Raw genomic sequence first — 57,671 nt, 5'->3', positions numbered from 1 at the left:
GACCGTCACCGAAACGGTGGAGGTGCCCTGGCTGACCCTGGTTGCGACCGAAACCGCGCCGCCGACCGAAGGGCTCGCCGCCTTCACCGCCCGCAACACCGATCTTGCCGCCCGCAACCCGGCGGCCGCCGCGGGCCGCATCCGCCCGGGCATGATCCTGGAGGTGGACGACACCACCCAACTGGTCATCCAGGTCACCGAGAAGATGCTGGAAGACGGCTATCCGGCCGATACGCTGACCCCGGTGTTGAGCGCGCCGCCGGCGCCGCTGCAGCTTTGGGAAGACGTGCCGGTGCGCCACGGCCTGTCGCAGATGGTGATCTGGCAGACGCCGAACCAGATCAATCTGCCGGCGCTGGGCGAGGGCGCCGAAACGGCGAGCATCGGCATGCCGTCCTTCTGGCCCTTCGGCAGCGATCTGGCCGCGATTGCCGCCGCGGCCGATGGCGGGCCCTGGCAGCTTTATCGCACCGATCCGGAAAAGGGGCCCGACAGCCCCGCTTTGCCGGTCCACCGCTCCATCTGGGCCAGCCTGATCGATATCGGCATCAGCCGCATTCCCGGCCGGCCGAACACCGCCAGCGTCACCGGCGCCGATACGGCGGGCCGCCAGCTGCTGCTGGAACTCTGGCGCTATCTGGAAACCCATCCCGACGACAATGCGGTGCTGTATTTCGGCTTCCGCCTGTCGCCGGCCGCCGGCCTGCCCGGCGGGCTGACCACCACCGGCATCGATCGCAGCGCCAGCTATATCGTGCGCACCAATCTGTCGACCGAAACCCGTTCGGGCAATCTCTCGGCCAACCGGCTGGCGCTGGCGGACGGCGACCTGCCGCCCTCCAGCCCCTATTTCGCCCCGGTCGGCGATGCCGAAATGTTCCTGAAACTGGTGTGGGAGGCGAGCGTGGTGGGCGGCGGCGGCTATTGGCTGGAGCTGACCGACGGCGACGGCAACGGCTATGGCGACGAGATCTGGAGCCAGGAAGGCACCGCCACCGTCACCGTCATCGCCCTGCTGGCCAGCCAGTCGACGGCCAATCCCGACCGGCAGCTGCATTCCTTCAACACCGCCGCCCTGGTCGCCGACCCGGTCGACCCTGCCGCCACTGCGCTGTTCGTGGCGGCCCCCGACGATCGCGACCAGATCCGCCAGGCGACCGTCGCCCAGGGCAATGTCGGCTTCACCATGGGGCTGGTGAACCCGCCAGATGCGGGCGACGACCCGGATCTGCGCGCCCGCCGGCTGTACAACCTGGCCGGCTATCAGCTGCCCGAGACCGAGGTCTTCGCCGCCAGCAATGCCGGCAGCCCGGTCGGCCCGCGGGTCGACGGCAGCGCCGCGGCGGTGGACCGGATGCGCATGACGCCCCGGATGACGGCCGATGCGGTGGATGAAAACGACCAGACCCTGTCGCAGGTGATCCCCATCCACCGCTATGCGAAGACGCCGACGGTGCCGGCCATTCCGGGCCTGCCGCCCCAGGCGGGCGACCCATACGCCGGCATCTCGGCAAGCGGGCGCACGGCACCGCCGGTCGCGACCGTGGTGCTGGGCTTCCACGACGTCTACGGCAACGCCACCGCCGAAGGAGACGCATGATGAGCGCCGCAGTTTCGTTCGACGCCGCCTCCGGCACCGTGGACATGGTGGTCGGCTATACCGACCCGATGATCGGCGTCACCTCCTGGCCGGTGACCAGCGTCGCCTGGGGGGTCACCTCGGCGGCGGAAGGACAGGTGGGTGCCCGACTGCAATTGCGCATCGCCATGCAGCCGGGCGGGCTGACCGCCGGTGGCACGGTCGCGGGCGATGCCGCGGCGGCGACCGCGGCCGATATCGGCGCACGCTTCGGCGCGATCTGGTACCAGATCATGCAGCCCGACGTGACCGCGGCACTTTCCACCTCGCTGGACCAGCCGGCCGCCGCCAGCCCCACGGCGCTGCCGGTGCCGATGGACGGGCTGCGCGCCCATGTCTCGGCCTGCTATGCCTTTTCAACCGCCGCCGCATTGATGGGCGCCAGCCTGGCCGATCCCACCGTCACCCCCACCCTCGCCGATGTGGTGACGCGCTACGGGCTCGACTGGCAGGCGCTGGGCCTGGCGGCCGGCGAACGGCCGGTGGGGCAGCTGGTCACCCTGCCCGAGGCGGGGCTTGCGGTGCCGGACTACGTGGTCTTCACCGCCGGCAGCACGGTGGCGGAACTGGTGCCCACGGGGCTCGACCCCGCCACGGTGCTGGGCGATGACGACAACATCGTGCTGCCGCTGCTGCCCGGCACCGAACTGGTGGTGCCGGCGGCGGAACATGCCCAGCCGGCGGATGGTCTCTCGGCCGGTGAACTGGCCGAGGCCTTCGGCGTAACGCTCGCCAGCCTGACCACCGCCAATATGGATCGCCCCGCCCTGCTCGCCCCGGGCTTCGTGTTCAGCGCCCAGGGCATCGAGGTCGAGGTGCCGGCGACGGGGGAGCCCGGCGCCGATGCCACCCTCGACGACATCGCCGGCACCTTCCGCGACAATGGCGTGCCCTATGATGCGGTGATGACGGTGGGTGCCAATGCCGCGGCCAGGGGCATGTTCCGCACGGGCGTGACGCTGACGGTCGACCGCAAGCTGATCCGCGACGGCTGGACGCTCGACGACAACGACACCGGCCAGACCGCCGCGACGCTGGCCGGGCTCAACATCGACACCATCGATCTCTTCCCCGCCGGCGCGCCGCTGTTCCTGAAGACGACCAGCGTCACCGGCCTCGCCGATGCGCCCCTCGGCGCCACCGCCCGCGCCTATGGCGTGGAGCCGGGCGACCTGCTGCGCCACAATGCCGGCCTTGCACCGGTCGCCCCGGCGGGAAGCGGCGGCCTGCCCGTCCCTGGTCTTTCCGCCTGGCCCCAGGATCCCGCAACCGTCCGCATCCCCTGGCGGATCCTGGGCGGTACCACCATGACGGCGATCGCCGCACGTTTCGTGCCCCTCGGCAGCGATGCAGAGGTGGCGCTGACCCAGGCCAACCGCGCCATGCCCGGCACGGTGGCGGGCGGGCGCACCATCACCGTCGACGGCCAGGCGCTGGCGACCGAAGCCGGCGACAGTTTCGATGCGGTGATCGCCCGGGCCGACCCGCCGGTGACGATCGATGCCTTCGCCGCCGCCATCGCCGACGATCCGGATGCGCTGGCGACCGGCGGGCTGCTGCTCTGCGGCCCGGCGCTGACGGGAGATGCCGCCCTCACCCCGCCCGATCTGGGCGCGCGCTACGGGCTGGACCCGACCCTGATCCTGTCGGCCAATGCCGCGACACCCGGGGTGATCGTGGCGGGGCTGACGCTCCGCCCCTCACCCGTTGCCGCCACCCCCACCATCACCACGGCGACGGACGACAGCCTGAACGCCATCATCCGCCGCTTCGCCGCGGCGGGCATCGCGGTCACCATCGGCGATGTGGTCACCGGCAATGCCGATCAGGCCTGGATCGCGGCGGCCGCGAAACTGCTGCTGCCGCCGGCCGATACCCGGCTGGAGGCCGGTTTCGGCACCGGCGGCTGGCAGTTCCCCGACGTCATTTTCCCGCTCAGAACCTGGATCACGCTGGCGCGCGACCCGCGGCTGGTGGACCCCGCCTTCCTCCGCGAGGGCGCCGATCCGGGCCCCGTGGCGCAGGTGGCAAGCCCGATCGCCGTCACCCGCAGTGCGGCGCCAGAGCAGCAGGAAGACGGCGCCGTCACCCTCGACGTCTTCGCCGCGGCGATCGAAGGCGCGATCGACGGGCTGAAGATCGCCACCGGCAAGGTGCTCTCGGCCGAACGCGACCCGGCGCCCACCGATGTCTGGGCGGTGTCTTTCGTCGATCCGGGCGGCATCACCAAAGTCGATCTGGCACCACCGCTGACGGTCGACTGGAACCCCTCCCCCCAGCCCTGGAGCTTCGGCCTCCGCCCGCTGTCCCACACGCTGGAGGCGGAAAGCGGGGTCACGATCAGCACCCTGGACCCTGCAACCGGAACTTGGGGTAAATCTCAAACCTACGACTTTCAGGGGATTGATCTGGAGGTCTGGGCGCGGTCCTGGCTGGCGGGGCTGGATCTGATCTGCACCGCACCCTATGCCGCGCCGGCCTATCGGGTGAACCCGTCGGCGCTGGAGACGATCCTGGCCGCCAAGAAACTCACCGCCTGTGCGGTGGCCGACGGGCTGTCGGCGATCCTGGCCGAGCAGGATACGGGCCCCGGCGCCATCAACGGTGCCGGTTGGAAGGCGGCGCGCGAGGTGCTGTATCAGCGCCTGCTGCGCACGCTGAGTGCCGGCTACGACACCACCGCGGTGCTGCAATTCGCAGCCGAGGTCACGGCCCCCGCCGCGGCCGCGACCGCGCGCCTCTCCGGCGCCGGCAAGCTTTCCGAGGTGCCGGTCGATGGCGGGGGCAGCGGACAACCCGGCGACGGCGACCCCAATGCCTGGAAGGTCTCTCAGCTCGGCAACGCCAAGCTGCCGCTGAAGGCGGCTCCGGCCGATGCCAAAGCACCGGTCTCGTTCACGCTCGACGTCTCGCAGCCGGCGCTGCACCGCTCGGTGCGGCTGAAGCCGGTCTATGCGGTCAACGAGATCGAATTCGGCATCACCCCGGTCGACAGCGGCTATGACGCCTCCAACTGGCTGACCTTCGTTCTGCCCTTCGAAACCGATGCCCCGCCCGCCTTCTCGGCCGATCTGGACACGCCCCAGGTGCCGGTGCCGCTGCGCGCCTATCCCGACCTGCCGGCCCTGATTTCGCAGACCGCAACCACGCCCGCCGATCCGCACAGCGTGGCAGAGGCGGTGCACTGGGCCTATGTCTTCACCTACACCCATCAGAGCGCCGATCAGGACCAGATCCGGATCGAGCTGGAATTCAACCGCCAGCCCGCCCCGTCGGCACGGGCGATGCTCGACGAGGATGAAACCCTCTTCGCCCTGCTCGCCCAGTATGCCTCCGCCGCCGACACCTTCTGGCAGATCCTGGCCGGGCTCCAGGCGCCGACCGCCGGGCCGGGAGACACGGTGCTGGCCGCCACGCTCGATACCTATGCGACGCTGGCCGGCAAAGTGGCGGCGCGCTGGTCGGCCTGGTGGGGGGTGGGCAGCTGCGACGATCTGGTGGCGGCACGGAGCCTGGTGCGTCCCGCCCATGAAGGGCTGGTCCCCGCCCACCGCACCACCAGGGGCCGGGCGGCCCTGCTCGGCCGGGCGCTCGACGGCTCCGAGGGGCCGGTGAACAGCTTCTTCCATTATCTGGCGACGCTGAACACCACCGTGATCGGCATCACCGAACCGGTGCAGGTCTATGCCACCCTCACCCTGCAACAGCTGGGCGACGAGGCGGTGCCCTTCGACTGGCCGGAAATCCTGGTGATCCGCGACGACGGCGCCACCGCCGCCCTTACCGGGCGCGAGCCCACCGGCACCATGCGGATCTATGATTTCCCGCTGGGCGAGGGGGCGACGCTGATGCCGGCCTTCTCGCGGCTCTCCTTCCGCTACACCATCGGCGGGCTGCACATCGCCGCCTTCCAGAACGCCACCGCCGGCGTTTCGGTGATCCGCAATGCCCGGCTGCTGGGCGCCGAGGGGCCCGAGACCAGCTCGGCCTTCGTCTACCGCACGCCGCAGCTGGGCTTCCCCGAACCGCTGGTGCCGCTGATCACGGTGCAGGAGCGGATCGATATCGGCGCCTGGACCACCGACCCCGCCACCAACCCGCTGACCGCGGTGTTCAACGAAATGTTCGACGGCCAGCCGGCCGGCCAGCAGATCGCGGTGTCGATCCGCTATGGCTATACGCTGGTCCAGGCGGGGGCCGATTCGATCGAAACCCTGCTGCCGGTGCTGCTGCACCCGCGCTACGACTATAGCGGCAGCACGGTGTCGGGGATCATCCAGGCCGTCGGCCAGTGGCAGCAGGCAACCCAGCCCGTCACCACCGGCGCGGTCTGGGGCTTCTCGATCAGCCTCTATTCCACCACCGACCCGGACCTGGACCGGCCGCTGCTGGAACTGCAGAAGCTGGTTTCGGCGATCGGGTAAAGACGGGCAGGCGGGAGGCCGGCCTTCAGCGGCCGGCCTCCCACTCCCTGCGCAACAGAGCGTATTGAAACGTGTTCTCGTAGATCGGCGCGCCCGTCGCATCGGTTCTGAACGAGACGAAGTCCAGGAACAGCCCCTCGCGGCGCATGCCCAGCCGTTCGCACAGGCGCTGCGAGGCCAGGTTGTGGTCTTCCACATAGGCATAAAGGCGACGCGCCCCGGCGGTGGAGAACAGCCATCCGAACAGCGCCCGGGCCGCTTCCAGGGCATAGCCCCTGCCGCCCCAGGCCGGATTGAAGTTCCAGCCCACCGACCAGGTATCGTCTTCCTGCATGGCGAACACATCGCCGATCAGGCTGTCGGTCTGCTTCAGACAGACCGCCAGATACTCGTCACTACCGCCGCGTTTCTCCGCCTCGGCCTCCGCGGCCGCCAGGCTCTCCAGCCGCAGCGACAGGAAACAGCCGGCCACGGGCGCCTCCAGATAGGCGAACAGGCCGGCGGCATCGCTCTTGCGGAAGTTTCTCAGGACAAGGCGATCGGTTTCGACAGGCTCCATGCATCCTCTCCGGCGGATCGGGGCCCGCCATGCGGGCCGGCCGGTTCTGCATAGCCCGGATGGCCGGTCACCGCCAGACGGCAGCACCCCGCACGGGCGGACGATGGGCCAGGCAGGTGGCCACGACCAGCATCTGAAACAGCTGGACCGGCAGGCTGCCGCCGGTCTGCCAGGAGAAGCCGCCGGGCAGGGCAGCGCAGATCAGGATGGCGATCGGGAAGCTGCCATGCAGCCGCACCAGCGGCAGCCGGCCCGCCACCACCTGGCGGTGGCTGCACAGGGCCGGCGACATGCTGCGGCTGCCGAACAGGGCCCCGTTGAGGGCGGTGGAAAAGCCGCCCGCGACGCCGATCCAGAGCGCCACCGCCGCCAGCTTCCACCACAGCCCGTCCACCACCGCCACTCCGCCGGCGGCCGAGGCCAGCTCCAGCGCCGCGGCGGCCAGGCAGATTGCGGCCAGCCAGACCGTCAGGCGCCGGGTGATATCCCGGTCCAGACGGGCCGGCAGGGCGGCATCGGACGGAAGATCGGCAGAAGCGTGGTGCTGGGCCATCGGCGCGCGTCCCCGGCTGGTCGGAAGTCTTGCCCGAGGAGGATAATCCCGGTGGGTCCATGTCACCACAGGTTTTCAGGGCGGGGCGGCCGGCAAAAGGGTCGTGGCCCGCACGCACACCGCCGCCGCAACCCTTGAATGTGGGGCGGCGGCGGCGCGTCGTCTTTTAGATGCAGGTCGGGGTCGTGCCCTACCAGGCACGTGCCCCGCCGCTCTGGGCCTGGGAAACCGTGCCTGCGATGTCGCCGGCGCGGAGATAGTCTTCCAGCCGGTCCAGCCGGGCGGTCCAGTCGCGTTCTGCGGCCTGCATCAGATGCAGGCGGGCCTTGTCCTCGAAGCCCGACCAGCCGACATGGTCCAGCTGAAGGCGGGTGTCGCCGTCGGGGGTGGGCGTCAGGCGGATATTGACCCGCGTCTCGGCAGGCCAGGCGGCATCTGCCCAGGCCAGCTCGAGTGCGGAAGGCGGCGACCAGCGGAGCACGCGGCCGCGCACCTGGCGCGACTGCTCCCGCCCGTCGCCCCGGACGAACAACCTGCCCCCGGCGCGAGGTGTGAGGGAGACATGCCTCCCCCACCACGCCTGAACATGCTGCGCGCCGGTCAGGGCCTCCCACACCGTCTGCCGGTCCGCGGCGAGATCGACCTTCAGGCGAATGATCCTGTCGGTAACGTTCATGATGCGTCTCCGGTAACGGGGTGGGACAGGTCGGCGGTGCGGCGGCTCACTTCCTGAGCGTGTCGCGGACCTCGTCCTTGGCCTTGCCGTATTCCTTCTGCACCTTGCCGGCCGTCTTTTCGGTGCGGCCCTCGGCCTCGGTGGTGGGGTCGTCGGTCGCACGACCGGCGACTTCCTTGATCTTGCCGGTGACCTGGCGGGCGGTGCCTTCAACGCGATCCTTGTCCATCTTCGGTCTCCATTGCTGTCGATGCGGCGGAGGCTCGTATCCGCCGTCCTGGTTCAGACATCGGCATGGAGAGGGACAGGCACAAGCCGGTGACGGCAGAAGCCACGAAGCGCCCATCATGAGGTCACAGCCCGGCGCAAATAACGGCGTCAGGTCCGGTTTCGGCCACGGATCGTTGGCGCCCGCACCTGTTCAGGCCCCGCCGGTTTTGCCCTGCGCCGGTTTCTACGGGCGACCGGTCACCGCCCGGCAAGGACTTTCAGCGCCGCAGCCGCCGCCGCGGTGCGGTTCTCGACCCCCAGCTTGGCGAAGATGCGCTCGACATGCTTGTCGACCGTGCGCGGCCCAAGCTCCAGGATCTCGGCGATCATCCGGTTGGCCTTGCCGTTGGCGACCCAGAGCAGCACCTCGGCCTCGCGCGCCGTCAGGCCAAAGGCCTCGCGCAGGAGATCCTCGTCGCGGACCTCGCGGCCTTCGGTCAGGCGCAGCAGGATCTCGTCGGGCCCCAGCCGGCCGATCAGCGCCAGGCAGAGCGGCAGCCCCGCCTCTACCGCCAGCGTCAGCGGCCCCGCCTCGGCGGCGCCCGGCACAGCCAGCCAGGCCGTCGCCTCGGCCCCCAGCCGGAAGCCTGCCGGCAGGCCCCCACCAGGCTGGCTCCCACCGGGCTGGCCCCCACCTGGCAGCCCCGCCCCGCCCCCGCCGCAGCGCGAGGGGAAGGCCGCCGCCAGCCGGGCCTCGGCCTGGGGCGTGGACCAGAGCAGGCGTGCCGCACCGTCCACCGCCAGCAGATGGCGGCCGGTGGCATCCAGCGCCGCGCGGGCACTCTGCGCCAGCCGGGCATTGGCCAGATGGGTGCGGATGCGGGCGATCAGCTCGTCGGGCACGATGGGTTTGGGCACGTAATCCACCCCACCGGCCGCGAAGCCGCGCACCACATGCTCGGTTTCCGCCAGCCCGGTCATGAAGATCACCGGCACATGGGCGATATGGGGCCGGGTCTTCAGCCGCCGGCAGGTTTCGAACCCGTCCATGCCGGGCATCACCGCATCCATCAGCACGATATCGGGCGTCACCCGCTCCACCAGGTCCAGCGCGCGGGCGCCCTCTGCCGCGACCAGCACGGTCAACCCCGCCGCCTCGATCGCATCGGTCAGCAGGGCCAGCGTCTCCGCCCGGTCGTCCACCACCAGCACGATATCGCGCGGCCTGGTCATCATCATCCCCCGCTCTCCCGTTGGCTTTCCGCACGGCCGGTTTCCGCATCCCAGCCGTCGAGCACCGCATCGAACCCCGCCAGTTCGAACCGCTGCAGCATGGCGACCAGCCGCCCGGCGGTCGCTGCATGTTCAGGCATGTCCGCCGCCGCACTCTCCAGCCGCTGGATCAGCCCGCGGACATATCCGATGGCAGCCAGCCGCCGCAGATCCTGAACCAGCTCTGCCGGCAGCGGCGCCAGAACCGCGCCCGCACCCTGCCGGGGCAGAGATGGTGTCGTGTCCGCCGCCGCCTCGGGCTCGGCCCCGGGGTCGGCATGCAGCCAGCGCAGCGCCAGCAGCCGGCCCACCGTCTCCACCAGCCGGTCGAGATCCACCGGTTTCGGCACGAAGGCGTCATGGGGCGGCGGAGGACCGCCGTTCGCGGCATGATCGATCAGGTCGCGGTCGATCTGGGCATCGGCCGAGACCATGACGATGGCGGTATGGTCCAGCCCTGCCCGGCGCATCTCCCTGGCCGCCGTCCAGCCATCCATATCGGGCATGGAGATGTCGAGCAGCACGAGATCGGGGCGGAAGCGTTCGGCCAGCGCCAGGGCGGTTTCGCCATCGGCCGCGAACAGCAGGGTGAAATCCAGCGGCGCCAGCACATCGGCGATCAGCGACCGGTGCGAGGGGTCGTCATCGACGACCAGCACCATCCGCCGCCGGCCGGCATAGCCGGTCACGTCGCGCGCAGGCCGGGGCGGGGCCGCCGGCTCGCCCGTATCGTGCACGCCCGCATCCGACAGGAACAGGCGGATGCGGAAGCGGCTGCCCTGGCCGGGGGTGCTGGTGACGGAAATCTCGCCGCCCAGAATCTCGGTCAGCAGTTTGGCGATGGTCAGGCCCAGCCCGGTGCCGGGCAATTCCCGCGCCCGGGCCGATCCGCCGCGCTCGAAAGGTTCGAAGATCTTCGCAAGATCGGCCGGCGCGATGCCGATGCCGGTGTCGATCACCTCGAACTCCGCCACCTGGCTGCGGCGGCGGACGCGGAAGGTCACCTGGCCCCGATCGGTGAATTTCACCGCATTGGACAGAAGATTGATCAGGATCTGGCGCAGCCGCTTCTCGTCGGTCCAGACCTCGACCGGCGCACCGCTGGCCTGGACGGTGGCGATGTCGGGGGCCGCATCGTAGACGAAGCCGATACCCTTCTCGGCGGCGGCGAGCGAGAACATGCCGACCAGCTGGTCCAGGAAATCGCCCAGCCGGATGCGTTCCCGCGCCAGCGTCACATGCCCCGCCTCGATCCGCGAGATGTCGAGCAGCCCGTCGATCAGCCCGGCCAGGTGTTCGGCGCTGCGCCGCACCACCCGCACGGCATCCCGCCGGGCCGGCGGCATGCCGGCATCGCGTTCCAGGATCTGGGCATAGCCGAAGATGGCGTTCAAAGGCGCGCGCAATTCATGGCTGATGCCCACCACATAGCGGGTCTTGGCAAGGTTCGCGGCCTCTGCCGCCTCCTTGGCACGCTGCAGCTCGGCATCGGTCGCCTTGTGGGCCTCGATCTCTTCCAGCAGCAGCCGGGTCTGGCGGTTGCTTTCGGCCTGGGCGACCCGGCGGCTTTCGCGCGCCAGCACGAACAGCCAGGCGGCGACGGCGGCGATGATCGCCATGGCCGCAAAGGCCTTCCACAGCGTGGCCCCGGCACCAGGCCCCGGCGGCCCGCCGTCCAGATGCGCCTGCACCCCCACCAGCGCCAGTGCTGCGCCGATCACCCCCAGCGACACCGTCAGGATGGTGAGATAAAGCCCCAGCGGATGCAGGGTGCGGCTGCGCGCCGCCGCCGGCATCACCCGGCGCAGCAGCTGGGCGAACTGGTCGGTCAGCCGGGCATCGGTTTTGCAGACGTCGTGGCAGCGGGCATCGAGCGAACAGCACAGCGAACAGATCCGCCCGCCATAGGCCGGGCAATGCGCCATGTCCTCGGGCTCGAAACTGTATTCGCAGATCACGCAGGGCTCGGGCGCCGCCCCCTCTTCGCCCGGCTCATCACTCACCGGCGCCGGCTGGCGGGCCAGATAGAAGCGGTGGCCGCCGGCCGCCGCGATGGCCGGGGCGGCGATCATCGGCACGCCCAGGGCGATGAAGGCCGCAAAGGGCTGGATGGCCGCGCCGAAGACGCCGAAATGGCAGAGCATGGCGCCCGCCGCCGCCAGCCCCATGGCGCCCAGCCCCACGGGGTTGACGTCGTAGAGATGGGCGCGGCGGAACTCGATCCGCTCAGGCGCCAGACCCAGCGGCCGGTTGATCACCAGATCGGCGGTGATCGCCCCCACCCAGGCGATGGCGACGATCGAATACAGGCCCAAGATGTGCTCCAGCCCTTCATAGATGCCGAAGGACATCAGCAGCACGGCGATGGCGACGTTGAAGATCAGCCAGACCACCCGGCCCGGATGGCTGTGGGTCAGGCGCGAGAAAAAATTCGACCAGGCGATGGAGCCGGCATAGGCGTTGGTGACGTTGATCTTCACCTGGGCCAGCAGCACGAACACCCCGGTCAGCCCCAGCGCCAGCGCCGCCTGATCGGTGCCGACCATCCGGCCGAAGGCGACCAGATACATCCGGGTCGGCTCGTCGGCATGGGCGACCGGAACCCCCGCCTCCAGCGCCAGCACCGCCAGCAGCGACCCGCCCAGCAGCTTCAGCGCGCCGGGGATGATCCAGCCCGGCCCGGCCGCGGTCATCGCCGCCCACCAGCGCAGATCGCGCCGGCCGCGGCGGCGGGGCAGGAAGCGCAGGAAATCCACCTGCTCGCCGATCTGGCCGACCAGGGCGAACAGCACGCCCGATGCGGCGCCGAAGGCCATCAGATCGAAGCCGCCCCCCGCGACGCCACCGCCCGCCATGTCACCGCCCGCAGTGCCGGCCCCGGCGCCCCCGAACCCCTGCCAGCGGCTGAAGATGTCGGGGTCGGCCAGCGCCAGCGCGATGAAGGGCAGCAGCTGCAACACGATCCAGACCGGCTGGGTCAGGTTCTGCACCCGGTTGATCAGGGTGATGCCGTGGGTGACGATCGGGATGATCGCCAGCGACGAGGCGATGGTGCCGATCCAGAACGGCACCCCGAACAGATCCTTCAGCGCCATGGCCAGGATCGCGGCCTCGATCGCGAAGAAGATGAAGGTGAAGCTGGCATAGATCAGCGAGGTGATCGTCGATCCGATATAGCCGAAGCCGGCGCCGCGGGTCAGCAGATCGATATCCACCCCCCATTTGGCGGCCGAGGCGGCGATGGGCAGGCCGGTCAGGAAAATCAGCACCGAAACGGTCAGGATCGCGGCCACCGCATTGTCGAAGCCATAGGCCAGCGTGATCGCGCCGCCGATCGCCTCCAGCGCCAGGAACGAGATGGAGCCGAGCGCGGTATTGGCCACCCGCCAGGGCGACCAGCGCCGCGCGCTCTTGGCGGTGAAGCGCAGCGCATAGTCTTCCAGCGTCTGGTTCGCGACCCACTGATTGTACTGCCGGCGGACCCGGACGATGCGCTGCGGCGCGGCCGTGCCCGCCCGGCGGCCGGACGCGGCGGCACCGCCGCCCCCGCCACTGCCGGCCGGCCCGCCGCCACCCGCCTGCCCTCGGCTCATCCTCCCGGCATCCGCCATACGCCCGCCTGCCGCCTCCCCCGCGGTTCAACGCCCGTGAACCCTCAGCCTAGCGGCGCCGGAGGCCGGCTCCCATACGTTATTTTGCGTATGCGGCACCGCAATGCTGCTCCGCAGCACGGGTTCCGTCCGCACGCCATCGGGAACCATGTGCCCACCCCGGTGGTTGCCAGACCAAGCGGACGCCCGCCCGGGCGCCCGAAGCGACATGACGCGGAGGCCCGCATGAACGAGCCCACCCCCGCCCAGGAACGCGCCCGCCAGCAGGGCCAGGGCATCACCCCCGGCCCCCATCCGGGCGCCGACGCCCCCGGCACCCCCGGCCCCGACGCCCCGGTCAACCCGGCAGGCCACCCCCCGGTCGAAGACCGCACCGCCGCCCGCCAGGCCCGCACCACCGGCCGCATGCGCCATGTGCTGTGGATCAGCCTGTCGCTGGCGGTGCTGGCGATGATCATCGTCTATCTGCTGATGTTCTGACCGGCACGGCCGGCGCTGGCCACGCCCCCGCCGCCATGTCAGACTTTCCGCACATGAAAACGGGGCGGGAGGAACGGCATGGCGCAGGAGGACGGGGTGCCGCTGGAACGGCGCTTCTCCCTGAGTCCGAGATCGGCACAGGAGTCCGACAGCCAGGAGATTGCGCGGGCCAGCGGGCTGGCGAAACCCGTCGGCTGGCCCGAGATCGAGCAGAACCACCGCTGCGTCATCCTGGCCGAGGCCGGGGCGGGCAAGACCTTCGAGATGACGGCGCGGGCGAAGCAGGCCGCGGCGGATGGCCGCCTGGCCTTCTTCATCCGGATCGAAGACATCGAGGAGGGTTTCGACACCGCCTTCGAAATCGGCAGCGCCGACGACTTCGACCTTTGGCTGAACGGAACCGGAGAGGCCTGGTTCTACCTCGATTCCATCGACGAGGCCCGGCTGTCGGACCCGCGCCAATTCGAAAAGGCGATCAAGCGGTTCGGCCGCCGGATCCGGCCGGCGCAGCAGCGCGCCCGGGTCATTCTGTCCAGCCGCCCCTATGCCTGGCGGGCGAAATCCGACCGGGCGCTGGTCGAGGACGCCCTGCCCTTCACGGCACCGACGAGCGAAGAGACCGCGGCATCGGCCGCGCAGGACAGCGGGCTGCGGGTCTATCTGCTCGACCCGCTCGACGACAACGACATCCGCCGCTTCGCCCACCATCGCGACACGCCCGAGATCGACCGGCTGCTCACCGAATTGCAGCGGGCCGGCCTCACCTCGCTGGCCGAACGCCCCTTCGATCTGGAGCTGGTGCTGCGGAAATGGCGGGACGACCGGGCGCTCGACGGGCGGCTCAGCCTGTTGCAACACAATATCGGCGAGCGCCTGAAGGAGATCCATCCCGACAACCAGCGCCGCCGGTCGCTCAATTTCGAGAAGGCACAACGGGGTGCACGCGCCCTGGCGGCGGCCGTCGTGCTGACCGGCGAGGCCGGCATCCAGCGGCCAGATGCCAGCCCCGACAGAACCGGGCTCGACGCCGAAACGGTCCTGGCCGATTGGGAACAGGCGGAGATTGACACACTTCTGGAACGCGGCCTGTTCAACGACCCGCTCTACGGCATGGTCCGTTTCCGGCATCGCGAAATCCGCGAACTGCTCGCCGCCGAATGGTTCCGCGACCTGCTCGGGATCGACGGCGCCCGGCACAGGATCGAGACCCTGTTCTTCCGCGAACAATACGGCCACCAGGTCATCACCCCCCGCCTGCGGCCGGTGCTGACCTGGCTGATCCTGTTCGACGCCGAGATGCGGCGCAAGGCGATGAACATCGCGCCCGAAGTCGCGATCGAAGGCGGCGATCCGGCCTGTCTGCCGCCGGCGGAGCGGCGGGCGCTGCTGCGCGGGATCGTGGGGCGGATTGCGCGGGGAGAGGATGACGGATCGGCCGGATACAACGGCGCCATTGCCCGGGTCGCCAGCGCGGATCTGACGGAGGATGTGCGGCAGCTTATCGCCGACCACCAGGCCAATGACGAAGCGATCTCATTTCTTGGCCGGGTGGTCTGGCAGGGCGGCATGACAGCCTGTGTGCCGGCGCTCTCGGACATCGCGACAGATCCCGCCTGCGACATCTGGGCCCGGATCGGCGCAGCCCGGGGGGTGATGGCCTGCGGAAATCGGGCGCAGAAGGACGGGCTGTGGACGGCACTGAATGCGTCATCGGCTCTGCTGCCGCGCAGATTGCTTGCAGAGATCCTGACAGATGCCGATGCCGACACAGATTCGGTCGTCCTGCTCCTTGCCTCGATCGACAGGTTGGAGACTCACAATGAAGACCTAATTACCGACCTGGACAGTGCACTGCATGAATTTGTAGAGCGACTACCAGTCAACTCTGAAAAATATAATCTGAATTCACTATATATATTTGCCAGTGGGCTGAATATTTATTTCAATAGAGCACCATATATTGAAAGACGAGAGTGTCGGACTTCAGAAGCCTTCGCATGGCTTCTCTCTCCCGCCTTCCATGCCGTTGAGCGCTTGGTGTCTGTCAGATCCCAGGCCGCGCTTTCACCCGATGTACTCGACATCCTGCTCAAGCTCCCGATAGCATACGATCGGCTAAATTATTCCAGGAGCGAATACGATCCACAGTTACATAAACTTGTACCAAGTTGGCACTCGTTAAACGATGCGCTTTATTGGAAACATGTAGATGCGGTACGCCAAAAAATTCATCATGAAAAGTCAGAACGATTGTCAGATCATTATATTCTCGAATTTAGGCAACGCTACTGGGATTTCGATATTGGGCGTTTTCAAGATGTAGTCAAATTTATCGCACGACGTCAGTTTATCGACGACCAGATGATGGCAATGTCGCTTGCCTACTTACTAATTCTTCGAGCTGGCAAGCCGAAAGACTGGTTGCGTGATCTTCAGCACGCAGTCGATGGAATGCCCGAATTGATGGAGGGCCTAGACCGGTTCTTAAATTCGCAGGAAGAAAAATCAAAACAGCTTGCTGAGTTGGAAAATGAAGAAGATCTAAAAAGGCGAGAAAATAATAGAATTCACACGAACAATCTAGAACTCATAAAGAAAAACCCCGATGCCATCCGTCACTCGCCGGACCTGGCCGCTGGCGCATGTAGCGACGCACAGTATTTTCTCCTCCGTACACTCGAAAATGCTCACACCCGAAAATCAGAGCTGGGTGCCGCAAACTGGAGAGCACTTATTCCAGAGTACGGAGAGCAGGTCGCAGAAGCCTATCGGGATGCGGCGACGGCGCTTTGGCGACAGGTGACCCCCGCCCTCCCCTCTGAGGGAAACCGTAGCAGGAGCACAATTCGTGCTATCAGATTCGCATTTATCGGCCTCAAAATCGAAGCACATGAAGTAGAGGCCTTCCCCGCCTACTTGACAGAAAGCGAAGTCCGCCATGCACTCAGGTACATGACCTGGGAACTCAATGGCTTACCCACTTGGTGCGAGCTTCTATACAGAAACTACCCAACATTGTTTATTGATGCCATTGTGCCCGAGCTATATTTTGAATTAAAAAACACAAAACCAGATAAGCTCTTACACCATATTTTACACGATCTCGTTTATTACGCTCCGTGGCTTCACGAGCCTCTGGCACCAGCCATATTTACGTGGCTAGAGCAATACGACGTAGAGAACGGGAAGGTTCTTGAACAGTGCCTCCGTATCATGATGAGTGGCGACAGAGACAATGAGAAATTCTCCGCCCTCGCTCGATCAAAAATCGCGCGGGGTTCACGCGGATATCATCTCGCCATCTGGTATGCGCTTTGGATCGACGCCGATGCAACTTGCGGTATCCCGGCCGCCAAAGCATGGTTGTCGAGCATGTCTGTCGAAAATGCCTGCTTCGAGGCCCAATGCCTTATAACAAGCCTCATACGCACTTTGCGGTCACCTGTACGCAGATTGGATCAGAGCGATTTCCGAGCTCCTCATCATCTTAAGGCGCTCTACATCCTCATGCATCAGCACATCAGAGCAGAAGACGATATCGAACGTGCCGACAAAGGTATCTATACGCCCGAATTAAGGGATCGCGCACAGGACGCCCGCAACGCGCTATTTGAACAGCTGCTGAAGATCCCCGGCAAAGCCACCTACACCGCCCTTGTCGAACTTTCACACGAACATCCCAATCTGGAATACCGCCCTCACATGGCCGCCCGGGCCCGTGAGCGTGCCGTTCAGGACGCCGACCTCACCCCCTGGTCCGCCAAACAGGTCAGCGAGTTCGGCCGGACCTGCACGCTGACGCCCACCACGCATCGCCAGCTTTACGACGTCACCCTCAATGTTCTCATGGATCTGAAGGCCTGGCTCGAAGGCGGCAATGACAGCCCCTATCAGACCTGGAAGCGCGTCGAGAACGAGACCGAGATGCGCAATCTGATTGCAGGCGCGCTGAACGGCCGCGCGCAGGGGCGGTTCACCTGCGCCCAGGAGAACGAACTGGCGAACGGCCAGCGGACGGATATCTGGATGCAGGCTCCGCAGGTTTCGTCGGCCGTGCCGATCGAATTGAAGATCCTCGACAACGACTGGTCCGGCCCGGATCTGTGCGAGCGGCTGCGCAATCAGCTGGTCGGGGACTATCTGCGCGAACATACCGCCGGATGCGGTGTGTTTCTGCTGGTCTGGCGGGGGGCCGCCACCCGGCGCAACTGGCAGATCGGGGGGCGGCGGGTCGCCCTGCCGGATCTGGCCGACGCCCTCCGCGACTATTGGCAGACGATCGCCGACGAACATCCCGGGGTTGACGCGATCGAGGTGATGGTGATCGACCTGACCGTCCGGGGCGCGACATCGGCGACCTGACCGGACCTGTCGCCGCACCCCCCGATCCCCGCCCCACCCCGCCCGCGCCTTGCGTTATGATGGCGCTGCCCGATGGTGCGGCGAGGGGATGGATGTCCGATGCACACCGAAGACCAGAGCGCTGCGATCGCCTGCGTGAAAGAGCATCTGGCGGCAGGCGACGGCGTGCCGCCGCGGCTGGTGGAGACCCATATCTCGCTGGTCTTCATCGGCCGGACCCGCGTTCTGAAGCTGAAGAAGGCGGTGCGGTTTCCCTATCTGGATTTCGGCACCGCGGCGCTGCGCGCGGCCGCCTGCGGGCGCGAGGTGGCGTTGAACCGGCGCACCGCGCCCGGGATCTATCTGGGGGTCCGGCGGCTGACCGCCGGCCCCGACGGCCGGGTGGTGATGGAGGGGGCGGGCCCGCTGGTCGATGCCGTGGTCGAGATGGTCCGTTTCGACGAGGACGGGCTGCTGGACCGGCTGGCGGAGCGTGACGGCGCAGGAGAGGGAGACGGCGCAGGAGAGGGAGACGGGCTGAACCGCGGCCTGATCGAGGCGCTGGGCCAGGCCGTGTACGATTTCCATGCCGCCGCCCGGGTGATCGGGCCCGATGGCGGGGCCGATCGGGTGCGGCGGGTGCTGGAGATCAACCGCCAGGGGCTGGAGGCGGGCCATGCCGCCGGGCTGCTGGATGGCGGGGTCGTGCGCGCCGTGATCGGGGCGAGCGAGGCCGCCTTCACCGCCCATGCCGCCCTGCTGGAGACGCGCGGGCGGATCGGGCGGGTGCGCCATGGCCATGGCGATCTGCATCTGCGCAACATCGTGCTGATCGACGGCCGGCCCACCGCCTTCGACTGCATCGAATTCGACGACGATCTGGCGATCACCGACGTGCTCTATGATCTGGCCTTTCTGATCATGGACCTGCTGCACCGCAACCGCCCGGCTGCCGCCGCCGCGGTGTTCAACCGCTATCTGGATGCCGGCCCCCAGGACGATGCCGGCGCCACCCATGACCGGGGCCCGGGGCTGGCGCTGATGCCCCTGTTCCTGGCCATGCGCGCGGTGGTGCGCGCCCATGTGGGGGCCGCCGCCGCGATGGATGCGAGCGGTGCGGATCGTGACCGGATCGCGGCCGAGGCCGGCGCCTATCTGGACCTGGCCCGCCGGCTGCTGGCCCCCGCCCCGCCCCGGCTGGTGGCCGTGGGCGGGTTCAGCGGCAGCGGCAAATCGACCATCGCCGCAGCCCTTGCGGCCGATCTGGGCGCCGCACCGGGGGCCCGGATCATCGCCAGCGACCGGCTGCGCAAGCGCGCTTTCGGCCAGGCCGCCACCACCCGCCTGCCGGCCGAGGCCTACACCCCCCAGGTGTCGGAACGGGTCTATGCAGAGATGGCGGCAGAGGCCGCGGCGGCGCTGGCCGCCGGCCATTCGGTGATCGCCGATGCCGTCTTCGACCGCGCCGATACCCGCGCGCGCATCCGCGCCGTGGCCGACGACGCCGGCCTGCCCTTCGACGGGCTGTGGCTGGAGGCACCCGAGGCGGTGCTGGTCGAGCGCGTGACCGCAAGGCGGGGCGACCCGTCGGATGCCGATGCCGATGTCGTCCGCGCCCAGCTGGCCCGCGCGGCCGGCAGCGCCGGCCCGACGGACTGGCATCATCTTGCCGCGGATGGCATGCCCGGGGACCGGGCCGCGCGAGCCCGGACGATGCTGGGTCTCACCTCTGCCCCCCTCTCTACCGCTGCCACTGCGCCAGAATGACCAGCGCGCCGGCGAAGACCAGCCCCGCCCCGGCCCAGTCGGACAGGCTCAACCGCACGCCGTCGACCACCCGCAGCCAGACCAGGGCGGTGGCGACATAGATGCCGCCATAGGCCGCGAACACCCGGCCGCTCGCCGCCGGGTGCAGGGTCAGCAGCCAGACGAACAGGGCGAGCGCCGCCACCCCCGGCAGCAGCACCCAGGCCCCGGTCGCACCACGCAACCATAGCGCGGGAAGAACGCATCCGATAATCTCGGAAAGCGCGGTGATGACGAACAATCCGACGGTTTTCAGCATGCGGCCCGGCGTCGCACCTCAAATAGGGGAACAGACCTCGTTTGTTTACACTTTCTTCGTGATGATCATGCCACAAAAGGGCGGGTGTCCATGCCGGATGTGGCAGGGGAACGGCACCCGCCTGTGGACGGATGATCCTCATGTCGGATGATCGGGTGGCAGAGGACGAGGATCTGAAGACGTCGGAACGGCGCTGGACGTTCCGCAGTACGGTCGCCGTGGCCGCCATCCTGGCGCTGGCGATCTGCAGCGCCTTCGCCATTGCCGGCACCCGCATGGCGGATGCCTTCGATCGCGTGCGCGAGACCCGGGCGGTGATCGCCGCCGCCGACGGGCTGCTGACCGCGCTGACCGATGCCGAAACCGGCCAGCGCGGCTATCTGCTCACCGGCGACGAAGCCTATCTCGCCCCCTATTACAGCGCCCGCCCCCTGGTCGGCCGCCATCTGGACGAGCTGGACCGGCTGTTCCGGAGCATCAACCGCCAGCGCGCCCTGCTGGACCGGCTGCCGGGGCTCGTCTTCGGCAAGATGACCGAGCTTGAGGAAACCATCATCCTGCGTCGGGTGGGCGGGCTTGCCGCCGCGATCGATCAGGTCCGCGACGGCCGGGGCGCCGCCTCCATGGCCGAGATCCGCAGCCTGTTGACCGATCTGCGCACGGGCGAACAGCAGGAACTGGACACCCACACCGCCGACGTCCTCACCAGTTTCCGCGCCGGCGGGCTGCTGGCCGGCATTTCGGTGCTGGGCCTGATCATCCTGACCTTCGTCTATCTGAGAGCGCAGGACCAGGCCCAGCGCCGGCAGCTGGCGCTGACCGACGGGCTCAAGGCCGCCAAGGCCGATCTGGAACGGCGGGTCGAGGAACGCACGGCGGAACTCGCCCGCGCCAACACCATCCTGTCGCGCTTCCTGGCCAATGTCAGCCACGAGCTGCGCACGCCGCTGAATGCGATCATCGGCTATGCCGACGCGATCGCAAGCCGGATCCTCGGCCCCCTGGGCAATGAGCGCTATGTCGATTTCGCCCGCAACATCACCTTCAGCGGCCGCCATCTGCTCGACATGATCAACCACATCCTCGACTTCTCGAAGGTCGAGGCCGGCGGGCTGGAGCTGGAACTTGAAGCGCTGGATCCGGTGTCGGTGGCCGAGGGCTGTATCGACATGATCCGCCCGATGGCCGACGAGGCCCGGGTGGAACTGGTGCTGGATGCCGGCGATGCGCCGCAGCGGATCATCGCCGACCCGCTGCGGCTGCGCCAGATTCTGCTGAACCTGTTGTCGAATGCGGTGAAATTCACGCCCGAGGGCGGCCAGGTGCGGCTGGAACTCGCCGCCGTTCCGGTCGATGCCGGCACGCCCTGGCTGATCCGGCTCAGGGTGCGCGACGACGGCATCGGCATGACGCCCGACCAGGTGCAGGTCGCGCTCACCCCCTTCGGCCAGGTCGACAACGCCATGGGCCGCCGCCATGCCGGCACGGGGCTGGGCCTGCCGCTGACCCGCCATCTGGTGGAACTGCATGGCGGCCGGTTCCGGATCGACAGCGCCCCCGGCGCCGGCACCACGGTCGAGATCGCCCTCTGATCCGCTGGGCGGCCCCCCACGCTCCGCAGAGCGAACCGGATGCCGCCGCCCCTTGTCCCGCCGCCCCGCACGCGCCTATGCTCCCGCGGAACCACAAGAACCGTATCCAAGGGAGGCTGCGGCCCCATGCAGAACCTGTTCGACATTTCCGGCAAGGTGGCACTGGTCACCGGCGGGTCGCGCGGCATCGGCGAGATGATCGCCACCGGCTACGTCGAGAACGGCGCCAGGGTCTATGTGTCGTCGCGCAAGGCGACGGTCTGCCAGCAGATCGCCGACAAGCTGTCGGAACGCGGCACCTGCATCGCGCTGCCGGCAGATGTGTCGACCATGGCCGGCATCGAAAGCCTGGTCGCCGAGATCACCGCGCGTGAACAGAAGCTCGACATCCTGGTCAACAATGCCGGCGCCACCTGGGGGGCGGCCATCGACGACTATCCGGAAAGCGGCTGGGACAAGGTGGTCGACCTCAACATGAAGTCGGTCTTCTTCATGACCCAGAAACTGCTGCCGCTGCTCAGGGCCTCGGCCTCGGCCGCTGCACCTGCCCGGGTGATCAACATCGCCTCGATCAACGGCATCAACCCCACTTTCCTTGAAACCTATGCCTATACCTCGTCCAAGGCCGGCTGCATCATGCTGACCCGCCATCTGGCGAAACGGCTGGCGGCCGAGAACATCCTGGTCAACGCCATCGCCCCCGGCCCCTTCCCCAGCCAGATGATGGCGGCGACCTTGGCCGAACGCGGCGACGAGGTGATCGCCGAGGTGCCGCTGGGCCGCATCGGCCAGCCCGAGGACATCGCCGGCGTCGCGATCTTCCTGGCCTCGCGCGCCGGCGCCTATACCACCGGCGCCACCATCCCCTGCGACGGCGGCGCGGCGGAGGTCTGATCCCCCCTCCCGGCTCCGCCCCCGGCTCAGCCGGCCTCCACCACCGGCAGCGGCAATTCCCCAAGGGCGGCGCGGATGCGCGCCGCGCCGGCGGCGGGCCAGTCGGGCGGCAGGTCCAGCCGCAGATGCAGGCCGTTGGTGCCGTCGGTCGCGGCGCTCACGGCCTCCGTCGCGGCCGGATCGATCGCCGCCAGCAGCGCGCGGGCGGCGGCCTCTGCCGCCAGCTCGCGCAGCCGCGGCTTGAAGATCTTGCCGACCGGCGTCACCGGCATGTCGGCAAGCGGTTCGATCCGCTTCGGCCGGGCCGGCGGCTCGGTGATGCGGGTGTCGATGAAGCCCGCCAGATCGGCCAGATCAGCACCTTCGGCCGGCACCACGAACAGCATCGGCACCTCGCCCGCATAAGCATCGGGCAGGCCCACCGCCGCGGCCATGGCGACGCCCGGATGGGCCATGGCGGCATCCTCCAGGATCAGCGGGTCGATATTGTGGCCGCCGCGGATGATCAGATCCTTGATCCGGCCGGTGATGTGCAACTGGCCGCTTTCGGCGATGCGGCAGATGTCGCCGGTGCGCAGCCAGCCGTCATGAAACGCCGCCTCGGTCTGGCGCGGGTCCATATAGCCCGCGAAGACCTGCGGGCCCCGGGCCAGCAGCTCTCCCGCAGGGGTCGGCGCCGTCCGGTGCAGCACGCCCTCGGCCAGAACCGCCACCTCCACCTGGGCCAGCGGCAGGCCGACCGCGGCGCCGTCGGGCATGACATCGTGATGGACCTGGGCGATGGCGCCGGAAAATTCGGTCATGCCATAGACCTGGCGCACGGCATCGCCGCCCCAGGCGGCCAGGAAGCGCTTCACCACCTCCGGCGGGCAGGTCGAGGCGCCGGTCAGCACCACGCGCAGCGACGACAGATCGGCGCCCTCGGTCGGCGTGCCGGCAACCGCCCCCAGGCTGGTCGGCACCAGCGCGCCCACGGTGATGCGGTGGCGGGCGACCATCTGCCAGAAGGCCGCGACCACGGCCGGGTTGCGGAAGCCGGCGATGGTCGGAAACCACATGCCGGCCCCGGCCGCCGCCGCGGCCAGCGCGCCCACGAAGGCGCCGCCCACATGGAACAGCGGCAGACCCGCCAGCAGCCGGTCGTCCCGGCGATAGTCGATCGACAGCATGGAGCCCAGGGCCGAGGCGACCATGCTGCGCTCGGTCAACCGGGCGAGCTTGGGCGCGCCGGTGGTGCCGCCGGTGGGATAGAGCGCCGCCACCCGGTCGGGATCGGCCGAGACGCGCCCCTCGTCGAGCCGGGTGCGCCAGTCGGCATCAGGCTCCAGCGCCTCGCCGTCCAGGGCGACGCTGCCGTCGATCGGCGCAGTCAGGATCCGCAGGCCGGGGATCTCCGCCTCCAGCCCCGCGACCTTTTCATAAAGCCCCGCCGGCGCGCCTTCCGGCGGCACGATCAGCAGTTTCGCCTTCGCTGCTTTCAGCTGGCCGGCGATGGCATCGCGGGTGAACAGCAGGTTGAGCGGCTGTGCCACCCCCGCCCACATCGCCGCCCAAAGCGACACCATCAGCGCCGGGCAGCTGGGCAGCAGGATGGCGACCGCATCGGTCGGGCCGACACCCAGGGCACGAAAGCGCGCAGCGGCGGCCGCCACCAGCCCCATCATCCGGTCATGGGTAACGGGGTCCGTGCCCGGATGGTCGGGGGTCGGCAGATGCACCAGCGCCACGCCCTGGGGGTTCAGGCGGGCGCCGCGCGCCACCAGATCGATCACCCGCGGATGGGCGGCGGTCAGGTCGGCGGCCAGCTGGTCGGTTGCCGGCTGGTCGGTGGAGGTGGGGGTGGAAGCGTCGGTCCGGGTCATGGGGTCACGTCACCTCTGGTCGAGGGACCGCCCATCCCGACCGGTCGGGATCAGCTTCGGGAAAGCCCTGCGACGGCGGGCGGCTGCATGGCCGGCGGCAGCACGCCGTCGGTCAGGCGGATGTCGAGCCGGCGGGAGCCGGCGACGATGTCGCGGGGGCGCAGGCCGAAGATGTTGCGGATCGACCGGCTGAAATGGGTCTGGTCGGGATAGCCGAAATCCAGCGCCAGATGCGCCAGATTGGGATTGCGGTTGACATGGGCAAGCGAGATCCGCGCCCGTTTCCAGGCGCGCCAGTTGCGGAAGCTCACCCCCGTCTGCTCACGGAACAGGTGCAGGAAGCGCGACACCGACAGCTCGCACAGCGCCGCACAGGCCTCGGCCGAGGGGAAGGCCTGGATGTCCGCCGGGGCCTGGCGCACCACCGCGCGGATGCGGCGGTCCATCGCCCGGGGGGCGATGGCGGCCCCGAAGAAGGCGCGGTCGAAATCGGGGCTGTCGGGGCAGGCGCCGCCCGGGCGGGCGGCGAGATCGGCATGGGCGGCGCGGATCCGGGCCACCGCTTCCGGCGCCTCGACGATGCCGGCGGCCCCGGGCAGGGTCAGCGCCCGGCGGATGAAACCGGGCAGGCCGTCGGGGGCGACGGTCTCGGGCTCGATCTTCACCGCCAGGATGTCGCGACCTTCGGCGCGGATGGTGTGGGGGGTATAGGCGGGCACCACCGCGCAGCTGCCGACGCGATCGGAGCCGCCTGCCACCTGAACCGCGATCCGGCCCCGGGGCGCCACGTAGATGCCGATCCCGCCCAGATTGCGGGTGGTCGGCCGGCCCAGCAGCCCGGCATAGAACAGCCGCTCCGGGCCGATCAGCATCACCCGCGGATTGCCGCCGTCACGCATCGCCATCACCCCGCCCTCCCGGTCAGGCGAGGCCCGAGAAATCGGGTGTGCGCTTCTGGAAGAAGGCCCCCACGGCCTCGCGCACGGCGGGGCCTTCCATCAGCGTGGCGAGCGCGCGCATCTCGGCCTGGATCGCAGCTTCAAGCGCCGCCAGATGCACGTCCTGAAGCAGCCGCTTCGTCGCCCGCACCGCCTCGCCCGCATAGCCCGCGATCTGGTCGGCCACCGCATCGGCGCGGGCCTCCAGCATGTCGTGGGGCACGATTTCGGTGACGAGCCCCGCGGCCAGCGCCTCTTCGGCGCCGATCTTGCGGCTGGTCAGCATCCAGTCCCGCGCCCGCCGCTCCCCCACCGCCAGCGGCAGCAGATAGCTGGAGCCGATCTCGGGGCAGATGCCGAGGCTCGAGAACGGGAACACGAAACCGGCACGATCCGAGGCGATGACGATGTCGCAATTCAGGATCAGCGTCGACCCGCCCCCGATCGCCGGCCCCTGCACCGAGGCCACGATCGGCTTCTGAAACCGCGCCAGTTCCAGCGTGCATTCGTAAAGCGCCGAGCGCTCCCACCCGCCTTTCAGCGGGTTTTCGACGAATTCATGCAGGTCGCCGCCGCGGGTGAACGCATCGCCGGTCGATCCCAGCCGCACCACCCGCACCGCCGGATCGGCCGCCTGCTCGCGCAGGGCATCGCGCAGCGCCGCAAACAGCGCCGCATTCATCAGATTGCCGGTCTCAGGCCGGTTGAACACGATCTGCGCGACACGTCCGCGACGCTCGACGGCGATGGGCATCAGGCATTTCCTCCCTGGCCACCGCCTGCATGGGCGGGGCGCGTTCTTGTGGGTTGGGGGTATAATGCCTGTGTTTAGGTATTTAGGCAATGCGGGCTGACATCTGTCAGCCGCATACATGCATGGCCCATTTATACGCGATTCATTCTCATTTGCATATTGACCGGAGAGGCACGTGGTTCCTATCGTGCCGGGTATCCGCTTTGGGGTTGATTCCCGCCCCCGAGGAGACCTGAGAGGAGATGCAACGGATGCCCGTTCCGGCCCATCCCGACCCTCGCCGGCCGGCACGGCTTGCCGGCCGGATCCTGCCGGGGATCCTGTTCGCCGCCGGTGCCACCGCGCTGATCGTCCTGCCGCTCAGCCAGGGGCCGTTCCTGGCGATGCAGACGGATTACCCGAGGGACACGCTGATCGCCGGCACCGTGGTCACCTTCCTGTGGTTCCTGGCGCTCTGGCTGATGACCGCCCGCCTGGTCCGCATCGCCCGCCGAAGCCCGGCCCGCCGCGCCGCAGGGCTGGGCTTCAGCCTGGGCCTGCTGCTGATCCTGGGCGTCGCCCTGGCCCGCATGCTGACGGGATCAGGCCTGATGGGCGTGGTGATCGGGGGGCCGGCGGCACTGGCTCTGGTGCTGGTGGGGGAGCGGCTGTTCCGTGACCACAAAACATACTGAAACGACCCGGCCTGCTTCCGGGATTGGCCGCATCTGGCGGAGCTATGTCGACCTCGTCTGCCGGTATACCCCGATCTACCGGCGATCCGTGCCGCGTCTGACGATCGGCTTCGCGCTCGTGCTGATCGGCATCGGCCTCTGGGCGCTGTTCGGCGACATCTGGATGGTGGGTGTCTTCGCCGTTGCAGGCGTCTCACTGATGGGGGAGTTCCAGGGTGATATCCGCCATGCCTGGGATACGAGAAACAGGAAAAGAGATCATGAGCGAGAATAATTCACAGATCAGTTACGAGGAATTCAATTACTGGGTCGGGCATCTTTCAACGGTATTTGACAGCCTGGCAGATGCCTCAGCCAGCCTGCCCACCTGGAGCGTCGAAGAAGTTGCCGCAATCAGAAGTGCATTTAGTCTCGCAAGTAGAATGACCCTGACGCCGGCGCAATATTATGCAACATATCAAGAAGATGGAATCCGTGGCGTATTAGCCGCTTATGCCACCAATACAGCAACATCATATGCCATGGAGGCCGCAACCAGTTGGGCTGTCGCAAGTGCGGGCGCCATGGGACTTTCAGCAGGCGCATCATTGATGGTCGGCCTTGGAACGGGCGTGATCGTCGGAGTTGGAATCTCGTACGGCATCGATTGGGCAACAGGCGGCAACTTGACCGGTAGCATAGCTGACATGGTCGGTTACCTGAACGACTACACGCGAACTCAGGATGGCCCGATCAGGCTATCCGATGGAACTATCCTTCTACCCGAGATAATTGTGACACCCAACGAGGATTTTACCGCACTTGAAGAAGCTCGTGATCTGCTGAACGGGCTGAACGCAGATATTGGCACGTTTAACTCTCTGTTCGAACGCTATGGTGTTGAATTTGACGCGCATGAGCTCATTCAGATGGAAGGCAACGATTTTGATTTTACGACAGCCATGGAGATGATGGAGCGAACTCTGGTGGATCTCTCAAAGAGCCCCCAAGATTACAAGGACACGCTCAACGCCGCGAACAACATATTCGAAAGCATGAAAAAGCTGGCAGAACTTTACGAAAGCAAGAAGGACATCTTTGACACAATCAAACCTGAATTCGGGGAGCAACTCAAAAAAGCTCTGGATAACGTCGGTGACTTCGTGCGCGAGTCGGCGGAACACATGACCCCACTTGTCCTGGACCTGAACGGCGACGGCCTTCATACCATCTCCATGCTCGACTCGGATGCCGATTTCGATTTCGGTGACGGCAACACCAACGCCCACGGCTGGCTATCCGCCGAGGATGGATTCCTTGCCGTCGATCGCAATGGCAATGGCCGGATCGATGATCTGTCCGAATTGTTCGGCAGTCGTGATCGTGACGGCTTCTCCATCCTGGCGGATCATGACGACAATATGGACGGCGTCATCGACGCTGCCGATGCAATCTTCGCCGACCTCAAGGTCTGGATGGACATCAACGGTGACGGGACATCACAAGCAGGTGAGATAACCGGCCTGTCTACGCACGGCATCACCGCAATCCGGCTGGATGCCCGTCTGCAGGACATCGACGATCAGGGCAACTGGCTGCCATTGTCGGGCAGCTTTCTCCGTGATGATGGCAGCTTCGGAGAAATCGCCGATGTTTATTTCGCCCGGCTCCGGAGCAACCCGGACCAGCCCATGGATGTCATCACCTCGTCCCGGGTCGTCCTGGGCGGCCGGCACGACGACCGGCTCGAAGGCAGCAACACCGATCAGATCTTCCTGGGCGGCCGCGGCCGTGACGTGTTCGTCTGGGAAACCGGCCAGGGCCATGACATCATTGCGGACTTCACCGCCCACGGCCCTGAGGCGGACATCATCGACCTCACCCGCACCAACATCCGCAAGCTGGAAGATGTCCGCAGGAAGTTGATCGATACCGACGGCGATGTGACCCTGGCACTCGACGATACCGGGTCATTATCTCTGCTGAACATCCGCATCTCAGATCTCTCTGCTGCCAACTTCATGTTCGCCTGAGAATGCAAGACGGGGCGATGCCATCCGGATGTCGTCTGGCATGCCTGGGACACTTATCAGCGCCCAGGCATGCATCTGACGGCCGAGACAGTTGATACCCGGCGCGCCCGGTTGGAAGCGGGGGAAGACGCGGAGCCGCCAGCGTGCGATAATTGGATGCCTTGCACCTCACGGCTACAGAGCGCACCTGATGCCGACCGATCGACATCCCCCGCAGGCGGAGCATATCCTTTCCGGCCACACCCTTGCCGAGTTGCGTGCGCTGGTGCAGGAGGGCATCGACAGCGGCCCCGCAACCCCCTTCGATCCGGAGAACATCAGCCACGAGGGGCGACGGCTGCTGAAGGCCCGGCGGCTCAGGGCCCGACACGATTGACCATGCGGTCGCCGTACCACAGGCGCACGGGCCTTCTGAACCTTTGGCTTTATGTTGGCAGCGAGACTCCTGGAGCGGCAGATGCCCTTGTCAACGGCATCCATCGGCGCCTGGATCGGATGACGCGCCCCCCTCTTCAGGCAGGCGGGGCATTGCGCAGCCCGTTGGCTGACGGGATCCGCCCTGATGGGCGTGGTGATCGGGGGGCCGGCGGCATCTGGCGGGGCTATGTCGACCTCGTCAGCCGGCATACCCCGATCTACCGGTGATCCGTGCCGCGCCTGACGATCGGCTTCGCGCTCGTGCTGATCGGCATCGTCCTATGGGCGCTGTTCGGCGACATGTGGGTGGTGGGTGTATTCGCCGTTGCCGGGGTCTCGCTGATGGGGGAGTTCCAGGGTGATATCCGCCATGCCTGGGATACGAGAAACAGAAAAAGAGATCATGAGCGAGACTGATTCATAGGTCAGTCACGAGGAATTCGATGACCGGGTCGGGCATCTTTCAACGGTATTTGACAGCCTGACAGATGCTTCAGAGGCCGTCTCGACACCAACAAAGAGAAGGATATCGAGGCCACCATCGACTTCGCAGAAACATTCCTCTACGTCGCTGCGGTCATGCTTCTCGTCCGCAGGATCCCAAGGGGAGGATGAGTTTCGAGGTCGACCCTAAGCAGAAGGCCAGACCGGCATGATCGAGTTCGGATCGGTCGCGTTGATACAGTAGACGAGCGTCAGATAGGGCGACATATTGGGGTGCGGCACGCCGCCCCCGGTAGGTGCGATGGTTGCATCGGCCATGGCGACGGTGACAGGCGCACTGCCGTCACCGACATACCCTTTATACAGATACTGCTTTTCCTTGAACGGATATTGCGGCGATCCGATCAGGGTCGTGCTTCCGGGCTGCGCCGCGCGCTCAACGCTTATCTGCGTCTGTATCACATGCGTATGGGCCGGAATGGTGTCCTCGGTCAGCGCGACGGTGGCAGAGCCCACCGCCTGCCCGGCGGTGAAGCTGCGTCCGGCAGACATGCCCGTACCGATCACCGCCGACCCCAGCAGAGACGGCAGGCCGAACGTCCCCTCGCCGCCGCCATAAGTCGTCCCGATGACCGAGAACAGATTCTGGTATGTGACCGTCGACACCAGGCTTCCGTCGCACAGCAGCCATCCGGCCGGGATGAAGGCATAAGGAAAGGCGCGGACTTCGCCGACAAACACGTCCATCAGGCACCTCCTTCCGGCATCGTCTGCGGCATGCTGCCCGCCACGGAGATGATGTAGGCCATGGGCATGCTCGGCATCATATTGTCGTGGGGCTGGTTGCCGCCGACATAGGTGAGCATGCTCGCCGACAGGGCGACCGATCCGGCCGTGGCCGATTGCGGCACGAAGGTCTGAAACGGCTGGGGCGGAACGGCGGGAACCGCGCCGTCCGGCAGCGGCGTCGTGGCCGCATCCGTTGTCACCATGAAATCATGGCTGTGGGGCGGCAGGGCCGTCAGGGTCGTGGTCTGCTGGCCGCCGGTCTCCGCCAGCTGATAGGCGGGCTGCGCGGCGGTCGCCGCCCGCTGGCCGATCGGCAGCCGCCCGCGAAGATCGGGCAGGGCGAACTGCCTGACCCCGTCCCCGCCATAGGTGGTGCCGATCATGGAAAACAGGCCGGGATACTGGCTGATATTCACCAGGCTGCCGTCGCATTTCAACCAACCGACCGGCGCCCGATCCGTCGCGATCAGACGGATTTCCCCCATCAAGCTGCCATCCATGGACCTGACCTCCGGTCAGCTGCTGCGTGAAGGATAGGGACCGTTCGTGCAGATGCAGTAGCTCAGCACGATATATGGCTGCCGGTTTTCATGCGGCAGATCGGCCCCGGTGGAGGTGACGGTCATCGGGTGCAGCGCGGTGAGGGCCGCCGGATCAGGCTTCCAGACGGGCGGCCCGGCCGGTAGCGACGAGGATTGCGGCGTCGGCTCCGCCAGATATGCGCCGGCCGGGTTGACCGCATCGGCCGGTGCCGACACGGCGGCCACGGGGTGCGTGTGTGGCGGCAGGGTCTCGACCGTCACCGTAACCTGCTCGCTGCCGCCGGTCTCCCCCCGCCCGGCGGGCGCCGCGCCGATGATTGCCCGCCCCCGCAGATCAGGCAGGGCGAAGTTCAGGGCATCACCGCCGAAGGCCTTCCCCAACAGGGTGAACAGGGCCGGATTGGCCGTGATGCCGATAAGGGAGCCGTCACATACCGCCCAATTATCGGGGATCTTGTTGTGAGCGAACAGACGGATTTCACCAAGATAGGCCAGCAGATCGGACACCGGCGCACCTTTCCGGCCAGGGCTTCAGACAAGGCGCGATGTCAGCTGGCGTTTCCCAGCCCGTCATTCACGACCACCGGTCCGCCGGCAATCGTGTTGTCGGTGACGTCGAGCACGGTCAGCTGCGGGCGCTGCCACAGGGGGGAGGTCGCGGCCGTCTGATCGGATGCCGCCGCGGAAGGCTTCGGATGCGCGCTCATGGGCATGGTTTCTTGCACAAGGGATGGACAGGGCCCACGGATGGACAGGGGCGAGAGATAGACACAGGCTGGCATCCTGCGCCACGTCCGGTCATGCGGGGGTACCGTGTGGCGTGAATATCCCGTACATATACGACGACATTTGCACAGGCGGCAACGCGGATCAGCGGCCAGCCCGAGACAAATCCGCGTGATGTGTCATCGGTGCAACATCGTCCCGACCAGGGTTTTCAGCTGCCCGAATTCGGCCTCCAGCCCGCTCGCCGCGGCAAGCACCTCCTGCGACACCCGGCCGCATTCATCGGCGGCCTCGCGGACGCGGCCGATATTGGCCGCCACCTTGCGGGCACCCTCAGCAGCCGTGGTGACACGGCCGGCGATGTCACGGGTTGTGGCGCCCTGCTCTTCGGTGCCGGCCGCGATGGCCGACGAGATGTCGCGCAATCGTGCGATCACTGCACCGATGTTCTGGATCGCCTCCACCGTGCCGCGGGTCTGCTCCTGGACCGAGGCGATCTGACCCGCGATCTCTTCGGTGGCGCGCGCGGTCTGGGTCGCCAGGCTCTTCACCTCGCCGGCCACCACCGCAAAACCTTTGCCGGCGGCCCCGGCGCGCGCCGCCTCGATGGTGGCGTTGAGTGCCAGAAGATTGGTCTGGCTGGCGATCTGGTTGATCAGGCTGACCACGGTACCGATCCGGCCCGCGGTGTCGGCCAGTTCCTGCACCAGCGCGTCGGCGCGGGCGGCCTCGTCACCTGCCGAGCGGGTGACGGCGTCGGCTTCGGCCATCCGCGCGCCGATTTCGCCGAGCGATGCCGCAAGCTGCTCGGTCGCCGCGGCAATCGCCTGGGCCTCGCCCGAGACCTGTGCCGCGGAACCGTCGGCCGCCCTGATCTCCTCCAGCCCGTGATGCGCCCCGACCGTCAGGCTGCGGGCCCGCGACTGCATCTCGTCGGTCCGGCGGGCGAAGCCCTCGGCGCGCCCGATCACCTCTTCCGCCATGCGCCGGCCGGCCGCACGCTCCTCCACCACCCGCGTCAGGTCGCGCCAATAGACCACCGCCAGAGGCCGACCCTGATGCTCGAAGGCGACAAGCGTCACCTCGACGGGCACAGGCGTGCCATCCAGCCGGCAATGGGTCCATTCGAAACGCGAGAACCCCTTGGCCAGCGCCGCCTGCAGATGCGCCACCGCCCCCGCCTCGGACGGAGAGCCATCCGGCTGGGCAGGGGGCGACAGCCGTGCCGGCTGCAGGCCGATGATCTCGGTGCGATCGCGTGCGCCCAGGAAGCGGACGGCAGCATCGTTGCAGGCCAGAAACCCGTCGGGCCCGGCGACCAGGATCGGATCTGCCGAGCGATCGAACGCAATACGGGCAAGCATTTCGGCCACATCGCCCCCAGGCGTGGCGGCGCCTGCGGTACCACCGGCCTGGCCGCGCCCGACACGGCCGAGGCCGAGCCCGCCCAGGGCAAGCGCGGTGCCCGCGAGCCCCGACAGCAGCTCGCCACCGCCCGCCATCTGCCCTGCCACAATCGCCGCCGGCACCGCCGCCAGCACAAGACCCGCTCCCAGAAGCTGCCGCATGTCCATGGACCGATCCCACTCCGAAATCCGACCATCGGTGCAGATTGCATCGATGGCAGGCGCAAGCTAGTGGAATCGGCACGCATATGAAAGAGCCAATCACTGACGCGTCATATGACGCCGCAGAAATTGAGTGTTTTCTTTAACTATCTGAAATTTACCTATTATTTACCATGACCCGGCAATCTCTCCGGGGTCGTTTATCATATCGGCGGCACACGAAATCTGCGCAATATCCTGCAATTTTTCGGCAGGTGGTCAAATGGCCGTGATCGAGCCCGACCCGCATGCGCCATCGCCCGCATGCACCATCGGAGGGCGTTTTAAGCCAAGGTGCAGCTAGGGATTTTATCTTCGGCCATTTGGCAAAACCGACAATCAGGCCGCACCGCCCGCCCCCAGCCGCCCCTCCCTTCCCCGCAGCCACTGAACGCAAGACGCGCCGCCCCCGGGCCCGATAGGCTGGGGGTCGGGCGGTTGCCGGCTGCATCCCCCAATGCTCTCCTCCCGAGGCCGGCGACCGCCCCCGCAGGACCAGACCAGACACGACCATTCCATCCGCACGGCAGAGGTGCCCGGCCCATGACGCAGATAACGTCCTCCATCTCGACCGGAGCCGAGAGCTTCCAGGCGAACCGCCGGGACATGACGGCGCTGATCGATCGGGTCCGGGCGCTGGAGGCGCGGACGCGGGCGGCATCTGCCCGGTCGAAGCCGCGGTTCGAAAAGCGCCATCAGCTGCTGCCCCGCGAACGCGTCGCCCTGCTGCTGGATCCGGGCACGCCCTTCGTCGAGCTGTCGACCTTGGCCGGCTATCTGATGGACAATACCGACCCCGAGAAGAGCATTCCGGGCGGCGGCGTCATCGCCGGCATCGGCTTCGTGTCGGGCGTGCGGGTGATGGTGTCGGCGTCCGACAGCGGCATCGATGCCGGGGCGCTGCAGCCCATGGGCCTGGCCAAGCAGCTGCGCGCCCAGGAACTGGCGCTGGAGAACAAGCTGCCCTATGTCCAGCTGGTCGAAAGCGCCGGCGCCAATCTGATGAACTACCGCGTGGAAGATTTCGTCCATGGCGGCAGCATGTTCCGCAACCTCGCCCGGCTGTCGGCCGCGGGCCTGCCGGTGGTGACCGTCACCCATGGCTCGTCGACGGCCGGCGGCGCCTATCAGACCGGGCTGTCGGACTATATCGTCATGGTCCGCGACCGCACCCGCGCCTTCCTGGCCGGCCCGCCGCTGCTGAAGGCCGCAACCGGCGAGATCGCGACCGAAGAGGAGCTGGGCGGTGCGGTGATGCACACCAGCATTTCGGGCCTCGGCGACTATCTGGCCGAGGACGACCGCCATGCCATCGCCATCGCCCGCGACATCGTGGCCGGGCTGGACTGGGATGCGGGCCTGGTGCGCACCGCGCCGGAACAGGCGCCGCAGCCGCCCCGGCTCGACCCCGAAGAGCTGGTCGGGCTGATGCCGGTCGACCACAAGCGGCCGGTGGATATGAAGCAGGTCATCGCCCGGATCGTCGACGACAGCGATTTCCTGGAATTCGGCGAGCGCTACGGCCCGGCCACGGTCTGCGGCCATGCCCGGATCGAGGGTTTCGCGGTCGGCATCATCACCAATAACGGTCCGATCGACCCGGCCGGCGCCAACAAGGCGACGCATTTCATCCAGGCCTGCTGCCAGTCGGAAACCCCGATCATCTACCTCAACAACACCACCGGCTATATGGTCGGCCGCGCCTATGAAGAGGCGGGGATGATCAAGCACGGCTCCAAGATGATCCAGGCGGTGACCAGCGCCACGGTGCCGCAGATCACCATCTATTGCGGCGCATCCTTCGGTGCCGGCAATTACGGCATGTGCGGCCGCGGCTTCCACCCGCGCTTCTGCTTCTCGTGGCCCAATGCGAGGACCGCGGTGATGGGTGGCGAGCAGGCCGCCCAGACCATGGCGATCGTCACGGCGGCCGCCGCGAAGCGCAAGGGCGTGGAGCCGGATCAGGCCCAGCTGGATGCCCTTCAGAAGCGGATCATCGACATCTTCGACGGCCAGATGAGCGTCTTCGCCACCAGTTCCCGCCTGCTGGACGACGGCGTGATCGACCCGCGCGACACCCGCGCGGTGCTGGCCGAGGTGCTGGCGATCTGCCGCGAGGCCGAGGCCCGCCAGCCCCGCCGGATGCAGTTCTCGGTCGCCAGGCCGTGACCGGAGGGCCGCCCTCTGCCTGATCCGGGCAGAGACGCGCCGCCCGCCCCACCCCTTCCCCGTTTTCCGTCAGAGTGTCAGGGTCATGGCCGAACCTACCCCCTTCTCCACCATCCTCATCGCCAATCGCGGAGAGATCGCCCGCCGGGTGATCCGCACCGCCCGCCGCCTGGGCTATCGCACGGTCGCGGTCTATTCCGATGCCGATGCCGGCGCCGCCCATGTCCGCGAGGCCGACCGGGCCGTGCGCATCGGCGAGGCCGCACCCGCCGCTTCGTATCTCAAGATCGACGCGATCATCGCCGCCGCCAAAGCCGCCGGCGCCGATGCCATCCATCCGGGCTATGGCTTCCTGGCCGAGAATGCCGCGTTCGCCGGCGCCTGCGCCGAGGCCGGGATCGTGTTCATCGGCCCCTCGCCCGCCGCCATCATCGCCATGGGCGACAAGGCCGGCGCCAAGCGGGTGATGGAAGCGGCCGGCGTGCCCTGCGTGCCCGGCTATCAGGGCGAGGACCAGGACGAGGCCCGGCTTGCCGCCGAGGCCGGCCGGATCGGCTTTCCGGTGATGATCAAGGCGACCGCCGGCGGCGGCGGCCGCGGCATGCGGCTGGTCGAGCGTGAGGCCGACTTCCCGGCCGCCCTCAAGAGCGCACGATCGGAAGCGCAGAGCGCCTTCGGCAACCCCGATGTGATCATCGAAAAGGCGATCCTGTCGCCGCGCCATGTCGAAATCCAGGTCATCGCCGACCGTCATGGCAATGTGCTGCATCTGGGCGAGCGCGACTGCTCGGTTCAGCGTCGCCACCAGAAGGTGATCGAAGAGGCGCCCTCGCCCGCGGTCGATGAAGATCTGCGGGCGCGGATGGGCGAGACCGCCGTCCAGGCCGCCCGCGCGATCGGTTACGAGGGCGCCGGCACGCTGGAATTCCTGCTCGATGCCCAGGGCCGCTATTACTTCATGGAGATGAACACCCGGCTGCAGGTGGAACATCCGGTGACCGAGGCCGTCACCGGGCTGGACCTGGTCGAGCTGCAGCTGATCGCGGCGGCCGGCGCGCCGCTGCCGATCACCCAGGCCCAGGTGCAGGTGCGGGGCCATGCGATCGAGGTCCGGCTTTGTGCCGAGGATCCGGCGAAGGGCTTCATGCCCCAGAGCGGCCGGTTCAGGGCCTGGGCGCCGACCGCGGCGCTGCGGGTCGATCATGCCCTCGGCGGCGACCCGGAAATCTCGCCCTATTACGACTCGATGATCGCCAAGGTCATCGCCCATGGCGACAGCCGCGCCGATGCCTGCCGGAAGCTGATCCACGGGCTGGAAGACACGGTGGCGCTGGGCATCGCCACCAATCAGGGCTTCCTGGCGGCCTGTCTCGCCCATCCGGTCTTCGCGGCCGGCCAGGCGACCACCGCCTTCATCGGCGCCCATGGCGACGAGCTGCTGGCCCGCGACGCCCGGGCCGACCGCCGCGCCGCCGCGGTCGCGGCCCTGCTGCTGCACGGCATCGCCACCGACGGTCGCGGCGTCGCCGGGCGCAGCCTGGCCCATACCCTGCCGGTGCCGGTGCTGCTGGCGGTGGACGGCATCGCGATGGGCGTGTCGATCGCCCGCGCCGGCCCCGGTCGCTTCACGGCCGAGGTCGAGGGGGAGATCGTGGACCTGGCCCCGGTCGAGCTCGCGCCCGAAGCCCAGGGCGTGGCGGGCGCGCTGGTCGCCGCCATCGACGGCACCACCACCCGGCTGCGTTTCGCCCGCGACGGCCATGTGCTGCATCTGCATCTGGACGGCCGGCCGGTCCGCATCGACGACCGGTCTTTCGAACCCGCCCATCGCGCCGGAGAGGCCGCGGGCGACGGCCGGATCCGGGCGGCGATGAACGGCCGGGTGGTCGCGGTTCTGGCCGCCATCGGCGACGAGGTCGAGCCCGGCCGGCCGCTGGTGACGCTGGAGGCGATGAAGATGGAGCATGTCCACAAGGCCGACCTCGCCGGCCGGATCACCGCCATCACCGTCGGCGAAGGCGACCAGGTCGGCGCGGGCCAGGTGCTGGTCGAAATCGAGGCCCCGGCTGCCGCAGGCTGAACCAACCCGACTGCCGCAGGCTGAACCCACGGAGACGCCCCCCATGAACCTCCTGCGCTCCCCCTATCTCTCGCCCGAGCATCTGGAGTGGCAGGACACGCTCCGCCGCTGGGTGGCGCGCGAGATCACCCCCTTCGTCAATGACTGGGACGAGGCGGGCGAATTCCCGCGCGACCTCTACCGCAGGGCGGCGGAGATCGGGCTGCTCGGCCTCGGCTATCCGGAAGACTATGGCGGCATCCCGGCCGACCGGTTCATGAGCATGATCGCCGGCCGGGAACTGGCGCGCTGCGGGGCGGGCGGCGTGCCGGCCAGCCTGCTCAGCCACACCATCGGTGCGCCGCCGATTTTGAAGGCCGGCTCGGACGAGCTGAAGGCCCGGGTGCTGCCGGGCATTCTGGCGGGCGAGAAGATCTCGGCGCTGGCGATCACCGAACCGAATGGCGGCTCCGATGTCGCCAGTATCCGCACGAAGGCGCGGCGCGAGGGCGACCATTATGTGGTCAGCGGCGAGAAGACCTTCATCACATCGGGCATGCGCGCCGATTATTACACGGTCGCGGTGCGCACCGGCGGCCCCGGCCGCGACGGCATCAGCCTGATGGTGATCGAGGCGGGAAGCCCCGGCTTCGCCCGCACGCCGCTGAAAAAGATGGGCTGGTGGGCCTCCGACACCGCGACGCTCCATTTCGACGAGGTCCGGGTGCCGGTCGCCAATCTGATCGGCGAGGAAGGCTCGGCCTTCCGGACGATCATGCTGAATTTCAACGACGAGCGGATCTCGCTCGCCACCACCGCCTGTGCCTTCGCCCGGGTCTGCGTGGACGAGGCGGCCGCCTATGCCCGCGAGCGCATCACCTTCGGCAAGCCCTTGTCCAGCCATCAGGTCATCCGCCACAAGCTGGTCGACATGGCCCAGCGTGTGGAGGTGACCGAGGCCTTCATCGAAAGACTGGTCTGGGCGCTGGAAGCCGGCGACAATCCGGTTGCCCAGATCTGCATGGCCAAGAACCAGGCCACGCAGACCATGGCGTATTGTGCCTCGGAAGCCGTGCAGATCTTCGGCGGCGCCGGCTATATGCGCGGGGCGGCGGTGGAGCGGATCTACCGCGAAGTGAAGGTCAATGCCATCGGCGGCGGCGCCGAGGAAATCATGAAGGATCTGGCGAGCCGGCAGATGGGGCTCTAGGCCCCGCTGCCCCCTACGCCGGACGGACAGCACCCGGGAGGATGTGACGCCTTGCTGACCCTCTATCATTGCCACGACGCCCGTTCCTTCCGCCCGCTCTGGACGCTGGAGGAGCTGGCGGTGGAAACCGGCGGCCCGGCCTACGAGTTGAAGATGCTGCCCTTCCCGCCCCGGGTGTTCCAGAAGAGCTATCTGGAGATCAACCCGCTCGGCACCATCCCGGCCCTGTTCGACGAGGGCAAGCGGATGACCGAATCGGCGGCGATCTGCCAGTATCTCGTCACCCGCTATGGCCCGACCAGCCTGGCTGTGGCGCCGGACGAGGCCGATTACGGCCCCTTCCTCAACTTCCTGCATTTCGGCGAGGCGACGCTGACCTTCCCGCAGACCCTGGTGCTGCGCTATCGCTTCTTTGAACCCGACGAGCGCAAGCTGCCCCAGGCCGCCGACGACTACGCCAAATGGTTCCTGGCCCGGCTGCGGCTGATCGAGCAGATGACCGGCGAACAGGACTATCTCTGCGCCGGCCGCTTCACCGCCGCCGACATCTCGGTCGGCTATGCCATCCTGCTTGCCCATTCGGTGGGGCTGGCGGGCGAACTCGGCCCCAATGTCCGCGCCTATTGGGAACGGCTGTCGGGGCGCGAGGGCTTCCGGCGCGCCAAGGCGGTGCAGCTGGCCGCCGCGGAAGAACAGGGCGTGCCGGTGCCGAAGATCGGGGTGTCCGGGTAGGGCACCGCCCGGTATCGCCAGGGGTTTACCCGGCCGCCGCCGATGCCTTTGATCGGACGCGGCTGCATGTCAGGGATGGTGCCGGCGGATGGATTGGTGAGCCCGTCATCCGCCAGGCCACATCTTCGATATGCACCCGGGCCGGGAGACCCGCCATGGCAGACGCCATCCATGCACACGCGCCGGCAGCGCAACAGACGGACATTCTTGAACGACTGGCCCGGCTGCTGGCCGCCGCCGGCCGTGACGCCGCTCTTCATCACCGGCTGTGCCAGACCCCGAAGGCCGTGCTGGCCGAGGCCGGCCTGGCCGTGGCCGACGGCGTTCAGGTGACCATCCGTATCACGGACTCCGCGGATGCCGCGGCGATTGCCGAGGCGACCACCCCGGACCATCTGGTCCTGCCCGTCCCGCCGCTTGCCGGCCAGGATGCGCTGAGCGATGCCGATCTGGACCATGTGTCGGGCGGCAACCGGTTCTACGATCAGGTGCAGACTTTCGGCCCCTCATTCACGACCGGCATCCCGGGCATATTCGGCCTGCGTTGACCGCGCGGACCATAAGCCGGAATGAGACGGACGGCCGGGTTTCAGAGACGGCGCGAAAAGTCGGGCCCGGCCGCCCGCGCTATACTGGGGGCATCAGCCTGCGCGCGCGGACGCAGGACAGCGAAAGACCGATGCCATGCCCGACACCCCCGCCCCCACCCCGACCGATCCGCTGCACCGCCTGGCCAGGCTGCTGAACGATGCCGCCCATGATCGGGCCCTGCATCAGCGCCTGCTGGCCGATCCGCGCGCCGCACTCACCGCGGCCGGCATCGCCGTCGACGACGATGTCCGGGTGACCGCCGAAATCACCCCGCCGGCCGAGGCCGCGGCCGTGGTGGCGCGCACCACCCCCACCTGGCTGATCCTGCCGGTGCCGCCGCTGGCCGGCGATGCGGCGCTCAACGACAGCGATCTGGACCGGGTTGCCGGTGGCGGCTGGTTCAACGACCTGATCTCGGCCATCGGGCCGATCGCCGGATCGGCCATCGGCAAGCTGATGAACGGCCGTTGACCCGATGAGACGGACGGCCGGGTTTTAGAGACGCAGCGAAAAGTCCCGCCGGGCCGCCCCCGCTATACTGCGGTCATGATTGCACGCCAGCGGAAGCCTGTTCCATGACCGACGCCACTGCCGCGACCGATACCGATGTCCTGCACCACCTGGCCCGGCTGCTGAACGATGCCGCCCACAACCCCGCCCTGCATCAGCGCCTGCTGGACGATCCGCGCGCGGCCCTGGCCGAAGCCGGCCTGCCGGTCGGCGATGCCGTCGAGGTGACGGCAGAGATCACCCCGCCCGCCCGGGCCGCAGCGGTGGCGGGCCGCACCACCCCCGACCATCTGGTCCTGCCGGTGCCGCCGCTGGTCGACGGCCGCGAGCTGAGCGATGCCGATCTGGACGGCGTCTCCGGTGGCGGCGCGCTCGCCAATTTCTTCGGCAGCCTGTTCGGGGCCGCACGGGTGGCCTTCAACCAGATTTTCTACCGGAAGGTCGACATAGCCGGGGCGGTCGCCCAGCACCATGCCGATGCGCAGGCTGCCCGGGGCGGGAGCTGACGCGCGCCTCACTGTTATTCTTGTTGCCTCGACATGCATGCAGGCCGGGAGATCCCTCATGGCAGACACCCTTCACCCCACCGTGCCGGACGCCCTTCAGGCCGAGATCCTGGGGCAGCTGGCCAGGCTGCTGGAAGCCGCCGGCCGCGATCCCGATCTGCATGGCCGGCTGCGCGCCGACCCGCGGGCGGTCCTGGCCGATGCCGGCCTGCCGGTCGCCGAGGGGGTAGAGGTCACGACCGAGGTGACCTCCCCCGCCGGTTTTGCCGCCGTGCTCGGCCGCACCACGCCGTCATGCCTGGTGCTGCCCCTGCCGCCGCTGTCGGACGACGAGCTGAGCGATGCCGATCTGGAGGCCGTGGCCGGCAGCGGCGCGGCCGGCCGGTTCATGGCCCATCTGATGGCCATGGGCGCCGGCGTGCTGTTCGCCTTCGGGCTGTTCACGGGCCATTCCGTCAAGGGCGCGGCGGCCAAGACGATCAACGACATCTCCGCCGTCTACAACTCGTAGCCGCGCCCCCTCCCCGGGCTCCTCCGTCCCGCCCCCCTCCTTTCCGACACGACGCCCGGAGCCCCTCAATGGCTGCCCCGCATCACGCCTCCGTACCGGCCGCGCCGCAGGCTGCGACGCTTGAAGATCTGGCCCGGCTGCTGGCCGCAGCCAGCCGCGATGCAGCACGTCATCACCGGCTCCTGGCCGACCCGAAGGCCGAGCTGACCCGCGCCGGTTTCATCCTGGCCGAGGGCGTGCAGGTCAGCGCCGAAATCACCGCCCCCGCAGAGGCCGCCGCCGTCGCGGCGCGCAGCACCGCCGACCATCTGGTCCTGCCGGTGCCGCCACTTGCCGGCACGGATAGCTTGAGCGATGCCGATCTGGAGGGGGTGGCCGGCGGGGTCGGCCTCTTCGGGTCCCTGCTCTCCACCCTGATGCCGGTGATGGGGTCGGTTGTCGGGAAGTTGTTCGGAAGCCGCTGACAGGGCGCGCAGCCTTGCGCGCACGCCCTTGCACTGACGGAGGGTATGACGGACAATCGGGCAAATTGAAACGAACGTCTGATTGACGAGGAAACGCCCCGATGTCCGCCTCCCGCCCCGCTGCCGTCACGCCGCCGGACTTCACCACCCTGACCGTCACGCTGGAGAATGCCGTCGCCCGGGTGACGCTGAACCGGCCGGACAAGGCCAATGCCATGAACGCGCCGATGTGGGTGGAGCTGAAGGCGGCGATGGAATGGCTGGACGAAACGCCAGAGGCGCGCGTCGGCATCATCACCGGCGCCGGGCGCTTCTTCACCGCCGGCATCGATCTGGCCATGCTGGGCGCGATGAAGGACGAGGTGGCCGACGGCTGCGACGGAAGGCGGGGTGAAAAGCTCCGCCGCCAGATCCTGGACATCCAGGACACCGTCACCTCGGTCGAACGCTGCCGCAAGCCGGTGATCGCGGCCGTCAACGGCCCCTGCGTCGGCGGCGGCATCGACCTGATCACCGCCTGCGACATGCGCTATGCCGCCGACGACGCCTGGTTCTCGGTCAAAGAGGTCGATATGGGCCTGGCGGCGGATGTCGGCACCTTGCAGCGCCTGCCCAAGATCGTGGGCGAAGGCATGGCGCGAGAACTGGCCTATACCGCCCGCAAGGTGACCGCGGCCGAAGCCGAGGCCATGCAGCTGATCAACCGCCGATTCCCCACCGTCGATGCACTGAACGAAGGCGTGCTGGCGATCGCGGCCGGGATCGCCGCCAAATCCCCGCTCGCCATCCGCGGCACCAAGGAGATGATCACCTATGTCCGCGACCATTCCGTCGCCGACGGGCTGAACTACATCGCCACCTGGAACGCCGCCATGCTGCTCTCGGACGACCTGACCGAGGCGATGACGGCGTTCTTCGAAAAGCGCCCGGCCAGCTTCCGCGACTGAAAACACCCGAGGGTCATCTCGCGGCCCGCCGCAGGATGATCAGCGCGGCCAGGGCTGCAATCCCGGCCACGGTGGCGAAGGCGGCGGCAAAACCCGCCGCCTCCAGCACCAGGGCGAAGAGACCGGGGCCCGCCACCGCACCGGCATAGGCGACCGCGGTAGAGGCGCCGGAGATTTCCGCCGCCCGGTCCCGGGGCGCCGCCTGGGCGAGTGCCGCCAGCACCACCCCGTTCCAGCCCAGCGCCGAAGCGCCGTAGAGCAGGACCACCGCGGTGACGATGATCCCCGGCCAGCCGGGCGACATCGCCGCGGTCAGCCCGGCGGCCAGCGCGATCACCAGCCCGATCAGCCCCACCATCGCCAGCCGCGAGGGCAGAAGATCGGACATCATGCCAAGCGCAAGCCGGGCACCGATGCCGACCGCCTGGGCGGCCGCGAGCAGGGCTCCCGCCTCTACCGCCGCCATTCCCATCGGCCCCATCAGGAAGGCGACCAGAAAGGCCGCAAGGCAGCTTTGCGCCCCCAGATAGACGACCGAGGCGAGCGAGAGCGGCGCCACCGCCCGGTCGGTCAGAACATGGCCCAGATTGGCCACGAGACCGGAGACAAGAGACCGCCCCATCCGCCCTCCTGAGGGGGGCGGACGGCGGATGGGACGGTCGAGGAACCGCCCTGCCCCAAGGGCGAGGGCGGCTGCCAGGGCAGCGCCGGCAATGCCGGCCAGCGACAGATGCCAGCCGAGGGCCTGACCGGTCCGAGGGAGGATAAGCCCGGCCAGAGCGATGCCGCCCGGCACACCGGTGCGGTTGATGGAAAAGGCCAGCCCAAAGCGGCGCACGGGCACGGTGAAACTCAGCAGCAACGATCCGGCGGGCGTGACCGGGCCATAGCCTATGCCGATCAGCACCGCCCCGCCGATCAGCGCCGGCAGGCTGCCGATCTGGCAGAGCAGCACGCCGGCCGCACAGGCAAACAGCGCCATCTGGATGGCGGTCACCGGCCCGATGCGCTGGATCAGATGGCCGGTGGAGAGCGAGGTGAGGGCCGCGCTCGCATAGAGAACCGCGGTGAACGAGCCGATCACCGCCGCAGCATCGGCGCCGGCGATCATCGGCATCAGCACCGGCACCGAGGCGGCCGACAGCGACAGCACGGTATGCGCGATCAGCGTCACCAGCAGCGGCGGCAGCATCGCGGACAAGGCTCAGCCCCCCAGATACTGCGACAGCAGCCGGCGCATCTCGGCCAGGATCATCTCCTGCCCCCGCTCCAGCCGGTCGGTGGGGCCGCCGATGCCGATCGCCATCGGCTTGTAACCGGGCGGAACCGGCATCGGCAGCGCGATGACGCTGGCCCCGGACGAGATCAGATTATGGGCAAAGGAATAGCCGTCGCGCCGGATCGCATGCACCGCGTCAAGCGTTGTCGCGACGTCGAAACGCCGGTCGCCCGCCGCCGCCTCGGCATTGATCCGGCGGATGATCCGCTCGATCTCGTCATCGGGCTTGGCCGCCAGCAGCACCCGGCCCAGATTGGTCGCGGGCAGGGGCCGCCTCGTGCCCGGCCGCAGCGCATAGCGCAGGTCCTGCTCGGACTGCACCACATGGATGTATTCCGACCAGACCCCGTTCTCCACCGCCAGGATGACCGTGTCGGCGGTGGCGCGGGCCATTTCGACCATCATCTCGTCGACGCTGCCTTCGGCCGCGAATTCCTCGTTCAGCCAGGCGCCGAGCAGAGCCACGCGCAGGGTCGGCCGGAAGGCCTTGGCCTCGGCATCGAAGCTGACATAGCCCATGGCGGTGAGCGTCTTCAGCAGCATCGAGGTACTGGATTGCGGAATGCCCATGGCCTGGGCGATCTCGGACACCCGCATCGGCCGGCGATGTTCGGCGAAGACCTGAAGCAGGCCCAGCACCCGGCCCGCAGATTTGACGACACCATCGCCTTCGGCCATGGAGGGTTCTTCCCTTCAAGATGAGAGGGCCAGGTGGCGGGGCATGCCGGCCGGCATGCCCCTGCCCGCATCACATCCCGATCATCTCCGCCTTGTCGATCACGTTCTGCAGGATGCGGATCGAGGCGACGTCGACCATCACCCCGTCCACCTGCACCGCACCCTCGCCGCGGGCCTGGGCTTCGGCATAGGCGGCGGCCAGCTTGCGGGCGCGTGCGACCGCCTCGGCGGATGGCGAGAACACCTCGAGCGCCGGCTCGATCTGGGCCGGGTGGATCGCCCATTTGCCGACGCAGCCCAGGGTCATCGCCCGGCGGCATTCCTCGCGATAGGCCTCCGGGTTGCGGAAATCGGCAAAGGGGCCGTCGACCGCATCCAGCCCATGGGCACGGGCGGCGATCGCCAGGCGGTAGCGCGGATAATGCCAGATGTCGCCCGGATAGCCCGAGGGGCCGAAGGCACCGCCGATATCGATGCCCTGCGAGGCCGAATAGTCGCCCATGCCGAAGATCAGGCATTCCAGCCTGGGCGAGGCGGCGGCGATGGCATCGATGTTCATCATGCCCTCCACCTCCTCGATCAGCACCTCGACGCCGATCCGGCGGGTGAGGCCGAGCTTGCGCTCGATCTGGCCGAGCAGGATGTCGATCCACATCACGTCATGGGCGGTCTTCACCTTCGGCACCATGATGGTGTCGAGATACTCGCCCGCGCCCTCGACCACGGTGATCACGTCCTCATAGGCATATTCGGTGCCGAGATCGTTGATCCGCACGCAGCGGGTCCTGTTGCCCCAGTCGAGTTCGCGGAGCGCGGTCACGATCTTCGCGCGCGCCGCCACCTTGGCATTGGGCGCCACCGCGTCTTCCAGATCGAGAAAGACATGGTCGGCGGCCGAGCCTGCCGCCTTGGCCATCATCTTCTCGCTGCTGCCGGGAACGCTCAACTGGCTGCGGCGCAGGCGGCGGGGGCGGGTCTTCAGGCTGTCGGTCATTGTGTCTGGTCCTGGTTCGAGGTCTTCTGAAGGGAGGGTGCTGCGCGCGTGAATTCGGCGCGGATATCGTCGGCATGCTCGTCGAGCAGCGGTGCCCGGGCGCGCACCCGACCCTGGGTCAGGGTCATGCGCAGCGGCACGCCGGCAATCATGCCCCGGCGGGCGGATCCCGGATGGTCGACCGGCTGGAGCATCTCGCGCACCGCCACATGGGGGTCGGCGAAGATGTCGGCGGCATCATTGACCGGCCCGAAGGGCACCAGCCCGCCGAGTGCCGCCCCAAGCTCGGCCTTGCTGCGGGTGCTGGTCCAGGCGGTCACCGCCTCGATCACCTCGGTGCGATGCACCACCCGGTCGTTGTTGAGCGCATAGCGCGGATCGGTGCCGAGATCCGGCCGGCCCATGGCCGTGCAGAGATCGCGCCAGAACCGGTCCTGCGGGCAGGCGATCGACACCCAGCCGTCGGCCGCGCGGAACAGGCCGAAAGGACAGAGCAGCGGGTGGCCGTTGCCTTCCGGATGCGGCACCACGCCGGCATAGGAATGCTGAAAGGCGATGCGTTCGCACAGCGCCAGGATGGCGTCATACATGGCGATGTCGACGAACTGGCCCTTTCCGGTGCGGTCCGCATGGCGCACCGCCGCCAGGATGCCGAAGGCGAGCATGGTGGCCGGCACGGTGTCGCCGATGCCGGGGCCCACCTTCAGCGGCTGGTCGGGGGCGGGTCCGGTGATGCCCATCACCCCGCCCATCGCCTGGGCGACCACGTCATAGGCCGGCCAATCGACATAGGGGCTGGCGCCGGTGCGCGGATCGCCGAAACCGCGCAGGCAGGCATAAACCAGCCGGGGGTTGACCCTGGCCAGCGTCTCGTAGCCCAGGCCCAGCCGGTCCATCACCCCGGTGCGGAAATTCTCCACCACCACATCGGCGCCTGCGACCAGCTTCAGGAAATCGGCCCGGCCGGCCGCGCTCTTCAGGTCGAGCGCGATGCTGCGCTTGTTGCGGTTGACGCTCTGGAAATAGCCGCCGAAGGCGCGCAGCCCGTCATCGGGCATGAAGGGACCGACGGTGCGGGTATGGTCGCCCTCGGGCGGTTCCACCTTGATCACGTCGGCGCCCTGATCGGCCAGCAGCATGGTGCAGAACGGCCCCGCCAGCATCACCGTCAGGTCGATGACCTTGAGCCCGGCAAGCGCGCCCGGAAGGCCGGCCTCCGGAGGGGCGTTCATTTCTCCCCCCAATGGCTGCGGCGCTTGATCAGCACCCGCCGCTCCCCCTGGAAGACCAGCCTGTCGTCCTGGTTGACGCCCCAGTGGCGGAAGGCCACCACGCCGGCATCCTCGCGGTCGGCGGCAGCTTCGGCCGACAGCACCTCGCTATAGGCATAGAGCGTGTCGCCATGCACGACCGGATGGCGCAGCCGGATCTTATCCATACCGAGTTCGGCAATGGCATTGGCGGCGGTGTCCTGGGCGGCGAGGCCGATCACCATCGAGATATTGATGCCGCCGAACACCACCCGCTGGCCGAAGATCTCGCTCCCCTTCATCAGGTGTTCGTTGAAATGACCCTCGGCGGTGTTCATCACCATGTTGGTGATCATCACGTTGTCCATCTCGGTGACGGTCTTGCCACGGGCATGGCGGTAGACCTCGCCGGGGGTGAAGTCCTCGAAATATTTCGACGATGCGGTGAGCGTGCTCAACATGTCCGCCTCCTCAGCGTCCGAGCAGATGGTCGGAAATGATGCGCTGCTGGATCTCGGAGGTGCCCTCGAAGATCTTCGTCAGCCGGGCGTCACGCCAGTGACGCTCCATGGCATGCAGCTTGGTGTAGCCGGCGCCGCCCAGGATCTGCAGGCCCTGGCTGGTCACCCGCTCGGCCATTTCCGAGGCGAAGTACTTGGCCATCGCCGCCTCCTTGTCGCAGCGCCGGCCGCTGTCGATTTCGGTGCAGACGAAATACATCAGCTGCCGGGCGGCCTCGATCTCGGTCGCCATGGTGGCGAGCTTGAAGCGGATCGCCTGGAAATCGCCGATCGGCCGGCCGAACTGGATGCGCTCCTGCGCATAGGCGGTGGCATCCTCCAGCGCCGCACGGGCCAGGCCGATGGCACGGGCGGCGGTATGGGCGCGCGCCTTCTCCAGCCCATGGGTCACGGCATAGAAGGCCTTGCCCTCTTCCCCCACCATGGCCGAAGCCGGTACCCGGCAGTCGTCGAAAGCGAGTTCCCAGGTCTTCCAGCCGAAATAGCCGATCTTGGGGATCGGGCTGCCCTGGCAGCCGGGCGGCAGCTGGCCGCGCGGCTTGTCGACCAGGAAGATCGACAGCCCCTTATGGCGGCGCTTCGGGTCGACATCGGGGTCGGTGCGGGCGATCACGATGATGTAGTCGGCACCATCGGCAAAGGTGCACCAGTATTTGTTGCCGGTGATCAGCCAGTCGTCGCCGTCGCGCCGCGCCCGGCAGCTGATATTGGCGACGTCCGATCCTGCATTGGGCTCCGACATCGAGAAGGCGCCGAGATACTGCCCCGATGCGACCCGGGGCATGATCTCGGCCCGCTGGGCCTCGCTCATCGCATCGAAGCCGATCATGCCGTTGCCGCGGGCGATGATGCTGGCGACGCTCATCCAGGCGCGCGCCAGTTCCTCGGCCACCAGGCAGTATTCGAAACAGCCGAGGCCCAGACCGCCGTATTTCTCGTCGATGGTGATGCCGAAATAGCCCATCTCGGCCATCTTGTCGCGCAGCGCCATCGGGATGTCGCCCTGCTCGGGATCCAGCCGGTTGGCGACCGGCAACACCTCGCGCATCGCGAAATCGCGGGCCGATTGCTGGATCATCCGGCGGTCTTCGGTCATATAGCCGCCGGTTTCGGGACGCGTGCTCACTGCCGGTACCTCACGAGATTGGAGCGCTGGAAGGTGACGACCGTCTCGCCCTCGGGCGTGAAGCCCTCGGTGGCCCAGCTCACGATGCCGTAGCCCTTGAACTTGTCCGACGGGCGGCGGTCCAGCACCCGGCTGCGGGCGAGCAGCGTTTCGCCGACCCGGACCGGGCGCCGGAAGCTGAGGTCGTCGACGCCGAGGAACGGCCCGCCGCCCTCGCTCAGATCCTCGACCGACAGGCCGAAGACGATGTTGAAGACCAGCAGCGGGTTGGCGACCAGCCCGTCATGACCGTTCGCCCGGGCGAAGGCGTCGTTGAAATAGAGCGGGTTGTAATGAAGCGTCAGCGTGGTGAAGGCGATGTTGTCGCCCTCGGTCAGCGTGCGGCCCAGATGATGCTCGAACACCCGCCCCGGCTCGAAATCCTCGTAGCGGTGGCCGCGGGCGAGCAGGATCGCCCGCTCCCGGAAATCCCCGCTCTTGTCGTTGGTATCACTCATCTCGTTCGGTACTCCTTGGGGCAAGTCAGGACGCGGTCAGAAGCCCGGCCAGGGGGCCGAGATCGGTGCGGGCATCCAGTTCACGTACGCGGCCCAGCACCTCGCGGCTGCGGGCCTCGCCCAGCACCGGCCGGGCAAGGCCGAGGAATTTGGCCGACAGCCGCTGCCATTGCCGGTCGAGATCGGCCGCCGGCACGCCGACATCGAAAGCCGCCCGCCGGGTGGCGCCGTCGGCAAGCTCGACTTCGATTTCGGAAAGCGTGCTGCTCGGCGCCGCGCGCGGCTCGACCGTCACCGCATCGCGCAGCCGGACGAGATCGGGCCGGGCGGCGGTGGCATCGGCAAACAGCGCCTCGCGCGCGGTATCCTCGCCGGCAAGGGCGAGTGCGGTGGTCATGCGCAGCGAGAACTTCATCTCCAGCCCCGTCGCCGGGGCCGGAATGTTGCAGACCCTCAGATGGCCGGGATCGACCCGGACCACGACGCGGCGCACCGCCTCGGGATCGATCCGGCCCAGGCTGTGCACCGCCTCGATCGCCGAATGGGTCAGATAGCAGGCGGCGTGATATTTGAAGAGCGTGTCGCGGATCATGAAGCCCGGCGCGGGGGCCAGCGCCGCCGCGGGGTTCAGCCCGTCGGACTGGGTGTCGCCGAAGCCCTGGGCCGCGCCCAGAATGTCGGGATGGCTGGTGAAGCCGCGGGCGGCGAGACGCGCCGCCGTCAGCCCGTTGGCCGCAGCGCGCCCGGCATGAAGCGGCTTGCTCATGGTGCCGAACACCGCCTTCAGCCCGGCGGCCTGGGTGCCGGCGATGCCGAAGCCATGGGCGATGCGCCCCTCGTCCAGCCCCAGCAGCAGGGATGAGGCCGCCATCGCGCCGAAGCTGCCGACCGTGCCGGTGGCATGCCAGCCGCGGGCATAATGCGACGGCCCCATCAGCAGGCCGATCCGGCAGGCGATCTCGAAGCCGCCCACGATCGCGCGGATCAGGGCGCCGCCATCGCGCCCCTCCGCCAGCGCCAGGGCCCAGGCTGCCGGGATCACCGCCACGCTCGGATGGCCCTGCATCGCCAGATGGACGTCGTCATAATCCAGCGCATGGGACATGGCGCCGGTCACGGTCACCGCCTGGGTCAGCGGCAGGGTCTCGGGCCGGCCGGGCAGCGGCAGATGGCCGCCGCCGCCCTCCGCCCGGGCCGCTTCGACCAGAATGTCGACCAGCGGCTCATGCCGGCCGGCCAGCGACACGCCGATCCAGTCGAGCAGGCATTGCCGGGCAACGGTCGCCGCCTCCTCGTCGATCGCCGCAGTGCCGAGCCCGGCCAGCAGGCGGGTGAACGCTCCGGTGATGCCGCCGGCACCGTCGATCGCGGTCATCATCTCGTCTCCTCGACAGGGAATGGGGGGAATTCAGCCGCCATAGACCAGGGTCGGCAGCCAGAGCGACAGGGCGGGCACATAGGTGATCAGCGCCAGATAGACCGCGAACAGGGCGATGAACGGCCAGATGCCGCGGATCACCTCGCCGATCGGCACCTTGGAAATGCTGGAGAGGACGTAGAGATTGAGCCCGACCGGCGGGGTCAGCAGCGCGATCTCCATGTTCACCACGATCACGATCGCGAAATGGACCGGGTCGATGCCCAGCGCCGTGACCACCGGCATCAGGATCGGCACCGCGATCAGGATGATCGAGGCCACCTCCAGGAACATGCCGAGCACCAGCAGCAGCAGGTTGATGGCCAGCAGGAACTGCCAGGCCGAGAGGTCGTTGCGGGTGACGAAATCCACCACCGCCGCCGGCACGCCGCTTTCCGTCACCCAATGACCGAAGGCGAGCGCCATGGCGATGATCACCATGATGCTGGCGGCGGACCTGACCGCCTGGCCCATCACCGCCGGCGCCTGGGCAAGGGTGAAGCCGCGATAGACGGTCATGCCCACCAGCATCGCCACCAGCGCCGCCAGCACCGCCGCCTCGGTGACGGTGACGAAACCGCCATAGATGCCGACCGCCACGATCACCGGCACCGCAAAGGCCGGCAGGGCCTTCAGGTTGACCCGGGCGAATGCCGCCCGGCTCATCCGCGGCTCGGGCGGGTAGCCCTTGCGGCGGGCCGTCCAGATCACGAACAGGATCAGCATCAGCGCCTGAAGCACGCCCGGCACCACGCCGGCCAGGAACAGCCGCGGCACCGATTCCTCGGCGATGATCGCGAACAGGATCAGGGGCAGGCTGGGTGGGATCAGGATGCCGAGCGTGCCGCCGGTGCCGATCAGCGCGGTGGAGAACGAGGCCGGATAGCCGCGCCGGATCATCGCCGGCACCAGGATCGTGCCCATGGCGAGCGCCGTCGCCACGCTCGATCCGGCAATCGCCGCAAAGATCGTGCAGCCCGCCACCGCCACCACACCCAGCCCCCCGGGCAGGCGCCCCATCCAGGCGGCGGAGACGTCGATCAGGGCACGGGCGATGCCGCCGCGCTGCATGAACACCGCCGCCATGCCGAAGAAGGGCAAGGCCATCAGCAGCTCGGAATTCAGCTCGTCCAGCACCTTCTGGGCAAGCAGCAGCAGGGATGCACCATCGGCCGCCAGCAGCACCGCGGCGGTCAGCCCCAGCACCACGAAGATCGGCATGCCGGCGCCCAGGAAAACGAAGAACAGTCCGAACAGCGCCTGACTCACAGATGGCCTCCCCCATCCAGCACGTCCTGTCCGGCGATGGATCCGGTGACCAGGCCTGCCAGGCGGGCGAGATAGCGCAGCGCCATCAGCGCCGCCCCCACCGGCAGGGCCAGGTAGTAGATCCACATCGGAAACTGCAATTCGCTGAGGCTGGTCTCGCCGATATCCCAGGCGTCGAACACGATCCGGCCGCCGAACCAGACCAGCAGGCCGCAGAGGGTGAGCGCCGCGAGCGTGTTGAAGCCTTCCACCACGCGCTGCGTGCGCGGCGGCAGCAGGCGCAGCACCAGATCGGCACGGACATGGGCATTGCTCGCCACCAGCCCGCTGAAGCTCAGGCACGAGGCCCAGATGATCAGGTAGATGACCACCTCGTCGATCCAGTGGGTCGATGCGGGCGGGTAGAGATAGCGGCTGAGCAGCTGCCAGGTCGCAAGCAGCATCGCGATGGTCGCGACGAGCCCGACCAGCTCGTGTTCCACGAGCTTCAGAACGCGGTTCAAGGGCGCCTCCGGGCTGGCGGTCGTCTCTCGGTGCGGATGCGGGGGGAGAGGGGGTGACCGTCAGTCGGGTGGCAGGGTGTCCTGAACCAGATTCACGAAATCGGCCGGAATGCCGATCGATTTCGCGATCTCGTCCTGCACCTCCATCATCTTCCGGCGGATGTCGGCGCGTTCTTCAGGGCTGGGGGTGATGAAGATCACGCCCTGGCGCTTCGCCTCTTCGCCCGCCTCTTCCTGGGCGGCAAGGGCGGCAGCGCGTTCCTCGGTCGCGACCTCGTCCCAGATCCGGGTCATCAGCTGCTGCTGGTCGGGGGTCAGCTTCTTCCAGAAGCCGCCCGCGACCATCGGGATGTACTGGCCGAAGGTCTGGTAGTCCTCGAAGACGTATTTAAGCCCGGATTCCCAAAGCTTGGCGCTTTTCACGCTTTCGTTGGTGGTGATCAGCCCGTCGAAATTGCCGCGCGACATCGCCAGCGGCACATCGGGCCAGGGCACCAGAACCGGCGTCGCCCCCAGATATTCCAGCCGCGCCGACAGGCCGGCACCGCCGGGGAAGCGCACCTTGGCGCCCTTCATATCGGCATAGGTCCCGACCTTGCGGCTGGCGAAATAGGTATGGCTGGCGCCGAGATCGAACCACTTGCCCAGCACCTTGACGTCCAGCTTCTCTTCAAGCCCCTCGGAAATCAGCCGGCCGGGCTCGCCGTCGGAAATGGCATGGTACTCATCGGGGCCGCGGCCATAGAGCATCGGCAGGGTGGCGGTGTCGAAACGGCGCTCGAAGCCGCCCAGCACCCAGCTGCCGGGCACGGCCATCTCGACGCTGCCCTGACGCAGGGCCTTGGCCACGTTCACATCCTTGAACAGCTGGCCGCTGTGATAGACCGTGGCGTTGAGCGTGCCGCCGGACTGGTCTTTCAGCCGCTCGGCGAATTCCTGCACCCAGACCGTGCGGACATGGGTGGGCGAGGTGTCGAGCGAGATCCGGAAGTCGACGGTATCCGCCGCAGATGCGGCCCCCATGGCAACCGTCCAGGCGAGCACGGCGCCGGCACCGGCCGCTCCCCAGCGTGAAAACGTCATCATTTCCTCCTGGCATGACCGCGCCGTGAACCGGCGTCTGGTACCGATGCGGATCGCCTCCCCTCGCGGGAAACTCACATGCACAGGCATGACTTCTCCCTGCCCGGCCCTTGGCGAGGCCGGGATGATATCATTCATGTTTTCAGGGACATGCCCGCCGGAGCCGCATCGCTGCGACCCCCGCATCGTTCAGAAAGAACTGTAGGCGCCGCCATGCCGGGGCGTCCAGATGTTCATCGCGGATGTGAAGACGGTATCATATACATGATGGAATGGCGGGCGGACGACACGCAACGACCCGCCGCGGCAACGCCGGGGCGGGTCGTAAGGACAGTGTTTCGGCCTCGGGTCAGATGCGGCGGATCACACGCCGGCGCGGATCCACTCCGCCGCCTTCTCGGCCATCATCAGGGTCGGCGAATTGGTGTTGCCGCTGGTGATGGTCGGCATGGCGCCGGCATCGACCACGCGCAGGCCACGCATGCCGCGAACCCGGAAATGCGGGTCCAGCACGGCGTCCGGGTCGTCGGCCCGGCCCATGCGGGTGGTGCCGACCGGGTGGAAGATGGTCGAGGCGATGTCGCCGGCCAGCTTCGCCAGCTGCTCGTCGGTCTGGTACTGCACGCCCGGCTTCCATTCTTCCGGCTGGAAACGCGCCAGCGCCGACTGGCCGCAGATCCGCCGGGTGACGCGCAGGGAATCCGCCGCCACCTTGCGGTCCTCTTCGGTCGACAGATAATTGGGCGCGATCAGCGGTGCATCCTCGAACCGGCCGCTGCGGATGGTGACCGAACCGCGGCTGCTGGGGTTCAGGTTGCAGACGCTGGCGGTGAAGGCGTCGAAATCGTGCAGCGGCTCGCCGAAGGCATCCAGGCTGAGCGGCTGGACATGGAACTGGATGTTGGCGGCGTTCTTCTCAGGGGACGAGCGGGTGAAGGCGCCCAGCTGCGAGGGCGCCATGCTCATCGGCCCGGTGCGCTTCAGCGCGTATTCAAGCCCGATGCTGGCCTTGCCGATCAGATTGCCGGCAATGGTGTTGAGCGTGCGCGTGCCCTTCACCTTGAACACCGACCGGATCTGCAGATGGTCCTGCAGATTGGCGCCGACGCCCGGCAGATCGTGCACCACCTCGATCCCGTGGCGGGCAAGCAGGGCAGCGGGGCCGATGCCCGACAGCTGCAGGATCTGCGGCGAGCCGATGGCGCCCGACGACAGCACCACCTCGGATTTCGCCGTCACGGTCTTGCGCTGGCCATCCTGAACCAGCTCCACCCCGGTGCAGCGCAGATGGCCGTCGGCATCGCGGCCGGTCAGCAGGCGGGCGACCTGGGCCTTGGTCCAGACCGTCAGATTGGGCCGGTTCAGCGCCGGGCGCAGGAAGGCCTTGGCGGCGTTCCAGCGCCAGCCATTGCGCTGGTTGACCTCGAAATAGCCGACGCCTTCATTGTCGCCGCGATTGAAATCGCCGGTCGCCGGCAGCCCGGCCTGCACCGCCGCTTCCGCCCAGGCGTCCAGAATGTCCCAGCGCAGGCGCTGGCGTTCCACCCGCCATTCGCCGCCATGGCCGTGCAGATCGTCGCCGCCCTTGTGGTGATCCTCGTGGCGCTTGAAATAGGGCAGCACCTGATCCCAGTCCCAGGCGTCCTCGCCGGTGATTTCCGACCACTGGCGATAGTCGCGGGCCTGGCCGCGCATATAGATCATGCCGTTGATGCTGGAACAGCCGCCCAGCACCTTGCCGCGCGGATAGCGCAGCACCCGGCCGTTCAGCCCGGCATCCGGCTCGGTCTGGAAGCACCAGTCGGTGCGCTTGTTGCCGATGCAGTACAGATAGCCGACCGGCACATGGATCCAGATATAGTCGTCCTTGCCGCCGGCCTCGATCAGCAGCACGCGGCGGCCGGGATCGGCGCTCAACCGTTTGGCGAGCAGGCAGCCGGCCGTTCCGGCACCGACGATGATCGTGTCGAAGGCGGGGGTGGTGGTCATGCGTTTCTTTCCGGCCTGACGTTCTTAGGGGGCGTGTCACTCCTGACCCAGGAATAGTCCCCCCGGGCATGGTTTTCCAGATGAGTATTGCAACATCCGGACCCTGCAAACCCGCACAGCGATCGCGAAACATGCGTGTGAGGCCGCTTCCACGCACGAAAACGCCCGGATGCGGGTGGGCATCCGGGCGTTCGAAGCCCTCGGCAGGGCGGTGCCTCAGGAACAGAATGGGGCGTCAGGACAGGCCCAGACTGCCATCGCCGGCAGCACCGGTAGAGTTGGCGGTGTCCGCCGCCAACATCACTTCAAGGACCGGCCGCTGCCAGACGGGCTGTTGCACACCCTCGTCAACGCGCTCACTCATGATGCATTCCCCTCTTGATATTTAAGCCTCATGTCATCTTTTACCAGAGGATGACAGCGGGGTCAGCAAACGGAACGCCTCGTCCAACAGATGCGGCGTGTGCTGGCCGGCAGCGCCGGCCCGCGCGCGGGCGAAATAATCGTTCAGCGCCGGGCGGAAGCCGGGATGGGCGCAGTTGTCGATGATCACCCGCGCCCGCTGCTTGGGCGACAGGCCGCGCAGATCCGCCAGCCCCTGTTCGGTGACGATCACCTGCACATCGTGTTCGGTATGGTCGACATGGGTCGCCATCGGCACGATCGCCGACAGCGTGCCGCCCTTGGCCGTGGACGGGGTCATGAAGATCGACAGATAGCCGTTGCGGGCGAAATCGCCCGAGCCGCCGATGCCGTTCATGATCCGGGTGCCGCGGATATGAGTGGAGTTGACGTTGCCGTAGATGTCGGCCTCGATCATGCCGTTCATCGCGATCACGCCCAGCCGGCGGATGACCTCGGGGTGGTTGGAGATTTCCTGCGGGCGCAGCACGACATGTTTCTTCAGCGCCTCGGCCTCGTCGTTGAAGATCCGGGTCGCCTCGGGGCTGAGCGACAGGCCGGTGGCCGAGGCCAGCGTCATCCTGCCCGAGCGGATCAGCTCCAGCATGCCGTCCTGCAAAACCTCGGTATAGGCGGTCAGCCCCTCGAAGGGGCCCGATCCCAGCCCGGCCATCACGGCATTGGCGACATTGCCCACGCCCGACTGCAACGGCAGCAGCCCGCGCGGCAGGCGGCCGCGGGCGATCTCGTGCTCGAAGAATTCCAGGATATGGCCGGCGATCGCCTGCGAGGTGGCATCGGGCGGAGAGAAGGCGGTGTTGCGGTCGGGACCGTGGGTTTCCACCACCGCCACCACCTTGGCCGGATCCACCGAGAACACCGGCTGGCCGATCCGGTCGCCGGCGGCCAGGATCGGGATCGGCGTGCGGTGCGGCGGCAGGCGGGTGCCGTAATAGATGTCGTGCATACCCCGAAGGGCGGGGTTCTGCCAGGCATTGACCTCGATGATCACCTTGTCGGCCAGGTCGATCCAGGTCTTGTTGTTGCCGATGGAGGTCGACGGCACCAGCGTGCCGTCCTCAAGAATTTCCGTCACCTCGATGACGGCCACGTCCAGCTTGCCCAGAAAGCCGAACCAGACGAACTGGGCCACATGGCTCAGATGGATGTCGATATACTCCATCCGCCCGCTATTGATCTCTTCCCGGCAGACCGGGTCGGACTGATAGGGCAGGCGCAGCTCGATCCCCTTCGCCTTCGCCAGTGCGCCGTCCAGCTCGGGCGCGGTCGAGGCACCGGTCCAGACCCCGATTTTGAACGGCCGGCCGGCGGCATGCTCGGCCTCGATCCGCCGCGCCAGGGCCTGCGGCACCGCCTTGGGATAGCCGGAACCGGTGAAGCCGCTCATGCCGACATTGGCGCCGGGCGGCACCAGCGCCGCGGCATCATCGGCCGACATGATCTTGGATCGGAACGCGGCGGCGCGGATGGTCTGCTCAGTGCTCACGGGTACTGTCCGTCTGCGGTTGGGGCGAATTCCGCAGAACGGTATATCACCCAGGGGGGCCCGGCAACCACTGCATCCCGGGCCTCTGGTCGTTATGCCGCAGGCGCCCCGTCCAGCTGGGCCGTCATCAGCTCCAGCACCACGTCCAACGCCCCCAGCCGCACCGCGCCGCGGCTGCCGTCCTGGAAGCGGGCAACCCGGTGCAGGGTCGGGCGGCGGTGCATGGCCACGGCGACATGGACCAGCCCGGGTTCGTCCCCCGGGCCGCCCGGGCCGGCAAAGCCGGTGACGGCGATCGCCATCCCGGCGATCGACCGGGCCAGCGCGCCCTCGGCCATGGCCCGGGCCACCGGTTCCGACACCGGGCCGGGGCCGT

General features: G+C 67.9%; 51 protein-coding genes (2 of these 51 running past the window's edge). 22 read left to right on the top strand and 29 right to left on the bottom strand.

The window, feature by feature from the left end; genetic code table 11:
- Together WI697_RS04600 and WI697_RS04595 are read left to right on the top strand one after the other, a co-directional pair.
- Positions 1 to 1,600: the 3' portion of a LysM domain-containing protein gene (locus WI697_RS04600; protein WP_345957575.1), read on the top strand. The gene continues 5,963 nt to the left of window position 1, outside the view; the window shows 1,600 of its 7,563 coding nt (coding positions 5,964-7,563); its start codon lies beyond the left edge, outside the window; its stop codon occupies positions 1,598 to 1,600.
- Entirely contained in the window at positions 1,600 to 6,063 is a 4,464-nt protein-coding gene (locus tag WI697_RS04595; RefSeq protein ID WP_345957574.1) for a hypothetical protein, read from the top strand. The genes WI697_RS04600 and WI697_RS04595 overlap by 1 nt, the downstream gene beginning before the upstream one ends.
- Before the next feature lie 25 nt (positions 6,064 to 6,088).
- Here WI697_RS04595 and WI697_RS04590 read toward each other — a convergent pair whose 3' ends face one another.
- From WI697_RS04590 to WI697_RS04565, 6 genes are all read right to left on the bottom strand, one after another.
- Positions 6,089 to 6,622, bottom strand: a complete 534-nt coding sequence (locus WI697_RS04590) for a GNAT family N-acetyltransferase (RefSeq protein WP_345957573.1) — start codon at positions 6,620 to 6,622, stop codon at positions 6,089 to 6,091.
- Positions 6,623 to 6,689: 67 nt separating this feature from the next.
- Complete coding sequence (locus WI697_RS04585; protein WP_345957572.1) at positions 6,690 to 7,175, bottom strand: hypothetical protein; 486 nt, start codon at positions 7,173 to 7,175, stop codon at positions 6,690 to 6,692.
- Positions 7,176 to 7,365: 190 nt separating this feature from the next.
- A complete protein-coding gene (locus WI697_RS04580; protein ID WP_345957571.1) occupies positions 7,366 to 7,851 on the bottom strand; it encodes an SRPBCC family protein in 486 nt (161 codons plus the stop codon).
- 46 nt (positions 7,852 to 7,897) lie between these two features.
- A complete protein-coding gene (locus tag WI697_RS04575) occupies positions 7,898 to 8,080 on the bottom strand; it encodes a CsbD family protein (protein WP_062764016.1) in 183 nt (60 codons plus the stop codon).
- Between the two features lie 239 nt (positions 8,081 to 8,319).
- Positions 8,320 to 9,300: a DNA-binding response regulator gene (locus WI697_RS04570; RefSeq protein WP_345957570.1), complete on the bottom strand. Its 981-nt coding sequence runs from the start codon at positions 9,298 to 9,300 to the stop codon at positions 8,320 to 8,322.
- A complete protein-coding gene (locus WI697_RS04565) occupies positions 9,297 to 12,926 on the bottom strand; it encodes a hybrid sensor histidine kinase/response regulator (protein WP_345957569.1) in 3,630 nt (1,209 codons plus the stop codon). The genes WI697_RS04570 and WI697_RS04565 overlap by 4 nt, the downstream gene beginning before the upstream one ends.
- A 243-nt stretch (positions 12,927 to 13,169) precedes the next feature.
- Here WI697_RS04565 and WI697_RS04560 point away from each other — a divergent pair, with 243 nt between their 5' ends.
- The 3 genes from WI697_RS04560 (at position 13,170) to WI697_RS04550 (ending at position 19,532) form a co-directional block, all read left to right on the top strand.
- Positions 13,170 to 13,424, top strand: a complete 255-nt coding sequence (locus tag WI697_RS04560) for a hypothetical protein (RefSeq protein ID WP_014747549.1) — start codon at positions 13,170 to 13,172, stop codon at positions 13,422 to 13,424.
- Positions 13,425 to 13,502: 78 nt separating this feature from the next.
- A complete protein-coding gene (locus tag WI697_RS04555) occupies positions 13,503 to 17,786 on the top strand; it encodes an NACHT domain-containing protein (protein ID WP_345957568.1) in 4,284 nt (1,427 codons plus the stop codon).
- A gap of 99 nt (positions 17,787 to 17,885) precedes the next feature.
- Complete coding sequence (locus WI697_RS04550) at positions 17,886 to 19,532, top strand: bifunctional aminoglycoside phosphotransferase/ATP-binding protein (RefSeq protein WP_345957567.1); 1,647 nt, start codon at positions 17,886 to 17,888, stop codon at positions 19,530 to 19,532.
- On the opposite strand, the gene WI697_RS04545 is transcribed toward WI697_RS04550, so the two are convergent.
- Positions 19,507 to 19,830 carry a YnfA family protein gene (locus tag WI697_RS04545; protein ID WP_345957566.1) on the bottom strand — a complete coding sequence of 108 codons (324 nt, stop codon included), beginning with the start codon at positions 19,828 to 19,830 and terminating at the stop codon, positions 19,507 to 19,509. The two genes, WI697_RS04550 and WI697_RS04545, sit on opposite strands and share 26 nt — an antisense overlap.
- A 140-nt stretch (positions 19,831 to 19,970) precedes the next feature.
- Between WI697_RS04545 and WI697_RS04540 the strand changes: the two genes are divergently transcribed.
- Both WI697_RS04540 and WI697_RS04535 read left to right on the top strand, forming a co-directional pair.
- The gene (locus tag WI697_RS04540) at positions 19,971 to 21,422 is read left to right on the top strand and encodes a sensor histidine kinase (protein ID WP_345957565.1); all 1,452 of its coding nucleotides are present in this window, start codon (positions 19,971 to 19,973) and stop codon (positions 21,420 to 21,422) included.
- Positions 21,423 to 21,548: 126 nt separating this feature from the next.
- Positions 21,549 to 22,316, top strand: coding sequence for an SDR family oxidoreductase (locus WI697_RS04535; RefSeq protein WP_345957564.1), 768 nt, complete (start codon positions 21,549 to 21,551; stop codon positions 22,314 to 22,316).
- Between the two features lie 26 nt (positions 22,317 to 22,342).
- Here WI697_RS04535 and WI697_RS04530 read toward each other — a convergent pair whose 3' ends face one another.
- The 3 genes from WI697_RS04530 to WI697_RS04520 are packed head-to-tail and all read right to left on the bottom strand — an operon-like array spanning position 22,343 to position 25,870.
- Entirely contained in the window at positions 22,343 to 24,178 is a 1,836-nt protein-coding gene (locus tag WI697_RS04530) for an AMP-binding protein (protein WP_345957563.1), read from the bottom strand.
- 50 nt (positions 24,179 to 24,228) lie between these two features.
- A complete protein-coding gene (locus WI697_RS04525; RefSeq protein ID WP_345957562.1) occupies positions 24,229 to 25,083 on the bottom strand; it encodes an AraC family transcriptional regulator in 855 nt (284 codons plus the stop codon).
- Positions 25,084 to 25,099: 16 nt separating this feature from the next.
- The gene (locus WI697_RS04520) at positions 25,100 to 25,870 is read right to left on the bottom strand and encodes an enoyl-CoA hydratase-related protein (RefSeq protein WP_345957561.1); all 771 of its coding nucleotides are present in this window, start codon (positions 25,868 to 25,870) and stop codon (positions 25,100 to 25,102) included.
- Between the two features lie 251 nt (positions 25,871 to 26,121).
- Between WI697_RS04520 and WI697_RS04515 the strand changes: the two genes are divergently transcribed.
- The 5 genes from WI697_RS04515 to WI697_RS04495 all read left to right on the top strand — a co-directional run bounded on the left by WI697_RS04515 (position 26,122) and on the right by WI697_RS04495 (position 29,390).
- On the top strand, positions 26,122 to 26,544 hold the full coding sequence (locus WI697_RS04515) for a hypothetical protein (protein ID WP_345957560.1): 423 nt from the start codon (positions 26,122 to 26,124) through the stop codon (positions 26,542 to 26,544).
- Positions 26,525 to 26,818 carry a hypothetical protein gene (locus WI697_RS04510; protein WP_345957559.1) on the top strand — a complete coding sequence of 98 codons (294 nt, stop codon included), beginning with the start codon at positions 26,525 to 26,527 and terminating at the stop codon, positions 26,816 to 26,818. Before WI697_RS04515 ends, WI697_RS04510 begins: the two co-directional genes overlap by 20 nt.
- The gene (locus tag WI697_RS04505; RefSeq protein WP_345957558.1) at positions 26,805 to 28,556 is read left to right on the top strand and encodes a bacteriocin; all 1,752 of its coding nucleotides are present in this window, start codon (positions 26,805 to 26,807) and stop codon (positions 28,554 to 28,556) included. The genes WI697_RS04510 and WI697_RS04505 overlap by 14 nt, the downstream gene beginning before the upstream one ends.
- A 190-nt stretch (positions 28,557 to 28,746) precedes the next feature.
- Positions 28,747 to 28,932, top strand: a complete 186-nt coding sequence (locus WI697_RS04500; RefSeq protein WP_345957557.1) for a hypothetical protein — start codon at positions 28,747 to 28,749, stop codon at positions 28,930 to 28,932.
- A gap of 272 nt (positions 28,933 to 29,204) precedes the next feature.
- Positions 29,205 to 29,390 (top strand): hypothetical protein, encoded by a 186-nt coding sequence (locus WI697_RS04495; protein WP_345957556.1) that lies wholly within the window; start codon positions 29,205 to 29,207, stop codon positions 29,388 to 29,390.
- Between the two features lie 213 nt (positions 29,391 to 29,603).
- Here WI697_RS04495 and WI697_RS04485 read toward each other — a convergent pair whose 3' ends face one another.
- From WI697_RS04485 to WI697_RS04465, 5 genes are all read right to left on the bottom strand, one after another.
- Positions 29,604 to 30,164 (bottom strand): phage tail protein, encoded by a 561-nt coding sequence (locus WI697_RS04485; RefSeq protein WP_345957555.1) that lies wholly within the window; start codon positions 30,162 to 30,164, stop codon positions 29,604 to 29,606.
- Positions 30,164 to 30,706, bottom strand: a complete 543-nt coding sequence (locus WI697_RS04480) for a phage tail protein (RefSeq protein ID WP_345957554.1) — start codon at positions 30,704 to 30,706, stop codon at positions 30,164 to 30,166. Before WI697_RS04480 ends, WI697_RS04485 begins: the two co-directional genes overlap by 1 nt.
- Before the next feature lie 15 nt (positions 30,707 to 30,721).
- Positions 30,722 to 31,255 carry a phage tail protein gene (locus WI697_RS04475; protein ID WP_345957553.1) on the bottom strand — a complete coding sequence of 178 codons (534 nt, stop codon included), beginning with the start codon at positions 31,253 to 31,255 and terminating at the stop codon, positions 30,722 to 30,724.
- Between the two features lie 41 nt (positions 31,256 to 31,296).
- Entirely contained in the window at positions 31,297 to 31,455 is a 159-nt protein-coding gene (locus WI697_RS04470; RefSeq protein ID WP_345957552.1) for a hypothetical protein, read from the bottom strand.
- A gap of 198 nt (positions 31,456 to 31,653) precedes the next feature.
- Complete coding sequence (locus WI697_RS04465) at positions 31,654 to 33,048, bottom strand: methyl-accepting chemotaxis protein (RefSeq protein WP_345957551.1); 1,395 nt, start codon at positions 33,046 to 33,048, stop codon at positions 31,654 to 31,656.
- Positions 33,049 to 33,624: 576 nt separating this feature from the next.
- Here WI697_RS04465 and WI697_RS04460 point away from each other — a divergent pair.
- From WI697_RS04460 to WI697_RS04415, 10 genes are all read left to right on the top strand, one after another.
- Positions 33,625 to 35,250, top strand: a complete 1,626-nt coding sequence (locus WI697_RS04460) for an acyl-CoA carboxylase subunit beta (protein WP_345957550.1) — start codon at positions 33,625 to 33,627, stop codon at positions 35,248 to 35,250.
- Positions 35,251 to 35,335: 85 nt separating this feature from the next.
- Entirely contained in the window at positions 35,336 to 37,330 is a 1,995-nt protein-coding gene (locus WI697_RS04455; protein ID WP_345957549.1) for an acetyl-CoA carboxylase biotin carboxylase subunit, read from the top strand.
- Positions 37,331 to 37,373: 43 nt separating this feature from the next.
- Entirely contained in the window at positions 37,374 to 38,519 is a 1,146-nt protein-coding gene (locus WI697_RS04450; RefSeq protein WP_345957548.1) for an acyl-CoA dehydrogenase family protein, read from the top strand.
- Positions 38,520 to 38,570: 51 nt separating this feature from the next.
- Entirely contained in the window at positions 38,571 to 39,251 is a 681-nt protein-coding gene (locus WI697_RS04445; protein WP_345957547.1) for a glutathione S-transferase family protein, read from the top strand.
- A 155-nt stretch (positions 39,252 to 39,406) separates the two neighbouring features.
- On the top strand, positions 39,407 to 39,799 hold the full coding sequence (locus WI697_RS04440) for a hypothetical protein (RefSeq protein ID WP_345957546.1): 393 nt from the start codon (positions 39,407 to 39,409) through the stop codon (positions 39,797 to 39,799).
- A gap of 136 nt (positions 39,800 to 39,935) precedes the next feature.
- Entirely contained in the window at positions 39,936 to 40,313 is a 378-nt protein-coding gene (locus WI697_RS04435; RefSeq protein WP_345957545.1) for a hypothetical protein, read from the top strand.
- 104 nt (positions 40,314 to 40,417) lie between these two features.
- Positions 40,418 to 40,858, top strand: coding sequence for a hypothetical protein (locus WI697_RS04430; RefSeq protein ID WP_345957544.1), 441 nt, complete (start codon positions 40,418 to 40,420; stop codon positions 40,856 to 40,858).
- Positions 40,859 to 40,916: 58 nt separating this feature from the next.
- Positions 40,917 to 41,369, top strand: coding sequence for a hypothetical protein (locus WI697_RS04425; RefSeq protein WP_345957543.1), 453 nt, complete (start codon positions 40,917 to 40,919; stop codon positions 41,367 to 41,369).
- A gap of 68 nt (positions 41,370 to 41,437) precedes the next feature.
- A complete protein-coding gene (locus WI697_RS04420; RefSeq protein WP_062761656.1) occupies positions 41,438 to 41,833 on the top strand; it encodes a hypothetical protein in 396 nt (131 codons plus the stop codon).
- Positions 41,834 to 41,934: 101 nt separating this feature from the next.
- On the top strand, positions 41,935 to 42,780 hold the full coding sequence (locus WI697_RS04415) for a crotonase/enoyl-CoA hydratase family protein (RefSeq protein ID WP_345957542.1): 846 nt from the start codon (positions 41,935 to 41,937) through the stop codon (positions 42,778 to 42,780).
- 13 nt (positions 42,781 to 42,793) lie between these two features.
- Here the strand turns inward: WI697_RS04415 and WI697_RS04410 are convergent, their stop codons facing one another.
- The 14 genes from WI697_RS04410 to WI697_RS04345 all read right to left on the bottom strand — a co-directional run.
- Complete coding sequence (locus tag WI697_RS04410) at positions 42,794 to 43,972, bottom strand: MFS transporter (RefSeq protein ID WP_345957655.1); 1,179 nt, start codon at positions 43,970 to 43,972, stop codon at positions 42,794 to 42,796.
- Between the two features lie 12 nt (positions 43,973 to 43,984).
- Positions 43,985 to 44,737 carry an IclR family transcriptional regulator gene (locus WI697_RS04405; RefSeq protein WP_345957541.1) on the bottom strand — a complete coding sequence of 251 codons (753 nt, stop codon included), beginning with the start codon at positions 44,735 to 44,737 and terminating at the stop codon, positions 43,985 to 43,987.
- A gap of 70 nt (positions 44,738 to 44,807) precedes the next feature.
- Positions 44,808 to 45,731 (bottom strand): HpcH/HpaI aldolase/citrate lyase family protein, encoded by a 924-nt coding sequence (locus tag WI697_RS04400; RefSeq protein ID WP_345957540.1) that lies wholly within the window; start codon positions 45,729 to 45,731, stop codon positions 44,808 to 44,810.
- Complete coding sequence (locus WI697_RS04395) at positions 45,728 to 46,963, bottom strand: CaiB/BaiF CoA transferase family protein (protein ID WP_345957539.1); 1,236 nt, start codon at positions 46,961 to 46,963, stop codon at positions 45,728 to 45,730. Before WI697_RS04395 ends, WI697_RS04400 begins: the two co-directional genes overlap by 4 nt.
- Positions 46,960 to 47,442, bottom strand: coding sequence for a MaoC family dehydratase (locus WI697_RS04390; RefSeq protein WP_345957538.1), 483 nt, complete (start codon positions 47,440 to 47,442; stop codon positions 46,960 to 46,962). Before WI697_RS04390 ends, WI697_RS04395 begins: the two co-directional genes overlap by 4 nt.
- Positions 47,443 to 47,452: 10 nt before the next feature.
- Positions 47,453 to 48,598, bottom strand: coding sequence for an acyl-CoA dehydrogenase family protein (locus tag WI697_RS04385; protein WP_345957654.1), 1,146 nt, complete (start codon positions 48,596 to 48,598; stop codon positions 47,453 to 47,455).
- 26 nt (positions 48,599 to 48,624) lie between these two features.
- The gene (locus WI697_RS04380) at positions 48,625 to 49,125 is read right to left on the bottom strand and encodes a MaoC family dehydratase (protein WP_345957537.1); all 501 of its coding nucleotides are present in this window, start codon (positions 49,123 to 49,125) and stop codon (positions 48,625 to 48,627) included.
- A gap of 25 nt (positions 49,126 to 49,150) precedes the next feature.
- Entirely contained in the window at positions 49,151 to 50,500 is a 1,350-nt protein-coding gene (locus WI697_RS04375) for an MmgE/PrpD family protein (RefSeq protein WP_345957536.1), read from the bottom strand.
- Between the two features lie 33 nt (positions 50,501 to 50,533).
- Positions 50,534 to 51,811, bottom strand: coding sequence for a TRAP transporter large permease (locus WI697_RS04370; RefSeq protein ID WP_345957535.1), 1,278 nt, complete (start codon positions 51,809 to 51,811; stop codon positions 50,534 to 50,536).
- The gene (locus tag WI697_RS04365; protein ID WP_345957534.1) at positions 51,808 to 52,314 is read right to left on the bottom strand and encodes a TRAP transporter small permease; all 507 of its coding nucleotides are present in this window, start codon (positions 52,312 to 52,314) and stop codon (positions 51,808 to 51,810) included. The genes WI697_RS04370 and WI697_RS04365 overlap by 4 nt, the downstream gene beginning before the upstream one ends.
- A gap of 60 nt (positions 52,315 to 52,374) precedes the next feature.
- The gene (gene dctP, locus WI697_RS04360; RefSeq protein WP_345957533.1) at positions 52,375 to 53,397 is read right to left on the bottom strand and encodes a TRAP transporter substrate-binding protein DctP; all 1,023 of its coding nucleotides are present in this window, start codon (positions 53,395 to 53,397) and stop codon (positions 52,375 to 52,377) included.
- Between the two features lie 363 nt (positions 53,398 to 53,760).
- Positions 53,761 to 55,386: a GMC family oxidoreductase gene (locus WI697_RS04355; protein ID WP_345957532.1), complete on the bottom strand. Its 1,626-nt coding sequence runs from the start codon at positions 55,384 to 55,386 to the stop codon at positions 53,761 to 53,763.
- A gap of 397 nt (positions 55,387 to 55,783) precedes the next feature.
- Positions 55,784 to 57,295: an acetyl-CoA hydrolase/transferase family protein gene (locus WI697_RS04350; RefSeq protein WP_062763161.1), complete on the bottom strand. Its 1,512-nt coding sequence runs from the start codon at positions 57,293 to 57,295 to the stop codon at positions 55,784 to 55,786.
- A gap of 92 nt (positions 57,296 to 57,387) precedes the next feature.
- On the bottom strand, positions 57,388 to 57,671 hold the 3' portion of the coding sequence (locus tag WI697_RS04345) for a CinA family protein (protein WP_345957531.1). It continues 238 nt past the right edge of the window; 284 of the gene's 522 nt are visible here — the last part of the coding sequence; the start codon falls outside the window, past its right edge — the gene reads right to left on this strand; its stop codon occupies positions 57,388 to 57,390.

The organism is Tistrella mobilis (assembly GCF_039634785.1).
Taxonomy (GTDB): domain Bacteria; phylum Pseudomonadota; class Alphaproteobacteria; order Tistrellales; family Tistrellaceae; genus Tistrella; species Tistrella mobilis.
This window is presented reverse-complemented; position numbering and strand designations above follow the sequence as displayed.

What these genes read in the sequence shown, in the direction of transcription:
- WI697_RS04595 (WP_345957574.1), top strand. Translation starts at nt 1,600, where the DNA reads ATGAGCGCCGCAGTTTCGTTCGACGCCGCCTCCGGCACCGTGGACATG.
- WI697_RS04590 (WP_345957573.1), bottom strand. Translation starts at nt 6,622, where the DNA reads ATGGAGCCTGTCGAAACCGATCGCCTTGTCCTGAGAAACTTCCGCAAG.
- WI697_RS04585 (WP_345957572.1), bottom strand. Translation starts at nt 7,175, where the DNA reads ATGGCCCAGCACCACGCTTCTGCCGATCTTCCGTCCGATGCCGCCCTG.
- WI697_RS04580 (WP_345957571.1), bottom strand. Translation starts at nt 7,851, where the DNA reads ATGAACGTTACCGACAGGATCATTCGCCTGAAGGTCGATCTCGCCGCG.
- WI697_RS04575 (WP_062764016.1), bottom strand. Translation starts at nt 8,080, where the DNA reads ATGGACAAGGATCGCGTTGAAGGCACCGCCCGCCAGGTCACCGGCAAG.
- WI697_RS04570 (WP_345957570.1), bottom strand. Translation starts at nt 9,300, where the DNA reads ATGATGATGACCAGGCCGCGCGATATCGTGCTGGTGGTGGACGACCGG.
- WI697_RS04565 (WP_345957569.1), bottom strand. Translation starts at nt 12,926, where the DNA reads ATGAGCCGAGGGCAGGCGGGTGGCGGCGGGCCGGCCGGCAGTGGCGGG.
- WI697_RS04560 (WP_014747549.1), top strand. Translation starts at nt 13,170, where the DNA reads ATGAACGAGCCCACCCCCGCCCAGGAACGCGCCCGCCAGCAGGGCCAG.
- WI697_RS04555 (WP_345957568.1), top strand. Translation starts at nt 13,503, where the DNA reads ATGGCGCAGGAGGACGGGGTGCCGCTGGAACGGCGCTTCTCCCTGAGT.
- WI697_RS04550 (WP_345957567.1), top strand. Translation starts at nt 17,886, where the DNA reads ATGCACACCGAAGACCAGAGCGCTGCGATCGCCTGCGTGAAAGAGCAT.
- WI697_RS04545 (WP_345957566.1), bottom strand. Translation starts at nt 19,830, where the DNA reads ATGCTGAAAACCGTCGGATTGTTCGTCATCACCGCGCTTTCCGAGATT.
- WI697_RS04540 (WP_345957565.1), top strand. Translation starts at nt 19,971, where the DNA reads ATGTCGGATGATCGGGTGGCAGAGGACGAGGATCTGAAGACGTCGGAA.
- WI697_RS04535 (WP_345957564.1), top strand. Translation starts at nt 21,549, where the DNA reads ATGCAGAACCTGTTCGACATTTCCGGCAAGGTGGCACTGGTCACCGGC.
- WI697_RS04530 (WP_345957563.1), bottom strand. Translation starts at nt 24,178, where the DNA reads ATGACCCGGACCGACGCTTCCACCCCCACCTCCACCGACCAGCCGGCA.
- WI697_RS04525 (WP_345957562.1), bottom strand. Translation starts at nt 25,083, where the DNA reads ATGGCGATGCGTGACGGCGGCAATCCGCGGGTGATGCTGATCGGCCCG.
- WI697_RS04520 (WP_345957561.1), bottom strand. Translation starts at nt 25,870, where the DNA reads ATGCCCATCGCCGTCGAGCGTCGCGGACGTGTCGCGCAGATCGTGTTC.
- WI697_RS04515 (WP_345957560.1), top strand. Translation starts at nt 26,122, where the DNA reads ATGCCCGTTCCGGCCCATCCCGACCCTCGCCGGCCGGCACGGCTTGCC.
- WI697_RS04505 (WP_345957558.1), top strand. Translation starts at nt 26,805, where the DNA reads ATGAGCGAGAATAATTCACAGATCAGTTACGAGGAATTCAATTACTGG.
- WI697_RS04500 (WP_345957557.1), top strand. Translation starts at nt 28,747, where the DNA reads ATGCCGACCGATCGACATCCCCCGCAGGCGGAGCATATCCTTTCCGGC.
- WI697_RS04485 (WP_345957555.1), bottom strand. Translation starts at nt 30,164, where the DNA reads ATGGACGTGTTTGTCGGCGAAGTCCGCGCCTTTCCTTATGCCTTCATC.
- WI697_RS04480 (WP_345957554.1), bottom strand. Translation starts at nt 30,706, where the DNA reads ATGGATGGCAGCTTGATGGGGGAAATCCGTCTGATCGCGACGGATCGG.
- WI697_RS04470 (WP_345957552.1), bottom strand. Translation starts at nt 31,455, where the DNA reads ATGAGCGCGCATCCGAAGCCTTCCGCGGCGGCATCCGATCAGACGGCC.
- WI697_RS04465 (WP_345957551.1), bottom strand. Translation starts at nt 33,048, where the DNA reads ATGGACATGCGGCAGCTTCTGGGAGCGGGTCTTGTGCTGGCGGCGGTG.
- WI697_RS04460 (WP_345957550.1), top strand. Translation starts at nt 33,625, where the DNA reads ATGACGCAGATAACGTCCTCCATCTCGACCGGAGCCGAGAGCTTCCAG.
- WI697_RS04455 (WP_345957549.1), top strand. Translation starts at nt 35,336, where the DNA reads ATGGCCGAACCTACCCCCTTCTCCACCATCCTCATCGCCAATCGCGGA.
- WI697_RS04450 (WP_345957548.1), top strand. Translation starts at nt 37,374, where the DNA reads ATGAACCTCCTGCGCTCCCCCTATCTCTCGCCCGAGCATCTGGAGTGG.
- WI697_RS04440 (WP_345957546.1), top strand. Translation starts at nt 39,407, where the DNA reads ATGGCAGACGCCATCCATGCACACGCGCCGGCAGCGCAACAGACGGAC.
- WI697_RS04435 (WP_345957545.1), top strand. Translation starts at nt 39,936, where the DNA reads ATGCCCGACACCCCCGCCCCCACCCCGACCGATCCGCTGCACCGCCTG.
- WI697_RS04430 (WP_345957544.1), top strand. Translation starts at nt 40,418, where the DNA reads ATGACCGACGCCACTGCCGCGACCGATACCGATGTCCTGCACCACCTG.
- WI697_RS04425 (WP_345957543.1), top strand. Translation starts at nt 40,917, where the DNA reads ATGGCAGACACCCTTCACCCCACCGTGCCGGACGCCCTTCAGGCCGAG.
- WI697_RS04420 (WP_062761656.1), top strand. Translation starts at nt 41,438, where the DNA reads ATGGCTGCCCCGCATCACGCCTCCGTACCGGCCGCGCCGCAGGCTGCG.
- WI697_RS04415 (WP_345957542.1), top strand. Translation starts at nt 41,935, where the DNA reads ATGTCCGCCTCCCGCCCCGCTGCCGTCACGCCGCCGGACTTCACCACC.
- WI697_RS04410 (WP_345957655.1), bottom strand. Translation starts at nt 43,972, where the DNA reads ATGCTGCCGCCGCTGCTGGTGACGCTGATCGCGCATACCGTGCTGTCG.
- WI697_RS04405 (WP_345957541.1), bottom strand. Translation starts at nt 44,737, where the DNA reads ATGGCCGAAGGCGATGGTGTCGTCAAATCTGCGGGCCGGGTGCTGGGC.
- WI697_RS04400 (WP_345957540.1), bottom strand. Translation starts at nt 45,731, where the DNA reads ATGACCGACAGCCTGAAGACCCGCCCCCGCCGCCTGCGCCGCAGCCAG.
- WI697_RS04395 (WP_345957539.1), bottom strand. Translation starts at nt 46,963, where the DNA reads ATGAACGCCCCTCCGGAGGCCGGCCTTCCGGGCGCGCTTGCCGGGCTC.
- WI697_RS04390 (WP_345957538.1), bottom strand. Translation starts at nt 47,442, where the DNA reads ATGTTGAGCACGCTCACCGCATCGTCGAAATATTTCGAGGACTTCACC.
- WI697_RS04385 (WP_345957654.1), bottom strand. Translation starts at nt 48,598, where the DNA reads ATGACCGAAGACCGCCGGATGATCCAGCAATCGGCCCGCGATTTCGCG.
- WI697_RS04380 (WP_345957537.1), bottom strand. Translation starts at nt 49,125, where the DNA reads ATGAGTGATACCAACGACAAGAGCGGGGATTTCCGGGAGCGGGCGATC.
- WI697_RS04375 (WP_345957536.1), bottom strand. Translation starts at nt 50,500, where the DNA reads ATGACCGCGATCGACGGTGCCGGCGGCATCACCGGAGCGTTCACCCGC.
- dctP (WP_345957533.1), bottom strand. Translation starts at nt 53,397, where the DNA reads ATGACGTTTTCACGCTGGGGAGCGGCCGGTGCCGGCGCCGTGCTCGCC.
- WI697_RS04355 (WP_345957532.1), bottom strand. Translation starts at nt 55,386, where the DNA reads ATGACCACCACCCCCGCCTTCGACACGATCATCGTCGGTGCCGGAACG.